52 protein-coding genes (2 of these 52 only partly in view) are annotated in these 56,689 nt (G+C 70.6%); 26 read left to right on the top strand and 26 right to left on the bottom strand.

All coding sequences use genetic code 11. The features are described 5' to 3' along the window. Positions 1-246, top strand: partial view of a hypothetical protein gene (locus COA17_RS06160; RefSeq protein WP_096611011.1) — the 3' portion only. Its footprint begins 213 nt before the window's first position; only the last 246 of its 459 coding nucleotides appear in the window; its start codon lies off the left edge, out of view; the stop codon is at positions 244-246. Next, positions 243-881, top strand: a complete 639-nt coding sequence (locus tag COA17_RS06165) for a hypothetical protein (protein ID WP_096611013.1) — start codon at positions 243-245, stop codon at positions 879-881. The genes COA17_RS06160 and COA17_RS06165 overlap by 4 nt, the downstream gene beginning before the upstream one ends. 46 nt (positions 882-927) lie before the next feature. Here COA17_RS06165 and COA17_RS06170 read toward each other — a convergent pair whose 3' ends face one another. The 3 genes from COA17_RS06170 to COA17_RS06180 are packed head-to-tail and all read right to left on the bottom strand — an operon-like array spanning position 928 to position 6,598. After that, a complete protein-coding gene (locus COA17_RS06170; protein WP_245857548.1) occupies positions 928-2,016 on the bottom strand; it encodes a DUF2332 domain-containing protein in 1,089 nt (362 codons plus the stop codon). A gap of 5 nt (positions 2,017-2,021) precedes the next feature. Continuing rightward, a complete protein-coding gene (locus tag COA17_RS06175; RefSeq protein WP_096611015.1) occupies positions 2,022-3,818 on the bottom strand; it encodes a methyl-accepting chemotaxis protein in 1,797 nt (598 codons plus the stop codon). Between the two features lie 29 nt (positions 3,819-3,847). Further along, positions 3,848-6,598, bottom strand: coding sequence for a TonB-dependent receptor (locus COA17_RS06180; protein WP_096611017.1), 2,751 nt, complete (start codon positions 6,596-6,598; stop codon positions 3,848-3,850). Between the two features lie 234 nt (positions 6,599-6,832). On the opposite strand from COA17_RS06180, the gene rph reads away from it, so the two are divergent. Both rph and rdgB read left to right on the top strand, forming a co-directional pair. Further along, positions 6,833-7,546 carry a ribonuclease PH gene (gene rph, locus COA17_RS06185; RefSeq protein WP_066489002.1) on the top strand — a complete coding sequence of 238 codons (714 nt, stop codon included), beginning with the start codon at positions 6,833-6,835 and terminating at the stop codon, positions 7,544-7,546. Then, positions 7,543-8,211, top strand: a complete 669-nt coding sequence (gene rdgB, locus COA17_RS06190; protein ID WP_066489000.1) for an RdgB/HAM1 family non-canonical purine NTP pyrophosphatase — start codon at positions 7,543-7,545, stop codon at positions 8,209-8,211. The genes rph and rdgB overlap by 4 nt, the downstream gene beginning before the upstream one ends. A 24-nt stretch (positions 8,212-8,235) precedes the next feature. Here the strand turns inward: rdgB and COA17_RS06195 are convergent, their stop codons facing one another. Both COA17_RS06195 and COA17_RS06200 read right to left on the bottom strand, forming a co-directional pair. Continuing rightward, entirely contained in the window at positions 8,236-8,793 is a 558-nt protein-coding gene (locus tag COA17_RS06195) for a hypothetical protein (protein ID WP_096611019.1), read from the bottom strand. A gap of 77 nt (positions 8,794-8,870) precedes the next feature. Then, complete coding sequence (locus COA17_RS06200; RefSeq protein ID WP_342746835.1) at positions 8,871-9,446, bottom strand: CAP domain-containing protein; 576 nt, start codon at positions 9,444-9,446, stop codon at positions 8,871-8,873. On the opposite strand from COA17_RS06200, the gene hemW reads away from it, so the two are divergent. Next, positions 9,429-10,634 (top strand): radical SAM family heme chaperone HemW, encoded by a 1,206-nt coding sequence (gene hemW, locus COA17_RS06205; RefSeq protein WP_245857484.1) that lies wholly within the window; start codon positions 9,429-9,431, stop codon positions 10,632-10,634. The two genes, COA17_RS06200 and hemW, sit on opposite strands and share 18 nt — an antisense overlap. A gap of 131 nt (positions 10,635-10,765) precedes the next feature. On the opposite strand, the gene COA17_RS06210 is transcribed toward hemW, so the two are convergent. The 4 genes from COA17_RS06210 to COA17_RS06225 all read right to left on the bottom strand — a co-directional run bounded on the left by COA17_RS06210 (position 10,766) and on the right by COA17_RS06225 (position 15,228). After that, complete coding sequence (locus COA17_RS06210; protein ID WP_096611023.1) at positions 10,766-11,866, bottom strand: ATP phosphoribosyltransferase regulatory subunit; 1,101 nt, start codon at positions 11,864-11,866, stop codon at positions 10,766-10,768. Further along, on the bottom strand, positions 11,863-12,201 hold the full coding sequence (locus COA17_RS06215) for an endonuclease domain-containing protein (RefSeq protein ID WP_245857487.1): 339 nt from the start codon (positions 12,199-12,201) through the stop codon (positions 11,863-11,865). Before COA17_RS06215 ends, COA17_RS06210 begins: the two co-directional genes overlap by 4 nt. A 169-nt stretch (positions 12,202-12,370) precedes the next feature. After that, positions 12,371-13,948, bottom strand: a complete 1,578-nt coding sequence (gene serA / locus COA17_RS06220; RefSeq protein ID WP_096611025.1) for a phosphoglycerate dehydrogenase — start codon at positions 13,946-13,948, stop codon at positions 12,371-12,373. Between the two features lie 128 nt (positions 13,949-14,076). After that, positions 14,077-15,228 (bottom strand): phosphoserine transaminase, encoded by a 1,152-nt coding sequence (locus COA17_RS06225; protein ID WP_096611027.1) that lies wholly within the window; start codon positions 15,226-15,228, stop codon positions 14,077-14,079. A 212-nt stretch (positions 15,229-15,440) separates the two neighbouring features. On the opposite strand from COA17_RS06225, the gene COA17_RS06230 reads away from it, so the two are divergent. The 8 genes from COA17_RS06230 (at position 15,441) to COA17_RS06265 (ending at position 23,760) form a co-directional block, all read left to right on the top strand. Next, positions 15,441-16,061, top strand: a complete 621-nt coding sequence (locus COA17_RS06230) for an extensin family protein (protein ID WP_096611615.1) — start codon at positions 15,441-15,443, stop codon at positions 16,059-16,061. A 45-nt stretch (positions 16,062-16,106) separates the two neighbouring features. Then, a complete protein-coding gene (locus COA17_RS06235; protein ID WP_066491615.1) occupies positions 16,107-16,985 on the top strand; it encodes an LOG family protein in 879 nt (292 codons plus the stop codon). Positions 16,986-17,068: 83 nt separating this feature from the next. Next, positions 17,069-19,546 (top strand): circularly permuted type 2 ATP-grasp protein, encoded by a 2,478-nt coding sequence (locus tag COA17_RS06240; RefSeq protein ID WP_096611029.1) that lies wholly within the window; start codon positions 17,069-17,071, stop codon positions 19,544-19,546. Then, positions 19,546-20,487 carry a transglutaminase family protein gene (locus COA17_RS06245; RefSeq protein WP_096611031.1) on the top strand — a complete coding sequence of 314 codons (942 nt, stop codon included), beginning with the start codon at positions 19,546-19,548 and terminating at the stop codon, positions 20,485-20,487. The genes COA17_RS06240 and COA17_RS06245 overlap by 1 nt, the downstream gene beginning before the upstream one ends. A 21-nt stretch (positions 20,488-20,508) precedes the next feature. Next, a complete protein-coding gene (locus COA17_RS06250; protein WP_096611033.1) occupies positions 20,509-21,444 on the top strand; it encodes a DnaJ C-terminal domain-containing protein in 936 nt (311 codons plus the stop codon). A 6-nt stretch (positions 21,445-21,450) separates the two neighbouring features. Then, the gene (locus tag COA17_RS06255; protein ID WP_066492268.1) at positions 21,451-22,398 is read left to right on the top strand and encodes a YihY/virulence factor BrkB family protein; all 948 of its coding nucleotides are present in this window, start codon (positions 21,451-21,453) and stop codon (positions 22,396-22,398) included. 38 nt (positions 22,399-22,436) lie between these two features. Then, positions 22,437-23,228 (top strand): enoyl-ACP reductase FabI, encoded by a 792-nt coding sequence (gene fabI, locus COA17_RS06260; RefSeq protein ID WP_066492265.1) that lies wholly within the window; start codon positions 22,437-22,439, stop codon positions 23,226-23,228. Between the two features lie 7 nt (positions 23,229-23,235). After that, positions 23,236-23,760 carry a GNAT family N-acetyltransferase gene (locus COA17_RS06265; protein WP_066492252.1) on the top strand — a complete coding sequence of 175 codons (525 nt, stop codon included), beginning with the start codon at positions 23,236-23,238 and terminating at the stop codon, positions 23,758-23,760. Positions 23,761-23,856: 96 nt separating this feature from the next. On the opposite strand, the gene COA17_RS06270 is transcribed toward COA17_RS06265, so the two are convergent. Beyond that, positions 23,857-25,527: a hypothetical protein gene (locus COA17_RS06270; protein WP_096611035.1), complete on the bottom strand. Its 1,671-nt coding sequence runs from the start codon at positions 25,525-25,527 to the stop codon at positions 23,857-23,859. 140 nt (positions 25,528-25,667) lie between these two features. On the opposite strand from COA17_RS06270, the gene aroC reads away from it, so the two are divergent. Continuing rightward, positions 25,668-26,735: a chorismate synthase gene (aroC, locus tag COA17_RS06275; RefSeq protein WP_096611037.1), complete on the top strand. Its 1,068-nt coding sequence runs from the start codon at positions 25,668-25,670 to the stop codon at positions 26,733-26,735. Positions 26,736-26,808: 73 nt separating this feature from the next. Then, positions 26,809-27,363 carry a hypothetical protein gene (locus COA17_RS19300; RefSeq protein ID WP_176484822.1) on the top strand — a complete coding sequence of 185 codons (555 nt, stop codon included), beginning with the start codon at positions 26,809-26,811 and terminating at the stop codon, positions 27,361-27,363. 565 nt (positions 27,364-27,928) lie between these two features. On the opposite strand, the gene COA17_RS06285 is transcribed toward COA17_RS19300, so the two are convergent. Next, the gene (locus tag COA17_RS06285) at positions 27,929-29,218 is read right to left on the bottom strand and encodes an adenylosuccinate synthase (protein WP_066485195.1); all 1,290 of its coding nucleotides are present in this window, start codon (positions 29,216-29,218) and stop codon (positions 27,929-27,931) included. A 228-nt stretch (positions 29,219-29,446) separates the two neighbouring features. Between COA17_RS06285 and COA17_RS06290 the strand changes: the two genes are divergently transcribed. Then, complete coding sequence (locus COA17_RS06290; RefSeq protein WP_141397037.1) at positions 29,447-30,277, top strand: DUF6454 family protein; 831 nt, start codon at positions 29,447-29,449, stop codon at positions 30,275-30,277. 188 nt (positions 30,278-30,465) lie between these two features. Here COA17_RS06290 and COA17_RS06295 read toward each other — a convergent pair whose 3' ends face one another. Next, positions 30,466-31,659: a penicillin-binding protein activator gene (locus COA17_RS06295; RefSeq protein WP_096611041.1), complete on the bottom strand. Its 1,194-nt coding sequence runs from the start codon at positions 31,657-31,659 to the stop codon at positions 30,466-30,468. Between COA17_RS06295 and rsmI the strand changes: the two genes are divergently transcribed. The 4 genes from rsmI to COA17_RS06315 all read left to right on the top strand — a co-directional run bounded on the left by rsmI (position 31,658) and on the right by COA17_RS06315 (position 35,009). Beyond that, a complete protein-coding gene (rsmI, locus tag COA17_RS06300; protein WP_096611043.1) occupies positions 31,658-32,500 on the top strand; it encodes a 16S rRNA (cytidine(1402)-2'-O)-methyltransferase in 843 nt (280 codons plus the stop codon). The two genes, COA17_RS06295 and rsmI, sit on opposite strands and share 2 nt — an antisense overlap. A gap of 334 nt (positions 32,501-32,834) precedes the next feature. After that, positions 32,835-33,215, top strand: a complete 381-nt coding sequence (locus COA17_RS06305) for a YraN family protein (protein ID WP_096611045.1) — start codon at positions 32,835-32,837, stop codon at positions 33,213-33,215. A 32-nt stretch (positions 33,216-33,247) separates the two neighbouring features. Then, complete coding sequence (gene gshB, locus COA17_RS06310) at positions 33,248-34,213, top strand: glutathione synthase (protein WP_096611047.1); 966 nt, start codon at positions 33,248-33,250, stop codon at positions 34,211-34,213. Positions 34,214-34,406: 193 nt separating this feature from the next. Next, positions 34,407-35,009, top strand: a complete 603-nt coding sequence (locus COA17_RS06315; protein ID WP_066491242.1) for a DedA family protein — start codon at positions 34,407-34,409, stop codon at positions 35,007-35,009. Here the strand turns inward: COA17_RS06315 and COA17_RS06320 are convergent. Beyond that, positions 35,006-35,887 (bottom strand): tyrosine-type recombinase/integrase, encoded by an 882-nt coding sequence (locus tag COA17_RS06320; protein WP_096611616.1) that lies wholly within the window; start codon positions 35,885-35,887, stop codon positions 35,006-35,008. The two genes, COA17_RS06315 and COA17_RS06320, sit on opposite strands and share 4 nt — an antisense overlap. 105 nt (positions 35,888-35,992) lie before the next feature. Here COA17_RS06320 and COA17_RS06325 point away from each other — a divergent pair, with 105 nt between their 5' ends. From COA17_RS06325 to map, 3 genes are all read left to right on the top strand, one after another. Further along, on the top strand, positions 35,993-37,459 hold the full coding sequence (locus COA17_RS06325) for a diguanylate cyclase domain-containing protein (protein ID WP_096611049.1): 1,467 nt from the start codon (positions 35,993-35,995) through the stop codon (positions 37,457-37,459). Between the two features lie 62 nt (positions 37,460-37,521). Continuing rightward, complete coding sequence (locus COA17_RS06330; RefSeq protein WP_096611051.1) at positions 37,522-39,693, top strand: primosomal protein N'; 2,172 nt, start codon at positions 37,522-37,524, stop codon at positions 39,691-39,693. 25 nt (positions 39,694-39,718) lie between these two features. Further along, on the top strand, positions 39,719-40,486 hold the full coding sequence (map, locus tag COA17_RS06335) for a type I methionyl aminopeptidase (protein ID WP_096611053.1): 768 nt from the start codon (positions 39,719-39,721) through the stop codon (positions 40,484-40,486). A 108-nt stretch (positions 40,487-40,594) separates the two neighbouring features. On the opposite strand, the gene COA17_RS06340 is transcribed toward map, so the two are convergent. From COA17_RS06340 to COA17_RS06370, 7 genes are all read right to left on the bottom strand, one after another. Next, positions 40,595-40,846, bottom strand: a complete 252-nt coding sequence (locus COA17_RS06340) for an ATP synthase F1 subunit epsilon (RefSeq protein ID WP_066491255.1) — start codon at positions 40,844-40,846, stop codon at positions 40,595-40,597. Between the two features lie 52 nt (positions 40,847-40,898). After that, positions 40,899-42,377, bottom strand: coding sequence for a F0F1 ATP synthase subunit beta (gene atpD, locus COA17_RS06345; protein WP_066491260.1), 1,479 nt, complete (start codon positions 42,375-42,377; stop codon positions 40,899-40,901). Then, positions 42,377-43,015, bottom strand: coding sequence for a hypothetical protein (locus COA17_RS06350; protein WP_096611055.1), 639 nt, complete (start codon positions 43,013-43,015; stop codon positions 42,377-42,379). Before COA17_RS06350 ends, atpD begins: the two co-directional genes overlap by 1 nt. Further along, entirely contained in the window at positions 43,012-43,890 is an 879-nt protein-coding gene (locus tag COA17_RS06355) for a F0F1 ATP synthase subunit gamma (protein ID WP_096611057.1), read from the bottom strand. The genes COA17_RS06350 and COA17_RS06355 overlap by 4 nt, the downstream gene beginning before the upstream one ends. Before the next feature lie 122 nt (positions 43,891-44,012). Beyond that, complete coding sequence (gene atpA, locus COA17_RS06360; RefSeq protein ID WP_066491266.1) at positions 44,013-45,542, bottom strand: F0F1 ATP synthase subunit alpha; 1,530 nt, start codon at positions 45,540-45,542, stop codon at positions 44,013-44,015. 4 nt (positions 45,543-45,546) lie between these two features. Further along, entirely contained in the window at positions 45,547-46,116 is a 570-nt protein-coding gene (locus COA17_RS06365; protein ID WP_176484823.1) for a F0F1 ATP synthase subunit delta, read from the bottom strand. 144 nt (positions 46,117-46,260) lie between these two features. Next, complete coding sequence (locus COA17_RS06370; RefSeq protein ID WP_096611058.1) at positions 46,261-47,049, bottom strand: enoyl-CoA hydratase; 789 nt, start codon at positions 47,047-47,049, stop codon at positions 46,261-46,263. A gap of 87 nt (positions 47,050-47,136) precedes the next feature. Between COA17_RS06370 and COA17_RS06375 the strand changes: the two genes are divergently transcribed. The 3 genes from COA17_RS06375 to COA17_RS06385 all read left to right on the top strand — a co-directional run bounded on the left by COA17_RS06375 (position 47,137) and on the right by COA17_RS06385 (position 51,036). After that, positions 47,137-47,982 (top strand): Ada metal-binding domain-containing protein, encoded by an 846-nt coding sequence (locus COA17_RS06375; protein WP_066491267.1) that lies wholly within the window; start codon positions 47,137-47,139, stop codon positions 47,980-47,982. A 61-nt stretch (positions 47,983-48,043) separates the two neighbouring features. After that, on the top strand, positions 48,044-49,591 hold the full coding sequence (locus tag COA17_RS06380) for a TadA family conjugal transfer-associated ATPase (protein ID WP_176484824.1): 1,548 nt from the start codon (positions 48,044-48,046) through the stop codon (positions 49,589-49,591). 257 nt (positions 49,592-49,848) lie between these two features. After that, on the top strand, positions 49,849-51,036 hold the full coding sequence (locus COA17_RS06385; RefSeq protein ID WP_245857492.1) for a retropepsin-like aspartic protease: 1,188 nt from the start codon (positions 49,849-49,851) through the stop codon (positions 51,034-51,036). Here the strand turns inward: COA17_RS06385 and COA17_RS06390 are convergent. The 6 genes in view from COA17_RS06390 to COA17_RS06415 are tightly spaced (at most 26 nt apart) and all read right to left on the bottom strand, a layout consistent with a single transcriptional unit that may run on beyond the window. Continuing rightward, complete coding sequence (locus COA17_RS06390; protein WP_096611060.1) at positions 51,030-52,097, bottom strand: NAD(P)H-dependent flavin oxidoreductase; 1,068 nt, start codon at positions 52,095-52,097, stop codon at positions 51,030-51,032. The genes COA17_RS06385 and COA17_RS06390 overlap by 7 nt on opposite strands. Positions 52,098-52,107: 10 nt before the next feature. Further along, positions 52,108-52,986, bottom strand: a complete 879-nt coding sequence (locus tag COA17_RS06395; protein WP_096611622.1) for an HpcH/HpaI aldolase/citrate lyase family protein — start codon at positions 52,984-52,986, stop codon at positions 52,108-52,110. Continuing rightward, positions 52,983-54,491 carry an acetyl-CoA acetyltransferase gene (locus COA17_RS06400; protein WP_096611062.1) on the bottom strand — a complete coding sequence of 503 codons (1,509 nt, stop codon included), beginning with the start codon at positions 54,489-54,491 and terminating at the stop codon, positions 52,983-52,985. The genes COA17_RS06395 and COA17_RS06400 overlap by 4 nt, the downstream gene beginning before the upstream one ends. Beyond that, positions 54,491-55,294, bottom strand: a complete 804-nt coding sequence (locus COA17_RS06405; RefSeq protein WP_066491536.1) for a crotonase/enoyl-CoA hydratase family protein — start codon at positions 55,292-55,294, stop codon at positions 54,491-54,493. The genes COA17_RS06400 and COA17_RS06405 overlap by 1 nt, the downstream gene beginning before the upstream one ends. 26 nt (positions 55,295-55,320) lie before the next feature. Next, positions 55,321-55,716 carry a hypothetical protein gene (locus COA17_RS06410; RefSeq protein WP_066491528.1) on the bottom strand — a complete coding sequence of 132 codons (396 nt, stop codon included), beginning with the start codon at positions 55,714-55,716 and terminating at the stop codon, positions 55,321-55,323. Then, positions 55,713-56,689, bottom strand: the 3' portion of a protein-coding gene (locus COA17_RS06415) for a phosphotransferase family protein (RefSeq protein WP_082741094.1). The gene runs 37 nt beyond the window's last position; only the last 977 of its 1,014 coding nucleotides appear in the window; its start codon lies beyond the right edge, outside the window; it ends in the stop codon at positions 55,713-55,715. Before COA17_RS06415 ends, COA17_RS06410 begins: the two co-directional genes overlap by 4 nt.

Raw genomic sequence — 56,689 nt, forward strand, 5'->3', positions numbered from 1 at the left:
CGGCTGCTCGCGCTGCTCGACCGCGCACGCTTCGACCGCTCGATCGCCGGCGAAACCGTGGCGCAGGCGCGCACCGCCGAGGAACGATGCCTCGCCGACGAGGCCGAGCGCCGCCGCGCGATGATCGTCGCGCAGGCGCGCCACGATGCGGCCGCCGGGCGGGTCGGTGCGATGCGCCGCCACGCGCTGCGGCTGGAGGAGGAGCGCCAGGCGCTCGACAGCGAAGACATCAGGAGGTTCCGATGAGCGACGTCTCGGCCACGACGCGCAGCCACGCGCCGCGCTCCCCCGCCCGCCCCGCCGCGCGCACGGCACCGGCACCGCAGGACGTCCAGGCGATGCGCGAGGCGCTGGCGAATGCGCGCCGGCAACAAGGGTCCCTTCCGGGCCAGCCGCAGGCCGGCGGACGCACCGCGCAGCAGCAGGGGGGCGCGCGCACCGCCATGGCGGGCGCGGATCGCGGCGCGGACGCGCTGGCGACCGGCGAATGGCGTTCGGCCGATGATCGCGCCGCGCTGGACCGGCGCGACGGCGAACGCTCCTCCGATCAGGGCTTCGGCGGCTTCGCGCAGCCGGGCGCACTGCCGGTGACGGTCGCCGCGCACCCGCCCGCGCCGCAGGTCGACCCCTCCGGCTTCGCGCAGATGCTCGCCGATCTGTGGACCCGCGAAAACGGCCGCGGCGCGCGCGAAGTGCGCGTGCGGTTCGGCAATGACAGCTGGCCCGCCACCGGCGCGCGGCTGGTGCGCAGCGCCGACGGGCTGCTCGACGTCACCGTCGAAATGGCCGCGGGCAGCGCCCCGCCCCCGCTCGACACGCTGGGCGACGCGCTGGCGCAATCCGGCCTGTCGATCGGTGGGCTGGCGGCGGAGGAAGTCTGAGGGGCGCGCACGGCCTCGCGAAACACGCCTTCTTGATCCCCGCCTTTCAGCGCGTGCCGTGCCAGTCGACCCAGGCGCCATAAGCGTGGCAGGTCGCCAGATGCTCGGTCACGCCATCGGGCCAGGTCGTCAGCGACAGATGCACCGCATCGCGCGCCGCGGTCCATTCGAACCCGATCCGTGCCAGCGGCCGATCCGCATCGGCCCGCGCGCCCGCGATCGCGAAGGCATCGTGCACCAGCGCGCGCGCGCGGGCATCGCAATATTGCAGCGCCATCGAATGGACCACGACGCGCCACTCCCCCGCCGACTGCGGCTGGGCGAGCTGCGCGGGCAGCCAGTCGGCGATGTCGCCGCGCTCCAGCTGCGGCGAATCGGCGCGGGCGATGCGCAGCGCCGCCGCCAGCCGCTGCGCGCGCGCGGGCTCGTCGGCCCAGACATGCGCCATCAGCCGCTCGCACGCCGCATCGTCGCGCACGTCGAGCGGGCGCAGGTCGACCCCGCGCGCGGAGGCGATCGTCACCGGCGCGGCGGGCGGCGCGACGCCGGTCCAGCGGGGCGCGACCCGAACCGGTGACCTCGGGTCACCCGCCGCCACCCCGCCCAGATCGTGCGCATAGCGCGCCAGCAACAGGTTCAGTCCCGCGCTCGCGCCCAGTTCGCGCAGCGCCACCGGCATCGCGCGCCGTGCGCCCAGCACCATCAGCGCCGCCATGATCGCGCCGGTCCGGCCAACCTCGTTGGTCTGCGGCGCCTCTCGCATCCAGTCGGCGATGAACGCATCATGCGCCGCCATCGCCGCGCCGACCGCACGGTCGACGTCGCCCGCCGCGGCGTGGAACAACGCCGCCAGATCGGGGTCCGCACCGCGCCGCGCCAGCGCGTGGAGCGCGGCGTTGAACCGCATCGCCAGCGCGTCGGCGGCGGCATCACCCGGCCAGCCGGCGATCAGCGCGGCGGTACGCGGCGCGCGCCACAGCTGCCGCTCGCCCGCCGCCAGCACGTCGGCGACGAAGCGCGATCCCATCGCGCGCACCGCCGCGGCATGGCGGCCCAGCGGGCCGATCGGGCTGGCAGCGACGGTCATCTCGGCCTCATCCGTACCGGCAAGGCGATGATCGATCGCCGCGGGCATGTCGATCAAAATGCCGACCAGTCACCATTGGCGACCCGCCGCGGCTCCGTCGATACCGCCACCGGGGCGCGGCGCAGCGCGCGCGGCACCGCGGCCGCGGACGCGGACGCTGAGGCGCTGTCGATCGCGAAGATCGCGACGGAGGCGGCCAACTGTTCGGCCTCCTCCACCAGCCGGCGCGCGGCGGCGGAGGTTTCCTCGACCATCGCGGCATTCTGCTGCGTCATCGCGTCCATCTCGCCGATCGCGACGTTGATCTGGCCCAGGCTCTGCGCCTGTTCGTCCGACGAGCGCGCGACCGCGTCGATCGAGGTGCTGACGCTCGTCACCCGCTCGATGATTCGCGTCAACGCCTGCCCGGTCTGGTCGACCAGCTCGGCACCGGCGCGGACGTGGGTGGAAGCGGCCGAGACGCGCGCCTTCACCTCGGTCGCGGCATCGGCGGACCGCTGCGCCAGCGCGCGCACTTCGCTGGCGACGACGGCAAAGCCCTTGCCCGCCTCCCCCGCACGCGCCGCCTCGACCCCGGCGTTCAGCGCCAGCAGGTTGGTCTGGAACGCGATTCCGTCGATCAGCGCGATGATCTCGGCGATCTCGTTGCTGGCCTGTTCGATGCCGTTCATCGCACCAATCGCGCGGCGCACCACGTCGCCGCCCTGTTCGGCCTCGGCGCGGGTCTGCGCCATCGCCGCGCTCGCGTTCGTCGCCGCACCGGCGCCGTCGCGGATCGATCGCGTCACCTCGTCCAGCGCCGAAGCCGATTGCTGGAGCGCGGCGGCTTCCTGTTCCGTGCGCAGCGACAGGTCGCCGGTCGCGTCGCTGATCTCGCCGGTATTCTGCTTGATCGCCTCGACGCTGCGGCGCACCCCGCCCAGCACCTGCGACAGGCTGCCGGTGGCGGCGTTGAAATCGTCGGACAGGCGCCGGAACGCCTCGGGCAGGTCGCTGATCCGCGCTGTCAGATCGGCCTCCGACAGCCGGCTCAGGCTGCTGCCGATCGTCGCCATCGCGGCGGCGCGATCGCGGTCGTCGGCCTGCTTGGCCGCGGCGGTCTGGCGGAACACTTCGACCGCGCGCGCCATATCGCCGAGCTCGTCGCTGCGCGACGTGCCCGGCACCCGGATGTCGTGCCGCCCGTCGGCCAGTTCGGCCATCGTCGCGGTCAGCGTGGTGATCGGCCGTGCGATCGCCCGCGTCAGCATCCGCGACAAGCCGATCGCGATGCCGATCAGTGCGACCGTGCCGATCCCCAGCACGATCAGCGCGGTGTCGATCGCCCATTGCTGACGCGCGGCATAGGCCGCCAGTGCGTCGGTCTCCTTGGCCCGCAACGCGCGCAGCGGTAGCGCGATCGCACTGACCAACACCTTCTTGCCGGCGTCGCGCACCGCCTGCTGCGCCTCGTCGCGACGCCCGGCCTTCACCCACGGGATCAGCCGGTCGCCCCAGTCGCGGCGCCATTCCAGCGTCTTCGTGCGCGCCTCCGCCAGCAGCGCCTTCTGCGCCGGGTCGGTCAGCATCGCATCCAGTTCGACCGCGGTCTTATCGAACTCCGTGCGTCCCTCGTCATACGATTTCAGGTACGTGACGTCGCCCGTCACCAGGAAGCCGCGAAACTGGCTGTTCTGGCGCAGGATCGCGGTTTCCAGCGTCAGCGCCTTGGCAAAGACGCTTTGGCTGGCGTTGCTGTCCTGCGTCGAGCGCGCGATCATCATGATCGCGGCCAGGAACCCGGCCATCACCAACACCGCGGTCGCGATGATGGTCAGGAAGGACCAGCCCAGTTTGCGGGGTATCTTCATGGGTGCGACCCGTTCGTGAAGGTTGACGATCAGAAGCGCGAGCGCAGCGTCACGCCATAGGTGCGCGGCTCGGCCAGGAAGCTCGAGAACAGCACATTGCCGGTGGCGAAGTTCGGCGCGCCGAACCGCTTGACCTGCGACACGCTGCCCGCGCCCTGGAACGGGGCGGAGAAGGCGACCTGCTGGTAATCGGTGTCGAACACGTTCTGGCCCCAGAATTCCAGCGCCCAGCGCTGGTCGCGCCCGCGCACGCCGATGCGCGCGTTGACCAGGAAGAAGCCGTCCTGGTTCTTCTCGGCGAACAGGTCCGACCCGGTGTTATAGTCGCTGGTCATCCGGCTATCGACGTAGAACAGCGCGGTCAGCCCGCCCGTGCCCAGCGGCGGCGTCCATGTCGCCGAACTGGTGACCGTGTGGCGCGGCGCGTTCGACATCTGGTTGCCCGGCAGCAGGAACAGCGCCGCGTTCAGCGGCTCGCCCGATGCGCTGCCGACCAGATTGTCGCGATACTGGGTATGGGCATAGGTATAGCCCAGCGTGAAGGTGACGTCCGGCGCGGGATAGGCGCCGCCCTCCAGCTCGAACCCCTGGGTCACCACGCCGGCGCCGACCTTCCCGGTGCACGCGCCGGTGGTGGACGATTCGTCGCGATCCGCGCCGTTCAGCGACGTATCGCACGATCCGATGTTCTGGACGATGTAGTTGGTGCCGTTGAACGTGTTCAGCTGGAAATTCCGGAACTCCGACCGGTAGGCCGCAAGGTTCGCGGTGAACTGGCGCGAGCTGTACTTGACGCCCATTTCATAGGCGTTGACCGTTTCGGGATCGAACCGCAGGTTCACCGCGCTGGCCGCGGTCGGCGTCGCGAACACCGTCGCCGACAGGTCCGACCGGTCGAGGTTGTAGCCGCCCGCCTTGTACCCACGCGCATAGGATGCGTACAGCAACGTGCTGGGCACCGGCTTCCACGACAGCACGGCGGTGCCGGTCAGCTGCCCTTCGTCGATCTTGTCGCGGATCGGCACGCCGGTCAGCGCGGACGAGGAATTGCCGGTGCAGGTCAGCGTGATGATCCCCGCCGCCAGCGAGCGCAGCGCGGCATTGCCGAGCAGCGGGCCGAGCGCGGCCTGCTGCGCCGGGCAAGCGGTGTTGTTGTTGTTGAACGCCGCGTTCAGCGTCTTGCTCTCATGCGTGTAGCGAAGCCCGCCGGTGACGCTCAGCGTGTCGGTCAGCTTGAAGATGTTGTGCGTGAACAGCGCCCAGTTGCGGCTGCCCTGATCGTAGACGTCGCGCAGGCTGCCGACGTTGCTCATCGTGCTCAGCCGGTCGATCCCGCCGATGATCTGGGGCCCCACCGCCGCGGTCAGCGCGGCGCGTCCGGCGGTGCTCAGGCAGCCGGCATTGGCCGGATTGCGCAGCGCCGCGGCCGGGTTGATCGTCGCGACCATGCGGCACGCCGCGAACGCGCCATATTGCGATCCGAATTTCAGGTTGTCGACGACCTCCAGGTCCTCGTGCGCGTAATAACCGCCCACCAGCCAGTCGAGCCGCCCGCCGAACAGCCCGCCGCTCAGCCGGGTTTCCTGCGTGAAGGTGTGGAATTCGCGATAGGCGTTGCCGTCGTCGGGGCGATAGCCGATGTCGACATTGCCATAGTCGATGTCCGCCGCGCCGCCGGCCTTGTATTCGCGATACGCGCTGATCGAGATCAGCTGGACACTGCCGATGTTCCAGCCGATGCGGGCCGACACGCCGTAATCGGTGGTGACGTTGGAATAGGCGCGGCCGCGCGTGTTCGCGATCAGGCGGTTGTACGGGTCGCCCGCGCTGGGCAGCACGCCGCCCAGGCTCTGCAACACCGACACGATGCGGTTCTGCGCCGCGATCTCATAGTCGCCCGGCACGCCCGGCGTCGGATCGAACTTCTCGCGCGTGTCGATATAGACCGCGCCGCAGCACTTTTCGTCGCGATGCGTGTAGTCGCCGATCAGCCGGATCGAAAAATCGGCGGTCGGTTTGAAGAATAGCTGCCCGCGCACGAAATAGCGGTTGCGGTCGTTGTAATCGGTGTCGTTGACGACATCGTGGTAGAAGCCGTCGCGCTTGGCGAACACGCCGTCGACGCGGAACGCCAGCTTGTCGGCGACGATCGGCCCGGTCAGCGCGCCGGCCAGCCGCACCGCGTTGAAATTGCCGTAGGTCGCCTCGCCATAGCCGCCGAAGGTGAAATCGGGATACTTGGTATAGATGCTGATCGCGCCGGCGGACGAGTTGCGCCCCGACAGCGTGCCCTGCGGCCCGCGCAGCACCTCGATCCGCTCCACCTCGCCCAGGTCGTTCAGCCCCGATCCGGTACGGCTGCGATACACGCCGTCGATGAACACCGCGACCGAGCTTTCCAGCCCAGGGTTGTCGCCCACCGTGCCGATGCCGCGCAGCCGCGCGGTGGCATTGGCTTCCGATCCGGTCGACGACACGATCAGCGACGGCGCCAGCTGCGCCATCTGGCGGATGTCGGTCGCGCCCGAATTCTGCAACGCGGCGGTGCTATAGGCGCTGACCGCGATCGGCACGTTCGACAAGCGCTGCGACCGGCGCGTCGCGGTGACGACGATGTCGGCGGTGTTCGCGGACGGGGCAGGCGTCGGCTGTGCGCCTTGTGCCTGCTCCTTCTGGCTCGGCACGACTTCGCGCAGCCCCTGCGCGGCCGCCGGTCCGGCACCGACCAGCGCGACTGCGGCGCCGGCCGTCGTCGCCAGCAGACATCCCCACTTCCCCATCTGGTAAATTCCCCGTTACATTTTTGTCTTCACCATCTCCCCTACCGTTCCGATTGATACTTTCGGGTTAACGCCGCACCGTGCAGAATTGGAAATCTCCCCCGGTTGCAGCACCTTGCCGGAGGATGACGCGCCCCGCCCGGCGCCTTGGCGGACCGTGCGCACTCCGCTCGCCCCTTGTTGCCGCGCGCGTCTGCGCCTACGGCCGGCGCGTCCATGTTTCAGGAGAGTTGAATGCGCCCCAGCGGCCGCGCGCCCGACCAGATGCGCACCATCACCATCGAGCCCCGCTTCACCCGCCATGCGGAAGGATCGGTGCTGATCGGGTTCGGCGATACCAGGGTGCTGGTCACCGCCTCCGTGGAGGAGCGCGTGCCCCCGTTCCTGCGCGGCAAGGGTCAGGGCTGGGTCACTGCCGAATATGGGATGCTGCCGCGCGCCACGCACACCCGCGGCAGCCGCGAGGCGGCCAAGGGCAAGCAATCGGGCCGGACGCAGGAAATCCAGCGGCTGATCGGCCGTTCGCTACGCGCGGTGACCGACATGGCGCTGTTGGGCGAACGCCAGATCACGCTCGACTGCGACGTCATCCAGGCCGACGGCGGCACCCGCACCGCAGCCATTTCGGGCGCATGGGTCGCGCTGCGCCTCGCGGTCGACGGCCTGCTGGAAAGCGGCAAGCTCGCCGCCGATCCGCTGACGCAGAAGGTCGCGGCGGTGTCCTGCGGCATCTATCAGGGGCAGCCGGTGCTCGACCTCGATTACGACGAGGACTCGAACGCCGACGCGGACGCCAATTTCGTCCTGCTCGAAAACGGCCATATCGCCGAGGCGCAGGCCACCGCCGAACACGCCACCTATGACGAGGAGGCGCTGCTGCGGCTGCTGCGGCTGGCGCGGATCGGCTGCGCCGACATCTTCGCGGCGCAGGCGAAGGCGGTCGCATGAGCGGCGAGAGCGATACGCCCCAGGCGATCCGCAAGCTCACCGCCGGCAAGCTGGTGATCGCCAGCCACAATGAGGGCAAGGTGCGCGAGATCGCCGCCTTGCTCGAAGGCCGCGGGCTGGATGTCGTCTCGGCCGCGTCGCTCGACCTGCCGGAGCCGGAGGAGACCGGCACCACCTTTGTCATGAATGCCGAGCTGAAGGCGCGCGCCGCCGCCGACCTGTCGGGCCTGCCCGCGCTGGCCGACGACAGCGGGCTGTGCGTCGATGCGCTGGGCGGCGATCCCGGGATCTTCTCGGCGCGCTGGGGGATGGCCGATCCGGGGCTGCCCGGCGTCGATCCGGTGCCCGCGTTCGACGGGCGCGACTTCGCGCTGGCGATGCGCCGCGTCACTGACAAACTGGATGCGATGCCGGACGCGCCGCGCGACGCGCATTTCGTTTGCGCGCTCGCGCTCGCCTGGCCCGACGGCCATGTCGAATGGTTCGAAGGGCGCGTCGACGGGACGCTCGTCTGGCCGCCGCGCGGCGACCTGGGCCATGGCTACGACCCGATTTTCCAGCCGATCGGCAGCGACCTGACCTTCGGGCAGATCGCCGAGGAGGAAAAGAACGCGATCAGCCACCGCGGCGACGCCTTCCGCCAACTGGTCGCCGCCGCCTTTTGAGCGGCGGCGCGGCGCGCAGGCCGATCATTCCCCGCCGGCGGGTGGCGCCTCGGCGGGCTTGGCGTCCTCGACCACCGCTTCGTAGATGATCGACCGGTCGGACGAATCGGCGATGTGCAGCAGCATCCAGGTCGCGCCGCGCCGCGCCACGACCACGCGGATGCGGTCGTTGAACAGCCCGTCGAACCCCGGCGGCGCGACCTTCCCCGAATTGAAGATCAGCGCCCCCATGTCGCGCCCGCACGCCGGCCCGGTGCAGCTGAACACCGTCTGGAATCCGTCCTTGGCCAGCCGGTCGGCGTAATATCGCTGGATCTGCAACGGCGCGACCGCCGGCTCCACGCGATAGCCGATCTGCGTCACCTGCCCTTCCATCACCTGCCGGTTGCCGCTGGCATCCTGGCTGGTGATCTGCCCTGCCGGGATCGTGATCTCGTCCAGCGACGGCGCGCGATAATCGTCGATCACCGCGCCCGGATAGCGCGGCAGCAGCGGATGGTCTTCCCCCTCGCGGTCCTGTGCCACCACGGGCCCTGCGGCCAGCACCAACAACGCTGCCCCGATCGCCGCTACGAAACGCATGGTCGCCTACTCCCGCCGTGACATGTCGCGCGCCGTGCTGCGCGACGCGTCCGCCGCTGTCAAATGCGCCCGTCCCGTCAGAAAGCCCGCTCGCCGACCACGTTGCCGGCGGGGGAATAGCGGCACACCAGATAATCGTCGCGGCGGCTGGACGCCATCGCGCACCCCATCGCGCGCGATCCGCGCCACACGATCTGCACGTAATGGGCCACCCCGCCCCAGTTGCCCGACCGGCTCGCATCGGGCACCGCGCGGTTCACGAAGTCGCGCTTCTCCGCCACCCACAGCGCGACCATCTCGTCATAGCCGTATGCCCCGCGCGTCCCGGTGAACAGGTTCTCGCCCTCGCGCCGCGGCCCCTGCGGCTGTTCGGCGTGCGCGAAGCGGCCGGTCCGCGCCATCTCCTGCGCATAGGCCGCCGCCGACCGCGCCAGCGCATCGTCCCACACCAGCGGCGCCACGCCGACGTCGGCGCGCGCCGCGTTATGCCCCACCAGCATCGCCCGGCGCAGCAAGGATTCCCCGCGTGCCGGCGCGGGGGCATCGGGCCGCGCCTCCACCACCCGCGGCGGCCCGCCGTCCCCCGAACAGGCCGCCGCGATCAGCGGCAGCAGGAATGCGAACAGGCGGACGGCATGGCGTTTCGGGCGCATCGCCGCCATATCGGCGCCGGCATGGTTCCCGACAATCCCCCGCTGGCGCTCTACATCCACTGGCCGTTCTGCGTCAGCAAATGCCCCTATTGCGACTTCAACAGCCATGTGCGCGCGTCGGTGGATCAGGCGCAGTGGCGCGACGCGCTGCTCGCCGATCTGGCGCATGAGGCCGCGTTGCTCCCCGGTCGGCGGCTCGGCTCGATCTTCTTCGGCGGCGGCACCCCCTCGCTGATGCCACCCGCCACGGTCGCCGCGCTGATCGACGCCGCGCTCGACGCCTGGCCCGCCGCGCCCGGGGGCGTGGAGATCACGCTGGAGGCGAACCCGTCATCGGTGGAGGCGGCGCGCTTCGCCGATCTCGCCGCCGTCGGGGTCAACCGCGTGTCGCTGGGGGTGCAGGCGCTCGACGATGCCGCGCTGCGCTTCCTGGGCCGCGCGCATGGCGTGGACGAGGCGCTGGGCGCACTCGCCATCGCGCAGCGCCATTTCGCGCGCGTCAGCATCGACCTCATCTACGCGCGTCCCGACCAGTCGCTGACGGCGTGGGAGGGCGAACTGGCGCGCGCGCTCGCCTTCGGCACCGAGCACCTGTCGCTCTACCAGCTGACGATCGAACCGGGCACGCGCTTCGCGACCGAGGCCGCCGCCGGCCGCCTCGTCATTCCCGACGGCGATGCCGCCGCCGATTTGTTCGAGGCCACGCGCGCGATGACCGCCGCCGCCGGCATCCCGGCCTACGAAATCTCCAACCACGCCCGGCCCGGCGCGCAGAGCCGCCACAACCTCACCTACTGGCGCTACGGCGATTATGCCGGGATCGGGCCGGGCGCGCACGGCCGGCGCGACGCGCTCGCCACCTTCCGCCGGCGCAAGCCGGAGAACTGGCTCGCCGCGCTCGCGCGCAACGGCCATGGCCTGGAAAGCGAGGAACCGCTCGATCCCGCGACCCGCGTCAGCGAGGCGCTGCTGATGGGCCTGCGCCTTGACGAAGGTGTCAATCTCGCACGGATCGCGGCGCTGACCGGGGTCGCGATCGACGCCTTGGTCGACGACCGCCAGATCGCCGCGCTCCCCGGCCTGATCGAGCGCCGCGGCGACCATCTGCGCGTCACCGAGGCGGGCATGATCCTGCTCGACGCGATCCTGCCTCGCGTCGTGCGCGCGCCGGACGCGGCGATCACCTGAACCAACGTCGCCCCTGCCCGCATGTCGCTCCTGCGAAGGCAGGGGCCTCCCCGTTGGGGATCACAACAGAACAACCCGCACGCGGAAGAAGGCCCCAGCCTGCGCTGGGGCGACGTCCCAAGCCGCCCCGGTTACAGCGCCCGCGCCTCGCCCCCCGCCAGCACATGCGTGCACAATTGCGCCTCGGGCGTGTCGCCCGCGTCCAGCGCCGCCACCGTCACCCAGCCCTCGCCGCGCCACCGCGCGCCTTCTTCGGCCGCGGTATTCAGTGGCACGAACAGCCGGCGCCGCTCGCCCGCCGGCGCATCGCCCACCAGCCGGTCGGCATACAGCGTGAAGCCGGTCGCCGCTTCCTCCGCACCGCCTTCGTGCACCACCGTATAGGTGCCGCCGCGCCCCAGCTCCGCCGACGATGCGCCGCCGAACAGCGAGAAGCCCAGCCACGTCTGATATTCGAACCCGTGCCGCTCGGTCGGGTCCAGCGTCATCGCGACGCGCCCGTCCAGCGTCGCAGCGATCGCCGCCAGCGCATCCAGCCGCGAGGCGAGCACGCCGTCGCGGTCGAACGCGCGCAGCCGCGCCAGCGCCGGTTCGAACGGCCCCGCCGCCGCGATCAGCGGCAGGTAATCGGGCGCGATCTGCGCCACCGCGCCGGCATCCTTGGCGTCCAGCCGCTCGCGCAGCGACGCCAGCGCGTCGGCCGCGACCGGCAGCGGCCCCGCCGCCAGCGCATCGACCAGATCGGGCAGCGTGAAGTCGATCGACGGCTGCGCCACCCCCGCCGCCGCCATCGCTTCGACCGCGACGGTCGCGATCTCCCCCGCGGCGGCGACCGAATCGAGCCCGAACAGCTCCGCCCCGATCTGCCGCGTCTCGCGCGCGGGGGACAGCTGGCTGGCGCGCAGCTTCAGCGCCGACCCGGCGTAGCTCAGCCGCACCGGGCGCGGGTGGTGCCCCATCCGCGTCGCCGCGATCCGTGCGATCTGCGCGGTGATGTCCGGGCGGATCGCCAGCGTGCGCTGCGACACCGGGTCGACGAAGCGCACCGCATCGTGCAGCGCGCCCGCCTTCAGCCGCGTGCCGAGCGCCTCGGCGAACTCCGCGAGCGGCGGATCGACCCGCTCATAGCCATGCGCCCGGATCGCCCCCAGCACCCGCGCCTCGATCGCGGCGGCGGCATCGGCGTAGGGCGGCAGGCGGTCGCGAAGACCCTCGGGCAGCAGCGCGGTCATGCGCGCGCCTCCCTCTCCCCTACGGGGAGAGGGTCGGGGAGAGGGGCTGTCGTCACCGCCGACAGGATCGTTTGAAGCACGCCGTCCAAGTTCATCATCACATCCGCGTTCGTGAAGCGCATGACGCGATAGCCGCGCGCTTTGAGCCAGGCGGTCCGCCGGTCGTCACGCGATTGGTCGGCGTGGGTATCGCCGTCAACCTCAATCGCCAGCTTGAGCGTGCGCGCGCAGAAGTCGAGGATATAGGGACCGGCCACGACCTGGCGGGAGAATTTGACCCCGTCCAGCCGCCGCCCGCGCAGCGCGAGCCACAGCCGCGTTTCCGGCTCGGTCATCGCACGCCGCATCCTTCGCGCGCGGTCGAGGAGGAGGGGGGCGGTTTGCATCGGCTCGGACCATCACTGACCGTGGCGTGCGCGGCAACCCCTCTCCCAACCCTCTCCCCACAGGGGAGAGGGTTGGGAGAGGGGCAGGTGTCTCACCGAGACCACCGCCCCCCAACCATCAGAACGACAGCGCCATCGCCGTCTTCACCCCCGGCAGCGCCTTGACCTTCGCCAGCAGCGCGGCGTCGACCGTCTCGTCCACCGACAGCAGCAGCACCGCCTCGCCGCCGGCTTCGCGCCGGCCCAGGTGGAAGGTGCCGATGTTGACCCCCGCCTCGCCCAGCAGCGTCCCGATACGGCCGATGAAGCCGGGCGCGTCCTCGTTGACGACATAGATCATCGGCCCGACGAGGTCCGCCTCCACCTTGATCCCGAACAGCTCGACCAGCCGCGGCGCGCTGTCGCCGAACAGCGTGCCGACCACCGACCGTTCGCCATCGGCGGTGCGCACCGCGACGCGCAGCAGCGTGTGGTAATCGCCCTCGCGCTCTGTGCGGATCTCGCGCACCTCGACGCCGCGGTCGCGCGCCAGCACCGGGGCGTTGACCATGTTCACCGTCGCGGTCTGCGTCCCCAGGAAGCCCTTGAGCACCGCGCTGGTGATCGGCTTGGGGTTCAGCTCCGCCGCCGCGCCCTCGCGATGGATCGAGATGCGGTCGATCGCGCCATGCGCCAGCTGCCCGACCAGGCTGCCCAGCTTCTCCGCCAGCCCCATGTACGGGCGCAGCTTGGGCGCTTCCTCTGCCGACAGGCTCGGCATGTTCAGCGCGTTGATGACCCCGCCGGAGACAAGGTAATCGGCCATCTGCTCGGCGACCTGGATCGCGACATTGACCTGCGCCTCGGTGGTCGATGCGCCCAGATGCGGGGTGGAAATGAAGTTCGGCGTGCCGAACAGCGGCGATTCCTTCGCCGGCTCGGTCACGAACACGTCCAGCGCCGCGCCGGCGATATGCCCCGAATCGAGTCCTTCCTTCAGCGCCGCCTCGTCGATCAGCCCGCCGCGCGCGCAATTGACGATCCGCACGCCCTTCTTGGTCTTGGCGAGGTTTTCCGCCGACAGGATGTTGCGCGTCTGATCCGTGAGCGGGGTGTGCAGCGTGATGAAGTCGGCGCGCGCCAGCAGTTCGTCCAGCGTCACCTTGGTCACGCCCAGCTCCACCGCACGCTCCTCGGTCAGGAACGGGTCGAACGCGACGACCTTCATCTTCAGCCCCAGCGCACGGTCGGCGACGATCGAGCCGATGTTGCCCGCGCCGATCAGCCCCAGCGTCTTGCCGGTCACCTCGACGCCCATGAAGCGGTTCTTCTCCCACTTGCCCGCCTGCGTCGAGGCGTCCGCTTCCGGCAGCTGGCGCGCCAGCGCGAACATCAGCGCGATGGCATGTTCGGCGGTGGTGATCGAATTGCCGAACGGCGTATTCATCACCACCACGCCCTTGGCGCTGGCGGCGGGGATGTCGACATTGTCGACGCCGATCCCGGCGCGGCCGACCACCTTCAGGTTGGTGGCGTGCTCCAGGATCTCCTTGGTCACCTTGGTCGAGCTGCGGATGGCGAGCCCGTCATACTCGCCGATGATCGCCTTCAGCTCCTCGGGGGTCTTGCCGGTGATCTCGTCCACCTCGACCCCGCGTTCGCGGAAGATCTCGGCAGCGCGCGGGTCCATCTTGTCGGAAATCAGTACCTTGGGCATGACGAATTGCTCCTCTGTGTGCAATTCGTCATCCTGACGAAAGTCAGGATCTCGTGCGGCAAGAGCGCGCTTGCGGCGAGAGATCCCAGCTTCCGCTGGGATGACGTGTTAATTCGGGAATCGGTGGATCAGGCGGCCTTCGCGGTCGCGTAGGCCCAGTCGAGCCACGGACCCAGCGCCGCGATATCCGCGGTATCCACCGTGGCGCCGCACCAGATGCGCAGCCCCGGGGGCGCATCGCGATAGCCGCCGATGTCGAACGCGGCGCCCTCGGCCTCCAGCAGCGACACCATCTTCTTGATGACGGCCTCGTCCGCATCCACCGTCAGGCACACGCTGGTCTTCGACCGCGACGCGGCGTCCTGCGCCAGATGCCCCAGCCAGTCGCGCTCGGCGACGATCGCGTCCAGCGCCGCGGCATTGGCGTCGGACCGCTTGATGAGGCCGCCGGCACCCAGCCCCTTGGCCCATTCCAGCGCCCAGATCGCATCCTCGACCGCCAGCATCGACGGCGTGTTGATCGTCTCGCCCTTGAACACGCCCTCGGTCAGCTTGCCCTTGGAGACGAGGCGGAACACCTTCGGCAGCGGCCAGGCGGGGGTGTAGCTTTCCAGCCGCTCGACCGCGCGCGGACCCAGGATCAGCACGCCATGCGCGCCCTCGCCGCCCAGCACCTTCTGCCAGCTGAACGTCGCGACGTCGATCTTGTCCCACGGCAGGTCGTAGGCGAACACGCCGCTGGTCGCGTCGGCGAAGCACAGCCCCTCGCGATCCGCGGCGATCCAGTCGCCGTCGGGCACGCGCACGCCGCTGGTGGTGCCGTTCCAGGTGAACAGCACGTCGTTCGACCAGTCGACCCGGGTCAGGTCGGGCAGCTGGCCGTAATCGGCGCGGATGACGATCGGGTCGATCTTCAGCTGCTTGACCGCGTCGGTCACCCAGCCCTCGCCGAAGCTTTCCCACGCCAGCGCGGTGACCGGGCGCGCGCCCAGCATCGTCCACATCGCCATTTCGAACGCGCCGGTGTCGGAACCGGGGACGATGCCGATGCGGTGCGTGTCGGGCAGGTTCAGCAGGTCGCGCATCAGGTCGATGCAATATTGCAGCCGCTGCTTGCCCAGCTTCGAGCGGTGCGAACGCCCCAGGACGTCGGTCGCCAGCTTGGCGGGGTCATAGCCGGGGGGCTTGGCGCACGGGCCGGAGGAAAAATGCGGGCGCGCCGGCCGGGTGGCGGGCTTCGCGGGCGCAAGGGTGGCGTCGGCGGCAATCGAATCAGTCATGTCAGACTCTCCTCACAGAGAGCACGCGCGGCGTTGGGACCGCGTGGCCCGTCGACCGCCCTAGCGGCCAATCGCGCCCTGTCAACCACCAGACGTCAACCATCTGCCGCGCCCCCCGACCCTTCCGTCACCTCGGACTTGTTCCGGGGTCCACCATGCCGCAAGCGATGCGGATGAGGGGTCATCGGAACCGCGCCGGCACGACGATCGCGATGGCCCTGGCCCTCGCCGCCTGCGGCCGGGTCGAGCGCCCCGCCCCGCAGGCGCCGCGGGCGGAGGTCGCCGGGCCGTCGCTGCGCGAAACCGCGCAATGCCATGCCGACCTGCGCGCGCTGGGCGTCGATTTCCAGCCGCTGCCCGACCGGCAGATCGCGCCCGGCTGTGCGCTTTCCGGCACGGTCAAGCTGCTCGACATCGGCGTGCCGACCGCCAATCTGGGCGCGGTGCGCTGCGGCGAGGCGCGCGCCTATGCCGCCTGGGCGCGCAACGGCGTCGCGCCGGCGGCGTATCAGATCCTGGGATCGCAGCTGTCGCGCGTCGTCTCGATGGGCAGCTACGCCTGCCGCAACACCGTCGGCACCGCCGGCCCGGCGCGCCGGTCGGGGCATGCCATCGCCAATGCGATCGACATCGCCGCGTTCGAGCTGAAGGACGGGCGGCGGATCTCGATCCTGTCGGACTGGAACTCCCCCGATCCGCAGGTGCGCCGCTTCCTCGCGACGATCCGCACCTCCGCCTGCCGCCGCTTCGGCACCGTCCTGTCGCCCGACTATAACGAGGCGCATCGCGACCACCTGCATCTGGAGGACGACGGCAAGGCGTTCTGCCGGTGAGGGCGCCGTCTTGCGGGCGTCACGAAGCGTGACTACACCCCCCGGATGACAGAAACCCGCGTTCCCAGCCGCGTCTTCCCCGCTGCCAAGCAGGATGCCGACGCCGCCGCCCACAACATCTCCACCCCGCAGACCGAAAGCCCGGCCTATCGCCTGGCGTTCCAGGACATGGACTTCCTGCTGCGCGAGGATCTGCGCCCGGTCCGCTTCCAGCTGGAACTGCTCAAGACACAGCTGATCCTTGAGGAGGCGCATATCGGCTCCACCTTCGTCTTCTACGGTTCGGCGCGCATCCCGGAGCCGGCCAAGGCGCAGGCGCTGCTCGACATGGCCACCGACGACAAAAGCCGCCGCATCGCCGAGCGGCTGGTCGCCAAGAGCAAATATTACGACATGGCGCGCGAACTGGCGCAATTGTGCTCGAACTTCCCGCGCGACGAAGCGGGGCGGCGGCACTTCGTCGTCTGTTCCGGCGGCGGCCCGTCGATCATGGAAGCGGCCAACCGCGGCGCGGCGGACGTGCACGCCGAATCGATCGGCCTCAACATCGTGTTGCCCCACGAACAGGCGCCCAACCCCTACGTCACCCCGTCGCTGTCGACGCAGTTTCACTATTTCGCGCTGCGCAAGATGCACTTCCTGCTCCACGCGCGCGCGCTGGCGGCGTTCCCCGGCGGGTTCGGCACCTTCGACGAATTGTTCGAACTGCTGACGCTGATCCAGACCGGCAAGGTCGCGCCGATCCCGGTGCTGCTGTTCGGCCGCGAATTCTGGGAGCGCGTCGTCAATTTCGACGCGCTGGTGGAGGAAGGCGTGGTGTCCGAACGCGACCTGGGCATCTTCCGCTACGTCGACAGCGCCGCCGAAGGCTGGGCGGTGGTGCAGGAATTCTATCGCGAGCGCGACGAGAAGGCCGCACGCTGACGATCGCAGGCGTCACCCCCCGGTAAAGCCTTTGTGTTGCACCGCAACGTCCCCTAGGGTCGCGCGGCCAAGCGATAGAGGGGATGGAGTTGGCGACACAGGCCGCGCTGTTCGATGCCGGGACGCACGCGCGCCGCTGGGCGGACGGCTATGCGGCCGCCGGCACCGGGGCGGACGTGTTCCACGATCCGGGCGACGCGGCGTGGCTGGCGATGCTGGAGGAACTGTCCGCGGTCGCCGGCGACGATCTGTCGCACGCGCGCGAACGGGTGCAACGCCACGCCGCTGACATCGGCACCGGCTTTCGCATCATCGGGGAGGAGGCGGAGCGCCCCTGGCCGCTCAGCCCGGTGCCGCTGCTGATCGACGATGCCGAATGGGCGACGATCGAACGCGGCGTGGTGCAGCGCGCCGAGCTGCTCGAAACCATCCTGCGCGATCTCTACGGCCCCGCCCATCTGGTCGCGCGCGGGCACCTGCCCGCCACGCTGGTCACCGGCAGCCCCTTCTACCTGCGCCCGCTGGTGGGCGTGACGCCGCCGGGCGGCTGCCACCTGCATTTCGTCGCGATCGACCTGGGGCGCGGGCCATCGGGCGAATGGCGCGTGCTCGCGGATCACCTGCGCACCCCCACTGGCGCGGGCTATGCGCTGGAAAACCGGCTGGCGGTCAGCCGCACGCTGGGGGGCTTGCAGGGGCGGCTCAACGTGCGCCGCCACGCGCCGTTCTTCGCGGCGTTCCGCGACGGGCTGGCCGCGTCGTGCCGGCGCAGTGACCCGCGCATCGGGCTGTTGACGCCGGGGCGCTACAATCCCAGCTATGCCGAACAGGCGCATCTGGCACGCTATCTCGGCTTCCTGTTGGTGGAGGGCGACGATCTCGCCGCGCTGGAGGACAAACTCTACGTCCGCACGATCGGCGGGCTGAAGCGCGTCGATGCGCTGTGGCGGCGGCTCGACCCGCGGCTGCTCGATCCGCTGGCGTTCGATTCGCATTCGCGGATCGGCGTGCCGGGCCTCATCGACAGCTGGACGGAAGGTAACGTGGTCATCGCCAACGCCCCCGGTTCGGGGGTGCTGGAAAGCACCGCGTTCGGGGCCTTCCTTCCGCAGCTGGCGACGCGGCTGACCGGCGCGGACCTGATCCTGCCCAATATCGCCACCTGGTGGTGCGGCCAGCCGGCGGAGGCCGAGCATGTCGCCGCCGAACTCGATTCGCTGCTGCTGTCGTCGGCGTTCGGCGCGCGCACGCTGGGGCTGCCGGCCGACGGCGCGGTCGCCGGCGCGGAACTGACCCGCGAACAGCGCGCCGCCTTCCTCGACGACCTCACCCGCCGGCCGCAGGATTATGTCGGGCAGGAAGTGGTGCGGCTGTCGTCGATGCCGGTGGTGATCGGCGACCGGCTGGAACCGCGCCCGTTCACGCTGCGCGTGTTCGCCGCGCGCGACGGCGACGGCCGGTGGCAGGTGATGCCCGGCGGCTTCGCGCGTATCGGCGAGCATCCCGATCCGCGCGCGGCGGTGCTGGGCGAGGGCACATGGTCCGCCGACGTGTGCGTCTTCGGCAGCGATCCGGTGCCGCAGACGTCGCTGCTCCCCGCCGCCGATTCGCTCCACGTCCGCCGCAACCCCGGCACGCTGCCCAGCCGCGTCGCCGACAATTTCTACTGGCTGGGCCGCTATCTGGAACGTGGCGAGGCGTTGCTGGCGGCGATCCGCGTGATGCTGGGCAATTCGATCGACGCCGATGCCGGCGCGGCACTCGGCACGCGCACGGTCGGCGCGCTGGTCGATGCGATCGTCGGCGTCGGTGCCGCGCCCCGGCCCGACAGCCTGCGCCGCCACGATCTGACGCAGATGGCGCGCATCGCGATGGAATCGCCCGACTGGCAATCGGTTGCGACCATCAACGGCCATGCGCAGCGGATCGCGGCGGGATCGCGCGACCGGCTGTCGGCGGACATGGTGCGGCTGCTCGACGCACCCTTCCCGACGCAGCGCGGGATGCTCGACCGCGCCGGCTCGCTCCAGCGCCGCTATGCCGCGATCGCCGGCCTGTCGGCCGAGCATATGGGCCGCACCGCCGCGTGGCGCTTCCACGATCTGGGGCGGCGGATCGAACGCGGCACCGCGATCACGCGCGCCGCGCGCGCGTTCGGGCTGGCGGGAGCGTCGGTAGACGATCTGTCGACGCTGCTCGATTTCGCCGACAGCCAGATCAGCTACCGCCAGCGCTACCTGACCGGGATTGCGCGCGTGCCCGTCGTCGACCTCACCGTCCTCGATCCCGGCAATCCGCGCGCGCTGGCGTTCCAGGTGGAGGCAATCCGCGACCATCTCGCGCGGCTGCCGGTGCTCGACGACGACGGCATGGCCGAACCGCAGCAGGTGGAGGCGACCGGCCTCTGCGCGCTGGTCGCCACGGCGCAGGCCAGCACGCTCGACGCCGCGACGCTGGGCGAGGTGGAGCGCCGGCTGATGCGCCTGTCCGATGCGATCGCGCACCGTTACTTCCTGCGCGGGGCCGAGCCGCTACGCGCCAGCGGCCTGACGCTCGCCTGATGCGCTACGATATCCGCCACATCACCCGCTTCGACTATGGCAATGCGGTCAAGTTCGCGCGCTGCAACCTGCGGCTGAAACCGATCGACTGGCCCGGCCAGCGGCTGGAGACCTATGACCTGACCGTCGAACCGTCCGGCCGTGCAATGCCCGCGCGCGCGGAGGCGGGGCTGGCGCACGTCACCCGACTGGTGGTCGACCAGCCGGTGCGCCGCTTGACGATCGAAAGCCGCGCGCAGCTGACGGTCGACCGGCTGGTGCCCGTGCCCGACGCCGCCGATCCGACGCTGGCGGAGGTCGCGCGGATGGCGCGCGCCTCGGCCGACATTTCCGCCGCCGGTCCCGCGGCCTATCTCTACCCCTCGCCGCTGATCCCGCTCGACCGCGCGATCGCCGAATATTGCGCGGCGGACCTGTCGCCGGACCGCAACGCGCTGGAGGCGGGGATCGCGCTGGCGCGCCGCATCCAGAACGATTTCGCCTTCGACCCCGCCGCCACGCTGGTCGACACCCCCCCGCACGAGGCGTTCCGCCACCGCCGCGGCGTGTGCCAGGATTTCGCGCAGATCATGATTACGGGCCTGCGCGCCGCCGGCCTGCCTGCCGCCTATGCCTCCGGCTATATCCGCACCATCCCGCCGCCCGGCGAGGCGCGGCTGGTCGGCGCCGACGCGACCCATGCCTGGGTGCTGCTATGGTGCGGCGCGGCGCGCGGCTGGGTCGGGGTCGATCCCACCAACGGCATCTGGATGGCGGGCGACCATGTGATCGTCGCGATCGGCCGAGACTATGCGGAGATCGCGCCCGTCGACGGCGTCGTCCTCGGCTCCGGCGCGCAGTCGATGGAGGTCAGCGTCGACGTCGCCCCGATCGAGGAATCCCCCTCGGCACCGCCGATACACGACGATTGCGCCGCGCCCGTGCTGGCCCCACATAGCTAGGTAGTAACAACCGGGGACATTATGGCCGATCCTTATGCGACGCTGGGCGTGGCGCGCGGCGCCAGCGAAGCGGACATCAAGAAGGCGTATCGCAAGCTCGCCAAGGAACTGCATCCCGACCGCAACAAGGACAATCCGAAGGCGTCGGAACGCTTCTCGCAGGTGACGTCCGCCTACGACCTGCTGACCGACAAGGACAAGCGCGCGCGCTTCGACCGCGGGGAAATCGACGGCGACGGCAATCCCACGGCCCCGTTCGGCTTCGGCGGCGGCGGCGGTCCGCGCCCCGGCGGCGCAGGCGGCGGCGGTTTCCGCTCGCAGGGGTTCGAATTCGGCGGCGAGGGCGCCGACATGTCGGATATCTTCGAGGGGCTGTTCGGCGGGCGCACCGGCGGCGGCTTCGCCAGCGGCTTCGGCCGGCGCGGCACCCCGCCGCAGAAAGGCGCGAACACCGCCTATCGCCTGACCGTGCCGTTCGTCGACGCCGCCACGCTCGCGCCGCAGCGCGTGACGCTGGCCGACGGGCGCACGCTCGACCTGAAACTGCCCGCCGGGGTCGAGACGGGCACGCAGATGCGGCTCGCGGGCAAGGGCGAGGCGGGGCCGGGCGGCGCCGGCGACGCGATCGTCACGATCGAGGTGCAGCCGCACCGCTATTTCACCCGCGACGGCGACGACGTGCGCCTCGACCTGCCGATCACGCTCAAGGAAGCCGTAGAGGGCGGCAAGGTGAAATGCCCCACGGTCGAAAATCCCGTGATGATTACCGTGCCGGCCGGCAGCACCTCGGGCAAGACGCTGCGCCTGAAGGGCAAGGGCTTCCATCGCAAGGGCGGCGAGCGCGGCGACCAGCTGGTCACGCTGGTGGTCGACGTCCCCGCGGAGGATGCCGCGCTCAAGGCGTTCGTTGCCGGCTGGACCGGAGGAGGGAACCCGCGCGCCGCGATGGGCGTCTGATCCCCCGTGACAGACGGCCAGACGGCACTCACCCCCGAGGATCGCGGCCGCGATCACGCTGCGGCGCGCCGCCGGCTCGACCGGCGGCTGGCACGGGTGCGGCCGGGCGCCTATGCGTGGGAAGTGCTCAAGCGCGCGCTGATCGGCGTCTATAATGACGGGTTCATGCACGCGGGAAACCTGGCCTATCTCGCGCTGATGACGGTGTTTCCATTCTTCATCGTCGCGGCCGCGATCGCCTCGGTCGTGGGGCAGAGCGACGACGTGCAGCATGCGGTGCGCAGCTTCCTGTCGGTGCTGCCCCCCAATGTCGCCGACATCCTGCGCAAGCCGATCGCCGACGTGCTGGCGGCGCGCACCGGCTCGCTGCTGTGGCTGGGCGCGCTGATCGGGCTGTGGACGGTCGGCAGCTTCGCGGAGACGATCCGCGACATCTTCCGCCGCGCCTACGGCACGCGCAGCAGCCAGTCGCTGTGGCGCGCCCGCCTCGGCCTCAGCCTCGCGATCATCGCCTCGGTGGTGATCGCGCTGATCTCGTTCCTGGTACAGGGCGTACTGACCGCCGCCGAACAGTTCATCTACCGCCTGCTGCCGGTGGCGCAGGATGTCGCCAGCTGGCTCGGCCTTGCCCGGCTGGTGCCCGCGGCGATCATGTTCGGCGCGCTCTACATGCTGTTCTACTCGGTCACGCCGGGTAAATACCGCAAGTCCGAAAGTCGGAAATGGCCCGGCGCGCTGTTCACGACCTTGTGGTGGGTCAGCATGACCGCGGGCCTGCCGTTCGTCCTGTCGCAGCTGGGCGGCTACGACCTGACCTATGGCAGTCTGGCGGGGGTCGTGGTGATGCTGCTGTTTTTCTACCTCATCGGTCTCGGCCTCGTGTTCGGCGCCCATCTCAACGCGGCACTGGCGGAGCCGCCCGAACCGGTAGTAGAGGGGAGCGCAACGACTTAGCGAAATCGAATGAAGGGCGTGACGGCGTGAACGGATTGATGGCGGGCAAGCGCGGGCTGATCATGGGCCTGGCCAACGACAAGTCGCTGGCCTGGGGGATCGCCAAGCAGTTGAGCGAGGCGGGCGCGGAGCTCGCCTTTTCCTATCAGGGTGCGGCGATGGAAAAGCGCGTCCGCCCGCTGGCCGAGCAGCTGGGCGTCGCGCGGCTGTTCGACTGCGACGTGTCGGACATGGACGCGCTCGACGCGACCTTTGCCGAACTGGCGAAGGAATGGCCGACGATCGACTTCGTCGTCCATGCGATCGGCTTTTCCGACAAGTCGCAGCTGCGCGGCAAGTTCTACGACACCACGCTCGACAATTTCCTGATGACGATGAACATCTCGGCCTATTCGCTGGTCGCGGTGGCGCAGCGCGCGCAGGCGATGATGCCGGAAGGCGGCGCGATCCTGACGCTGACCTATTATGGCGCGGAAAAGGTCATCCCGCATTACAACGTCATGGGCGTGGCCAAGGCCGCGCTGGAAACCTGCGTGAAATATCTCGCGGTCGATCTGGGGCCGCGCAACATCCGCGTCAACGCCATCTCCGCCGGCCCGATCCAGACACTGGCGGCGCGCGGCATCGGCGACTTCAACTACATCCTGAAATGGAACGAGCTGAACGCCCCGCTGCGCCGCACCGTCACGATCGAGGATGTCGGCGGCGCGGGCCTGTACATGCTGTCCGATCTCGCCAGCGGCGTCACCGGCGAAATCCATCATGTCGACGCCGGCTACAACGTCATCGGGATGAAGGCGGAGGACGCGCCCGACATCGCGCTCGCCTGACGCGCGCATGACCATCGCGATCCACCCCGCCGGCGCCGCGCATGTCGCCGCGATTGACGCGCTCCTCCGCGCCGGCTTCCCGCGCGCGGACGAGGCCGATCTGGTCCGCCGGCTGTGCGTCGACGGCGACATGGTGCTGATGCTGGTCGCGGTGGACGAGGATGACGGGGCGCTCGCCGGCGCGGTCGCGTTCAGCCGGATGCGGGTCGATGCCGGCGGCAAGGCGATTCCCGCCGTCGCGCTCGCGCCGGTCGCGGTCGCCCCGGCGTGGCGCCGGCAGGGCGTGGCGGAGGCGCTGATCCGGGCAGGCATCGAACAGCTGGAGCGCGCCGGCATCGTCCTGTGCTTCGTGCTGGGCGAGCCGTCCTTCTACGAACGCTTCGGCTTCCACGCCGATTACGCGCGCAACTTCGCCTCCCCCTATGCCGGCGACTATCTGATGGCGCTGCCGCTGCAGGGCGGACTGATGCCCTGCGGCACCCGCGGCGAGGCCCGCCACGCCCCCGCCTTCGCCGCGCTGTCGGTAGACTGACCACGAACCAAGACCGGCCCCTCCCGCCAAACGTCATCCCAGCGAAAGGCTCCAGACCGCACCCGGGCGGCGCCACCCGGCGCGAGCCCCCCACCCTCACGCCGGCTTCTTCTCCTCGTAATACAAGGGCCCCAGCGCATCGATCACTCCGGTCGCGTCCAGCGCGCGTGCCGGATCGACGCCCTTGTCGACCGCGCGGATCGTCAGTTCGGTCTTGTACCCGGTCGGCGTGCTGCTGATCTCGCGGCCATATTGGGTCTGCACCAGCCGGCGCATGTAATCGTTGCGCTTGACGATCACGAACGCGGGCTTCCCCGCTGCCTTCGCGACTTCCGCCGCGCGCAGCAGCGTCATTTCCTGCACCAGCGTCTGCGACGGGGTGTTGCCGATGAACTCCACCATCACCGTCCCGTCGGCGTTGGGGGTGGAGCGGAAGCCGTCGGTGCGGCTGATCCCCCCGAGCAGGCTGGTCCCCATGCTCAGCGCGCCGCCGATCAACGCGCCGAGGATGTTCGGGCGTGCACGGTCGTAATCGACCACCGATCGCGGCGTTTCGGGCGCGATCATCGCGAGCGGGATCACGGCGACCAGCCCGTCGCGACGCGCCTTGGCGGCATCGGCGTCGGCCGGTTCGAACGATCCCACCGCCGCCGCCTTGTCCGCGGGCAGCGCCGCCTTCACCGCGCTCATCAGTTCGGCGGTCGCGGCGTTGGGCGGCATCGGCGTCGCCTTCATGATCGCGAGCGCATCGTGGGGGCGCTTCTCGGCCACCGCGATCCGCGCCTCGATCCGCTTGGCATAGCGTTCGGAAAACTCGCCCAGCCGCTCGCGGATCGCCGTCGCCAGCGCGGGCAGCGCGGCTGACGCCTTCTCCGCATCCTTGCCGGTCGCGGCCGGCACCGGCGTCGCCGCAGCGGCCGGCAGCGCGGCGGCCATCCGCTGACGTACCTCCGCCAGCATCGCCTTCGCGCCGGCGACGTCGCCGGTCGCGGCGCGCGCATAGGCGATGTGATAGCTCACCATCATCGCCGCCAGCAGCCGGTCCGAATCGGGGGAACGCAGCGCCAGCGCCAGCGGCGGCAGCGGCTCGGTCGGCCACGATACGGCGACGGACGGTGCCAGCGCCACGACCCGCGCGAAATTGCCCGCATCCGCTTCACGGATCAGCATTCCGGTCGCGGCATCGGGGTCCAGCCGCAGCAGGTCGCCCGGCGTCCCGCCCGGCTCGAACTGCAGGATCGTCGACGCGACCTGCTGCACCTCGAGCGCATAGGGGCGCGCCGCGATCGCCTGCCGCGCCAGCGGCGCTGCCGCGGCCACGTCGCCCTTGCGCGCCGCCGCCAGCGCGCGCAGCAGCGTCAACGACACACCCATGCTGCGCTGGTAGAACCGGTCCTGCGCGAGCGGCCCCGCCGCCGCCTCGGCCAGGTCGAGATCCGCCACCGCCCCGGCCAGATCGTCGGAATGGAGCCGCGCGGCCGCCCGCGCACGCAACAGATGCGCGCGCCGCAGCGTCTGCGTCGGCAACAGCCGCGGGCTGCCCAGCGCGACGGTGCAGGCGGCGATCGTCTGCGCATCGCGGCTCCCGCCCAGCAGCTGGAACGGCGTGGAGCCGACCTGCCCGCGCAGCCCATCGGGTTGCTTGCCGGGATGCTGCCGCCCGTCGCAACGCTCGAAATCGGCCTTGTCGTCGGCATGCGCCACGCCCGCGCCGAACCCCGCCACCAGCCCCGCCATCAGCAGGGCCGCCGTCCTCACCTTCGCCACCGGATATTCCCCTTCGCCGAATCGCGTGGCGACGCCCCCCGGCGCCGCTCCCCCGCGCGATCACGCCCCTGTCATAGCCGCGCGCAATCTGTCATGGCGAGCGCCATGTTCGCCCCCGCCTTCCCCCCCGGTACACCGCGATGAGCTTCAACACCTTCGGCCGCGTCTTCCGCTTCACCACCTGGGGGGAAAGCCACGGGCCGGCGCTGGGCGCGGTGGTCGACGGGTGCCCGCCGGGGATCGCGCTGTCGGAACAGGATATCCAGCCGTGGCTCGACAAGCGCCGCCCCGGCCAGTCGCGCTTCACCACCCAGCGCCGCGAACCCGATCAGGTGCGCATCCTGTCCGGCGTGTTCGACGGGAAGACGACCGGCACGCCGATCAGCCTGATGATCGAGAATGTCGACCAGCGGTCGAAGGATTATTCCGACGTCGCGCTCGCCTATCGGCCCGGCCATGCCGATTACGCCTATGACGCCAAATACGGCTTCCGCGACTATCGCGGCGGCGGGCGGTCGTCGGCACGCGAAACCGCCGCGCGCGTCGCGGCGGGCGCGGTGGCGCGCGCGGTCGTGCCGCAGGTGCGCGTGCGCGCCTGGGTGGAGGCGATCGGCGGCGATGCGGTCGACCCGGCGGCGTTCGACGATACGCAGATCGACGCCAACCCGTTCTTCTGTCCCGATGCCGCCGCCGCCGCGCGCTGGGAGGCGAAGGTCGATGCCGCGCGCAAGTCCGGCTCCTCGCTGGGCGCGGTGATCGCGTGCGAGGCGACCGGCGTGCCCGCCGGCTGGGGCGCGCCGCTCTATGCCAAGCTCGACAGCGAACTGGCCTCGGCGATCATGTCGATCAATGCGGTGAAGGGGGTGGAGATCGGCGACGGCTTCGCCGCGGCGGCGCTGTCGGGCGAACAGAATGCCGATCCGATGCGCCCCGGCGACGGCGGCCCGCGCTTCCTGGCCAACCACGCCGGCGGGATCGCGGGCGGGATCGCCACCGGCCAGCCGATCCGCGTGCGCGCCGCGTTCAAGCCGACCAGCTCGATCCTGACCCCGGTCGAAACGATCACCCGCACCGGCGAGGCCGCCGATATCGCCACCAAGGGCCGCCACGATCCGTGCGTCGGCATCCGCGGCGTGCCGGTGGTGGAGGCGATGGTCGCGCTGGTGCTCGCCGATCAGGCGCTGCTCCACCGTGCCCAATGCGGGTAATGTTATAGTACCGATTCGGGAACGATTCCACCGATCGCATCGTTGCTCCTGCGTAATTGTGAGGAGAATGGATATGCGTATCACCATCCTTCTGGCCTCCGCGGCCCTGTCGGTACCGGGCGTCGCATCGGCGCAGCTGGCGGGCGGCGTCAGTGGCGGCTTGGGCGGCACGGTCGGCGGCACCATGGGTCAGGTCGGCGGCACGCTCGGCGGCACCGCCACGGGCCAGCTGCAGACGCCCGACACCAGCGCGGTCCGCGATACCGCCGCCCGCACGACGCAACGCACGCGTGAGGCGACGCGCCGCGCCGCCGATCGCACCCGCGCCGCCGCGCGCAGCACCGCGGACCGTACCGCCGCCACCGCGCGCCAGACCGGCCGGCAGGTGGGCGATACCGTCAACGGCACCAGCGTCGGCGTGACCGGCGGTGCCAACGGCGCGACCTCCGCATCGTCGGGCGGTGCGACGATGGGCGGCAACGGCGCGCTTGGCGCGACGGTCAACACCCCGAACGGCTCGGTCGCGACCGGCGGCGGCGTCGCCGGCGGCACCAGTGCCGATTCCTCGGGCATGAGCGCCGGCACCGCCGGCGGCATCTCGACGACCGCCACCGACAAGCCGCGGTGACGCACCGGCCTCGCCCCTCTACGGGGGGCGGGGCCACCCGCCGCCGCGACCAAGCGGCGTTGCGGCCCGTCGAAGCGCGGAACATCCCCTGGTCCCAAGCCGTTGAAGCGCTTGAAAACACAGGAGAGGTTATCATGCGCTCGACGATCATTCTGGCGACGGCGGCCCTGCTGCTTCCCGCCGCGGCATCGGCCCAGACGATGTCTCCGCCCGCCACCGGCACTACGACCGGCCAGCCCGGTACCACCGGAATGCAGACGCCGCCGGGTACCGCTACGACACCGATGCCCGACCATCGCGGGCACGACACCAGGCGCCCTTCGACACGCCCGCACGGTACTGCAACGCCGGTACCAGATACGATGGCGCCATCGGGCGGTGATTCGTCGGGAACGATGGGCACCCCGGCCAGCCCGGATCCGATGACCGGGACCACCGGTCCCACCGCACCGCCGACCGGCACGACCCCGCCGCAGGCGTAACTGCGGTCACCCGACCGTGAACGGCCCCGTCCCGGACATTCCGGGGCGGGGCCGTTCCGCGAATCTATCGCGGAACAGACGCGTCAGTCCGCGAAGGGATCGCGGACCAGGATCGTGTCCTCGCGCTCTGGACTGGTCGATACCAGCGCCACGGGGCAGCGAATCAATTCCTCGACGCGGCGGATATATTTGATCGCCTGCGCCGGCAGGTCGGCCCAGCTGCGCGCGCCCGCGGTCGATTCGTGCCAGCCCTCCATCATCTCGTACACCGGCTCGACCGCCATCTGGTCGGCGGCATGCGACGGAAAATAATCCAGCACTTCGCCGCGCAGTCGGTATCCGGTGCAGATCTTCACCTCGTCGAACCCGTCCAGCACGTCGATCTTGGTCAGCGCGATCCCGGTGATCCCGCCGACCGCCGCCGACTGGCGCACCAGCACCGCGTCGAACCAGCCGCAGCGCCGCTTGCGGCCGGTGACCGTGCCGAACTCATGCCCACGCTGTCCCAGCCGCTCGCCGATGTCGTCCTCCAGCTCGGTCGGGAACGGCCCCGATCCGACGCGCGTGGTATAGGCCTTGGCGATCCCCAGCACGAAGCCGACCGCCGCCGGCCCCAGCCCCGATCCGCCCGCCGCGGTGCCCGCGATCGTGTTGCTGCTGGTCACGAACGGATAGGTGCCGTGGTCGATATCCAGCAACACGCCCTGCGCGCCCTCGAACAGGATGCGCCGCCCGGCCTCCTTCGCCTCGTTCAGGTCGCGCCAGACGGGCTTGGCGAACGGCAGGACGAAACCGGCGATATCACGCAGTTCCGCGACCAGCGCGTCGCGGTCGATCGGCGGCTCCCCGAACCCGGCGCGCAGCGCGTCGTGATGCGCGGTCAACCGGTCCAGCTGCGGCCCCAGATCGCCCAGATGCGCCAGGTCGCACACGCGGATCGCGCGCCGGCCGACCTTATCCTCATACGCCGGGCCGATCCCGCGCCGTGTCGTCCCGATCTTCCCCGCGCCCGACGCATCCTCGCGCAGCCCGTCCAGGTCGCGGTGGAACGGCAGGATCAGCGCGCAATTGTCCGCGATGCGCAGCGTCTCGGGCGTCGCGACGACGCCCTGCGCCGCCAGCCGCTCGATCTCCGCCTTGAGCGCCCACGGGTCCAGCACCACGCCGTTGCCGATCACCGACGGCGTGCCGCGCACGATCCCCGACGGCAGCAGCGACAGCTTGTAGACGTTCTCGCCCACCACCAGCGTGTGGCCGGCGTTGTGCCCGCCCTGGAACCGCACGACCATGTCAGCGCGCTCGGCCAGCCAGTCGACGATCTTGCCCTTGCCTTCGTCGCCCCATTGCGCGCCGATGACTGCTACGTTGGCCATGGATACAGGTCTCCGCCTGCCGGGCGAACCCGCGCGCCCTTCGACAGGACTCGGCGCGCGAGTGGTTCAGCGATGTCGCGGCGCCGGGTAGCGATGCGGCGCGGCGCGGTCAACCGCCGCTCTCATCAAACCGCCCGCTCTCATCAAACCGAAACGCAAATCCCATCGTGCTGACATATCCCCGTGTCAGGCGCGCGGCGACACCAACGGTGATGGAGCCGTTCGCGCATGTTCCGCCAGTCCCGCTCACCTCGAACGCCCCGCCGCCCCGGCCTACTCGCGCTGCTGGTCGTGTTCGCCGCACTCTCGGCGGCGCGCGCACCCGCCCGCCCGGACGACGCGATCGAGGGGACGCGGCTGATCGGCACGCTGCCGCTGGATGGCGAGCTGTTCCATGTCCAGGGACTGGAGATCGACGGCCCGCGGCTGTGGGTCACCTCGGTCGACCGGCGCAGCCGCCGCGGCTATCTGCATGAATTCGATCGCGCGACCGGGCGATTCCTGCGCCGGATCGAGCTGACCGACGGCGTGCGCTACCACCCCGGCGGCATCTCGCGCAGCGGGGACTCGCTGTGGGTACCGGTTGCGGAAATGCGCCCGGACAGCTCGTCGGTGCTGCTGGAGATCGATGCCGGGACGCTCCACGTCCGCCGCCGCATCCGCGTCGCCGACCATATCGGCTGCATCGCCGCCGCCCCCGGCCGGCTGGTCGCAGGCAATTGGGACAGCCGGCTGCTCTACGTCATTGATCCCGACGATCCGCGCCACCTGCGCGCCGTCCCCAACCCGTCGCGCACCCATTATCAGGACATGAAGTTCGAGGGCGGCCACCTGGTCGCCGGGGGCAACACCAATTGGTGGAGCGGCACCGTCGACTGGCTCGACTGGCCGACGATGACGGTCCGGCGCACGCTGCGCGCCGGCGCGATCGGCCCAATCCGCCCGTTCGGCCGCGGCGGGCCGTACACGGGCGAAGGCATGGCGATCGACGGCCGCGACCTCTACGTCGTCCCCGAAGATGGCCCAAGCCGTGTCTTCCGCTTCCGCCTCACGGTCTGAGCGGCCAAAGGAGATTTGCTCGCGCTGAGACGCAGAGACGCGGAGAGGATCGCGCCGCAGGCGATCACACCCGTCACGCAAACGGCATGGAAAGGCGCGCTACCGCGCCCTGATCGCCCTCTCTCTGCGGCTCTGCGCCTTTGCGCGAAAACCCTCTTCGCGTCTTCGCGTGACCCCGCTCCGCCCCGTTACTTCCCGAATCCGGTCGGCGCCGGAGACACGGTGACGGTAGCCCCGCCGCGGATTTCCTTCACCTCCAGCGCGCGCTCGGCCACGCCGTCGCGGCCGAAGCGGAACGCGCCGTCGATCCCGGCGAACCCGTCCGAATCGCGCAGCCGCGCCTCGGGGAAGGGCGTGCCCGCGCGCCAGTCGCGCGCGATCCGCACCACCAGCAGCACCGAGTCATACCCCAGGCTCGACAGCCGGTACGGCGCGGTGCCGAACCGCGCGCGGTAATTGCGCGCATATTGGCGGTACAGATTGTCGGGCACGCTGGCGAACCACGCGCCGTTCAGCGCGCTGGCCGACGCGACATTATTGTCCGAATTCCACAATTCGGTGCCCAGCACCTGCGTCGACGGGCTGGCACGGCGCAGCAGCGGCACCGCCGCGGCCGCCGCGGGCACGCTGTCCGCGATCAGCACCGCACCGAACGGCGCGTCCTTGGCCATGCGCTGCACCGCCGCGCCCACCGCGCCGCGGTCATAGGTCTGGAGCGAGACGACGCGCCCGCCGGCATCCTCCACCGCGCGCAGGAACGCGGTCGACGCCCGGCTGCCGTACAGCGCATTGGGCACCAGCCCGCCGAAATTGCTGATCCCCTTGCCGCTGGCATAGGCGACGACACGCTCGATCGCCTGTGCCGGGGCATAGCCCAGCAGGTAGGCGCCATTGCCCGCGACGCTGACGTCGTTGGAGAAGGACAATACCGGCACCCCGGCGGCGCGCGCGATCGGCGCCACCGCGCGCACGTCCTCGGCCAGCAACGGCCCCAGGATCAGTTGCGCACCGTCCGCGATCGCGCGCCGTGCCGCCTGCGCCGCGCCGGGCGCGGTGTCGTAATTGGTGATGCGCACCTGCTGGTTGCGGGTGTCGAGCAGCGCCAGCTGCGTCGCATTGGCCAGGCTCTTGCCCACCCCGGCATTGCCGCCCGACAGCGGGACCAGCAACGCCACGCGGTTGCGCGCGACATCCTGCGGCAGGCCCTGCACCACTTCGGGGTTGGTCGGCCGCGGCGCCTGCGCGCCGGTCTGCGGCCGCCCCGGCTCCATCGGCGCGCGGGGCACGACCGTGGAACAGGCGGAAAGCAGTATCGCGCCCATGAACGCGACGAATCGCGAAAGTGCTCTGGACCGTTGCGGCCAGGTGATCGCCTCTGCCATGACACCCCTCGTGAACTCGTTGACGCCTGGGCTGTATATCGTCGCCACCCCGATCGGCAATCTCGGTGATCTGTCACCGCGTGCGGCCGAGGTCTTGAGCCAAGCCGCTGTGATCGCGGTGGAAGACACGCGCGTGACCGCCGGGCTGCTCCGCCATATCGGGGTCAAGCGGCCGATGACCCCCTATCACGATCACAATGCCGCGCACGTCCGCCCGCAACTGATCGCGCGCATGGGCACCGAGGCGGTGGCGCTGGTCAGCGACGCGGGCACGCCGCTGATCTCCGATCCCGGTTTCAAGCTGGTGCGCGAGGCGCGCGCGGCTGGCCATGCGGTGGTGACGATCCCCGGCCCGTGCGCCGCGGTCGCCGCGCTGACGCTGGCCGGGCTGCCGACCGACCGTTTCCTGTTCATGGGCTTCCTGCCGTCGAAGGAACAGGCGCGCGCGGAGACGATCGCGGAGGTCGCGGCGATCCGCGCCACCCTGGTCTTCTACGAATCGGGTCCGCGCCTCGCCGCCTGCCTCGCCGCGCTCGCCGCCGGGCTGGGCGACCGCGAGGCGGCGGTCACGCGCGAGATCACCAAGAAGTTCGAGGAAGCCGTCACCGGCACGCTCTCGTCGCTCGCCGCACGCTACGCCGATGCGCCGCCGAAGGGCGAGATCGTCGTCGTCGTCGCGCCCCCCGATCCCCCCGCCCCCGCCAGCGCCGCCGACGCCGACGCCGCTCTGGCCGAGGCGCTCACCCGCCTCCCCGCGTCCAAGGCCGCCGGGGAAGTCGCCAAGGCACTCGGCCTCGACCGCAAGGCGCTCTACGCCCGCGCGCTGGAGATGAAGGGGTAGCTTGCAGGAGCGTCGCCCCAGCGAAGGCAGGGGCCTGCCCCCCATCGACCGACCGCCCGCGGCACGAGATCCCAGCGTTCGCTGGGATGACGCCGCCTCAACGGCGCCTGCACCGCAGGCACTTCGCAGAAAAGCGCGCGGTCGCGAAAGGCGCACCACCGGGCCCCGACCGCAACCCCCTCCGCGCCTCCGCGTCTTCGCGTGCCCCCCCTGTCCTACGCCCGCCCCCTCTGCCACACCCGAAAGGCTCTTTCTCACCACCGGCCCCAACCGCGCGCGCACATCGCCAGCGTCTCAACATTGACAACATTCGCGCCCCCGCCATCGTGCCCCGATGCGTCCCGCCCGTCCCCGCCCCGCCGCCGCCCGCATCGCCGCCGAGGCGGCCGGGCGGCGCGGAGAGCGGATCGCGGCGTGGTGGCTGCGGCTGAAGGGCTGGTCGATCCTCGACCGCCGCGTCCGCACCCCCGCCGGGGAGGTCGACCTGATCGCCAAGCGCGGCGCGCTAATCGCCTTCGTCGAGGTCAAGAGCCGCGCCACCGCCGCCGAGCTGGATCATGCGATCGACCATCGCCGCCTCGCCCGCGTCGCCGCCGCGGCGGAGGTACTGATGCCGCGCTACGCCACCGCGGGGGAGGATATCCGCGTCGACGTCATCCTCCTCGCCCCGCGCACCCCGCCGCGCCATATCGAGAATGCGTGGATCGGCTACTGACAGCGCCGCCCCGCCCGCCTACATCCCCGCGCATGACCCGGAAGCTCACCGTCGCCGTCCAGATGGACCCACTCGCCACGATCAACATCGCAGGCGATTCGACCTTCGCGCTGATGCTGTCGGCGCAGGCACGCGGGCACCGGCTGTTCCACTACACCGCGGAGGATCTCAACTGGTCCGACGGCCGGTTGTGGACCCGCGCGCATCCGGTCACCGTCCAGCGCGTCGTCGGCGACCATTTCCGCTTCGGCGATCCGGTCAGCCTCGATCTGGGGGCGGAGGCGGACGTGGTGCTGATGCGGCAGGATCCACCCTTCGACCTGGGCTATATCACCGCCACGCACCTCTTGGAGCGGATCGCCGACCGGACTTTGGTGGTCAACGATCCCGCCAGCGTGCGCAACGCCCCCGAAAAGGTCTTCGTCCTCGACTATGCGCATTTCATGCCGCCGACGCTGGTGACGCGGTCGCTGGAGGAGGCGCGCGCGTTCCTGAAGCAGCATGGCGCGATCGTGGTGAAGCCGCTGCACGGCAATGGCGGCAAGGCGATCTTCCGCGTCGGTTCGGAGGGTGAGAACCTGTCCGCGCTGATCGAGGTGTTCAACCAGACGTGGCGCGAACCGCATATGGTGCAGGCGTTCCTGCCCGACGTGGCGAAGGGCGACAAGCGCATCGTGCTGGTCGACGGCGAGGTCGCCGGCGCGATCAACCGCCTGCCGGGCGAGGGCGAGATCCGCAGCAACCTGGCGGTCGGCGGATCGGCGGAAAAGACCGAGCTGACCGACCGCGAACGCGCGATCTGCGCCGAACTGGGTCCGGAGCTGAAGCGCCGCGGGCTGATCTTCGTCGGCATCGACGTGATCGGCGGGGAATGGCTGACCGAGATCAACGTCACCTCCCCTACCGGCATCGTCGCGATCGAGCGGTTCGACGGCACCGACGTCGCCGGCCTCATCTGGGACGCGATCGACCGCAGGCTGGCGGAACGCGCCGTCTGACCGGCGGTTGGGGCCGGATGACGGGCGCTTCACGTTCCTTCCCCACCCCGTTCGTGCCGAGGAGGCATCGAGCGAAGCCGAGATGCCGTCTCGAAGCACAGCCACGGCGCATACCCTTCGAGACGGGGCTTCGACAGGTTCAGCCCCTCCTCGGGGCGAACGGCGGAGGAAGCCCGTCGCCCCGCTGGCGCCCATGACCGACTTCATCATCAACTGGATCGTCTGGGGCGGCTATATCGGCATCTTCCTGCTGATGGCGCTGGAAAACGTCGTGCCGCCGATCCCGTCGGAGGTCATCATGGGGCTGGGCGGGATCGCGGTAGCGCGCGGTGAGATGGAGATGCTGCCGCTGCTGCTGTGGGGAACCGCCGGCACCACCGCCGGCAATGTGTTCTGGTACGAGATCGGGCGGCGGCTCGGCTATGCGCGCTTCCGCCCGTTCGTCGAGCGGCACGGCCGCTGGCTGACGCTGGAATGGGACGATGTCGAGCGGGTACGCACCTTCTTCCACCGCCACGGCGGCTGGGTGATCTTCGTGTTCCGCTTCATGCCGACGTTCCGCACGCTCATCTCGCTGCCCGCCGGGATGGCGGGGATGCGGCTGTGGCCGTTCCTGGCGACGACCTTCGCCGGCAGCATTATCTGGAACGGGGTGCTGGCGGGCGCGGGCTATGTCCTGGGCAGCCGCTATGCCGATCTCGACCGTTATGTCGGCCCCGCCGGGATCGCGCTGACGGTGCTGGCGATCGGCTACTACTTCTACCGCGTCGTCACCTGGCAACCGCGCGGAGACTAGGCGCGCGGATGCGCCGCGCGATAGACGTCCAGCAGATGCGCCGCGTCCACTGCCGTATAGACCTGCGTCGAGCTGAGGCTGGCATGGCCGAGCAACTCCTGCAACGCGCGCAGGTCGGCGCCGCGGCCCAGCAGATGGGTCGCGAAACTGTGGCGTAGCGCATGCGGGGTCGTGCGTTCGGACAGGCCCAGCCGCGCTCGCGCCGCGCGCACCTTCACCCGCACCACCCCGGGGGACAGCGGCCCCCCGCGCACCCCGCGGAACAGCGATGCGTCGGGGGCGACCGGCCAGGGCGTGCGTGCGGCATAATCGGCGATTGCGTCGCGCACCGCCGGCAGCAGCGGCACGATCCGCGTCTTGGCACGCTTGCCCGTTACCGCGATCGTCTCGCCCAGTGGCAGTACCGCGCCGGTCAGCGCCAGCGCCTCGCCGATGCGCAGCCCCGCACCGTACAGCAGCAGCAGGAGCGCCCAGTCGCGCGCCGCCACCCATGGCTCGTCGCTCTCGACCGCGACCTCCTGCGCCAGCGCGACCGCCTCCGCCGGGGCGACCGGGCGCGGCACCCCCGCCTTGACGCGCGGCCCGCGCAGCACCGGCGCGCTGCCCGCCCCGTTCGCCCAGTCCAGGAACGCGCGCACCGCCGACAGCTCGCGCGCGGCGGAACTGTTGCCCAGCCCGCCGCGCCGCCGCGCCGCCAGATAGGCGCGCAGGTCCGCGGCGGTCACATCCGCCAGCGCCGCGCGCTCCACCGGCCCGCCCCAATGCCCGGACAGGAACGCCAGCAACCGTTCGGCCGTCGCGCGATACGCCCGCACCGTATGTTCCGACCGCCGCCGGTCGCGCGCGAGGTGGATGCTCCACTGAAGCGCCAGCGGCATCGCTGGCGGCAGGGGCGCGCCGGCGTCCGCGCGATCGGCATCCTGCGTCATAATCCTCCGGGCCCTGGGACGGAATGTTAACGCCAACCGGTACAGGATCGCGCGATGGATAGCACGCCTGCGGACTCACGCGATCACGACATCGACCGCGAGGAGCGGCGGCTGGCCGCGCTCCATTCGCTCGAACTGCTCGGCGCCGCACCCGAACAGGCGTTCGATGCGCTGGTCGCGCTCGCGGCCCGGATGCTCGACTGCCCGATCGCGCTGCTCAACCTCGTCGATCGCGACCGTTTATGGGTCGCCGCCGGGACGGTCGCCGGCCCGCGCGAGTTCCGCCGCGACGTGGCGATGTGCGACCGCACGATCCGGGGGCAGGGACCGGTGGTCATCGACGACCTGTCGCAGGACGGCGTCTATCGCGACAGCCCGCTGGTCACCGATGCCGGCTATCGCTTTTACGCCGGGACACCGCTGCACCTGCGCGACGATGCCGGGGTACGCCAGCCGATCGGGACGCTGTGCGTGATCGATTCGGTCTGCCACCGGATCAGCCCCGCCGCGCGGGAGGCGCTGGCGCATCTGGCGACGCTGGCGGAGGCGCTGCTGGAGGGCCGCCGAACCGCCTTGCGCGCGATCGAGTTCGCGAAGGAGAGCGAGCGGCTGCTGCGCGACCTTGCGCGCAAAGATCGCATCTTCCGCAATGTGGAACGGATCGCGTCGATCGGATCGTGGCATCTGTCGCTGATCGACGACCGGATACATTGGTCGGACAACACCTATACGCTGCACGGCCTGCCGCTGGGACAGCAGCCGGCCCGTGAACATTCGTTCGACTTCTACCCACCGCAGGATCGCGACCAGGTGCGCCGCACCTTGCAGCGCACGCTGTGCGACGGCTCCCCGTTCGATATCGAAAGCGACTTCATCACCGCGCGCGGCCACCGTCGCCGCGTCCGCTCGATGGGGGAAGCGGAGATCGTGGACGGGCGCGTCACCGGGGTGATCGGCGTGTTCCAGGACGTCACCGTGCGCCACGAACTGGAGACGCGGCTGCGTCGCCTCGCCAGCACCGACGCGCTCACCGGCCTTGCGAATCGCGCGTCGTTCGACGCGACGCTGGAACAGGCGATGGCATTGGCGCACGGGAAGGACGGCGTCGCCCTGATGCTGGTGCTGATCGACCTGGACGGGTTCAAGGCGATCAACGACACGCTGGGCCATGATGCCGGCGACGAGGTGCTGCGGATGACCGGCGCCGCACTGTCGCAGCCGTGGCTGCGTGGCAGCCTGGCCGCGCGCATCGGCGGCGACGAATTCGCGCTGATCGTCGACGATCCGGCGCTGCTCGCCGACCCGGAGGCGCTGCGCCTGCGGATCGACGACGCGCTACGCATCCCGGTCGGCTCCGCCGGACTGACGATGATCAGCGGCGGATCGGTGGGGATCGCGGTGTTCGATACCGAATTCGGCTCGCCGCGCGATTTCGTCCGCCGCGCCGACGCGCTGCTCTACGCCGCCAAGCACCGCCGCCGCGACCGCCGCCATCTGCGCATCCGCTCTGACGCCGCCTGACGCGGACCGGGGCGCAGGCGGCGGGTTTTGCACCGCTCGCCGCGCTCCCATATGGGACGGCAATGTCTTCCCGCGCGCGCGTCCTGGTCCTCAATTCGGCGCTCGGCCCGCTCGACTATCGCGTGCCGCACGGCATGGTGGTGGAGCCGGGGTCGATCGTCGTCGCCCCGCTGGGGCCGCGCCAGCTGACCGGCGTCGCGTGGGAGGCGGAGCGGATGCCCTCCGATGCGGAGGTCGGCGACAATCGCCTGCGCAACCTGCTGGCGGTCGCCGACGTGCCGCCGCTGCGCGCGCCGCTGCGCCGGCTGATCGAATGGACCGCCGATTACTATCTCGCGCCGCCTGCCGCGGTGGTCCGCATGGCGCTGTCGTCGAATGCCGCGCTGGAAGGATCGCGCACCGCCACCGAATATCGTGCCACCGGCCACGTCCCCGATCGCCTCACCCCGCAGCGCGCGCAGGCGCTGGAGCGGATCGGCGAGCGGCAGGGGCTGATCCGCGAGCTGGCGACGATCGCGGAGGTCAGCGACGCCGTGATCCGCGGGCTGGTGAAGGCCGGCGCGATCGAGGCGGTGGAGGTCGATATCGACAGCCCCTTTCCCGTCCCCGACCCCGATCACGCCCCCCCGCAGCTGTCCGACGATCAGCGCGCCGCCGCAGACACCTTGTCCGCCGGGGTCGCTGCCGCCGCCTTCGCGCCGACGCTGCTCGACGGCGTGACCGGATCGGGCAAGACCGAGGTCTATTTCGAGGCGGTCGCCACCGCGCTGCGCAGTCGCCGGCAGGTGCTGGTGATGCTGCCCGAAATCGCGCTGACCGAACCGTTCCTGAAGCGGTTCCACGACCGTTTCGGGTGCGAGCCGGTGGCGTGGCATTCCGGCCTGCGCTCCACCCAGCGCCGCCGCGCGTGGCGCGCCATCGCCGGCGGGGAGGCGCGCGTCACCGTCGGCGCGCGCTCCGCGCTGTTCCTGCCCTATGCCGACCTGGGCCTGATCGTCATCGACGAGGCGCACGAAACCAGCTTCAAGCAGGAGGATGGGGTCCATTACCATGCGCGCGACGTCGCGGTGATGCGCGCCAAGTTCGAACGCTGCCCGGTGATCCTGGCCAGCGCGACGCCCGCGATCGAAACCCGTCATCAGGTCGCGCTCGGCCATTATGCCGAGGTGAAGCTCCCCGGCCGCTACGGTGCGGCGCAATTGCCGACGATCGCGGCGATCGACCTGATCGCCGAACCGCCCGAGCGCGGCCGCTGGATCAGCCCGCGGCTGGTCACCGCGCTGGGCGAGACGCTGGAGCGCGGCGAACAGTCGTTGCTGTTCCTCAACCGTCGCGGCTATGCCCCGCTCACCCTGTGTCGCACCTGCGGGCATCGCTTCCAATGCCCGAACTGCACCGCCTGGATGGTCGAACACCGACTGACCCGCCGGCTCGCCTGCCATCATTGCGGGCATGTCGAGCCGGTCCCGCGGCTGTGCCCGGAATGCCAGAACGAGGATACGTTGGTCGCCTGCGGCCCCGGCGTGGAGCGGATCGCGGACGAGGTCGCGGCGCTCTTCCCCGAGGCGCGCACCGCGGTGGTGACGTCGGACACAATCTGGTCGCCCGCCCGCGCCGCCGACTTCGTCGCGCGGATGGAGGAAGGCGCGATCGACATCGTCGTCGGTACGCAATTGGTGACCAAGGGCTATCATTTCCCCAACCTGACATTGGTCGGCGTGATCGACGCCGATCTGGGGCTGGACGGCGGCGACCTGCGCGCCGCGGAACGCACCTTCCAGCAGATCCGCCAGGTATCGGGGCGCGCGGGCCGCGGGGCCAAGCCGGGCCATGTCTTCATCCAGACGCACAGCCCCAGGGCCGCGGTGATGCAGGCGCTGGTCACCGGCGACGCCGACGCCTTCTACGCTGCCGAGACCGAGGCGCGCCGCGATGCCGACGCGCCGCCGTTCGGCCGTTACGCCGCGATCATCGTGTCTAGCGAGGATCAGCCCGCGGCGCTGGAAACCGCCCGCGCGGTCGGGCGCAGCGCCCCGCGCGTCGAGGGCATGGAGGTGTACGGCCCCGCCCCCGCGCCGCTGGCGATGCTGCGCGGGCGCCACCGCTACCGCCTGCTGGTCCACGCCCGCCGCGCGCTGGACGTGCAGGACGTGATCCGCGACTGGCTGGGCGCGCTCGACTGGCCCGCCAAGGTCCGCGTCGCGGTCGACGTCGACCCCTACAGCTTCCTGTGACATCGTGCAGAAGGTAACCCAACCCATGGTCAAGACGCCCGACGAACTGGCGCTGATGCGCATCTCCGGGCGGCTGCTGGCGCAGGTGTTCGAGATGCTCGACACGATCGACCTGGCCGGGCGCTCGACGCTGGAGGTCAACGATCTGGTCGAACGCTTCATCACCGACGATCTCGCCGCCCGCCCCGCCAGCAAGGGGCAGTACGGCTTCGCCTATGTCCTCAATTCGTCGATCAACAACGTCGTCTGCCACGGCGTCCCCGATGCCGGCGTCGTCATCCGCGACGGCGATATCGTGAATCTCGACATCACGCTGGAAAAGAACGGGTTCATCGCCGATTCCAGCAAGACCTATGTCGTCGGCGCCGCCCCGCCCGCCGCGCGGCGGCTGGTGCGCGTCACGCAGGAGGCGTTGTGGAAGGGGATCGCGCAGGTGCGGCCCGGCGCGCGGCTGGGCGACATCGGCTTCGCGATCGAGCGCCATGCGAAGAAGAACGGCTATTCGGTGGTCCGCGACTATTGCGGCCACGGCATCGGCCGCGACATGCACGAGGAGCCGCAGGTGCTGCACTTCGGCCGCGCGGGCACCGGCGTCGAACTGCGCGAGGGGATGACCTTCACGATCGAGCCGATGCTCAACCAGGGCACCCGCCGCGTGGTGGGGGAAGATGACGGTTGGACCGTCGTCACCGCCGACGGGAAGCTGTCCGCGCAGTTCGAACACACCGTCGCGGTCACCGCGCGCGGGGTGGAGGTACTGACCCTGCGCACCGGCGAACGCGCCGGGGCCTGAGCGGTCGGATCGCGGGACGGCGGCGGGCGCCGGTCGCCGCCCCCCGACAGCGAAACGGGCGCCCCGCACCGCGGGACGCCCGTCATCGATCCCGTCCGGGACGCCGCGTCAGCCGGCGTGTTCGGCCAGCACGGTAAGCCCGCGCGCATTGACCTCGGCGAAGCCGCCGCGGATCGCGATCGTCTCGGGCGCGCCGCCTTGCGTCTTCTGCACCAGCACGTCGCCGTCGCGGATCGTCGACATGAACGGCGCATGGCCTTCCAGCACCGCGAAATCGCCGTCGGCACCCGGCACGGTGACCATATAGACCTCGTCCGAGCGGACCAGGCGTTCGGGAGTGACCAGTTCGAAGTGCAGCATATCTCTACCTCAACAGCCCCTCCCGGCAAGGGAGGGGCTTCACGCGAAAGGCTTACGCCTCCTGCGCCATCTTCTCGGCCTTGGCGACGGCTTCGTCGATCCCGCCGACCATGTAGAAGGCGCTTTCCGGCAGGTGATCGTATTCGCCGTTCACCACCGCCTTGAAGCTGCGAATCGTGTCCTCGATCTGCACGAACTTGCCCGCGATGCCGGTGAACACCTCGGCGACGTGGAACGGCTGCGACAGAAAGCGCTGGATCTTGCGCGCGCGCTGGACGGTCAGCTTGTCCTCCTCGGACAGCTCGTCCATGCCCAGGATGGCGATGATGTCCTGCAGTGCCTTGTACTTCTGCAGGATCGCCTGGACCGCACGCGCGGTTTCATAGTGATCCTGGCCGACGATGCGCGGCTCCAGCACGCGGCTGGTCGAGTCGAGCGGATCGACCGCCGGGTAGATGCCCAGCTCGGAAATCGCGCGGTTCAGCACGGTCGTCGCGTCAAGGTGCGCGAACGACGTCGCCGGCGCCGGGTCGGTCAGGTCGTCCGCGGGGACGTACACCGCCTGCACCGAGGTGATCGACCCCTTGTTGGTGGAGGTGATGCGCTCCTGCAACGCGCCCATGTCGGTCGACAGCGTCGGCTGGTAACCCACCGCCGACGGGATGCGGCCCAGCAGCGCCGACACTTCCGCGCCCGCCTGCGTGAAGCGGAAGATGTTGTCGACGAAGAACAGCACGTCCTGCCCTTCCTGGTCGCGGAAATATTCCGCGATGGCGAGGCCCGACAGCGCGACGCGCGCACGCGCCCCCGGCGGCTCGTTCATCTGGCCATAGACGAGCGCGACCTTCGACCCCTCGCTGATCGCCTTGCCGTCGGCGTCCTTGGCGATGACGCCCGCGTCGAGGAATTCGTGGTACAGGTCGTTACCCTCGCGGGTCCGCTCACCCACGCCCGCGAACACCGACGTGCCGCCATGGCCCTTGGCGATGTTGTTGATCAGTTCCTGGATCAGCACGGTCTTGCCGACGCCCGCGCCGCCGAACAGGCCGATCTTGCCGCCCTTGGCGTAGGGCGCGAGCAGGTCGATGACCTTGATGCCCGTCACCAGGATCGCGCTTTCGGTCGACTGGTCGACGAATTCCGGCGCCTTGGCGTGGATCGGCGCGCGCAGGTCGGTGGCGATCGGGCCGCGCTCGTCGATCGGCTCGCCGACGACGTTCATGATGCGGCCCAGCGTCGCGGGGCCGACCGGCATCTGGATCTGCGCGCCGGTGTCGGTGACGGTCTGGCCGCGGGTCAGCCCCTCGGTCGAATCCATCGCGATCGTGCGGACGGTGTTCTCGCCCAGATGCTGCGCCACCTCGAGCACCAGCCGCTGGCCGTTATTCTCGGTCTCCAGCGCCGACAGGATCGCGGGCAGTTGGGTGCCGAACTGCACGTCGACGACGGCGCCGATCACCTGCGCGATACGGCCCACATTGTTGCTGCCCGAGCCGGTGGCCGGACGGATGTCTTCAGCGGCGGTTGCCATCACATGCTTCCTTGGTTCGTCTGCCCCGATATAGACGCGGAGCGGGTGAAGGTCACGGCCGTCAGCCGCTCCTTGGGGGTGGTGGTACGGGTAACGCGATAATCCGCGCCGCCCTTCAGCTGGCCGGACAGCGGCTTCTGCCCATGGATCGCCTTGGTGACGGTGTCGCCGCCGGTCACGCCCAACTGCGCCAGCGCCTGCGCGATCCACTGTTCGAACTGGTCGCGCGCCTGCTGGTCGTTCGACGCGGCCGGTTCGTGCAGCGTGAAGGCCAGCGTGTCGATCCGCGCGCGCGTGCCGCTGGCGACGAAATCAGCGACGACGACGTCACGCGCCGACGGATCGGTCAGCGGCGTCGGTACCGCACGCGACTCCCATGTTGCGCCCGCCTGACGATAGGCGCCGGGGCGCAGGCCGATCCGACCGAACAGATCGATCGCGGTCGCCGGAGTGGTGAACACGCCCGCCCAGCTGCCGCCGGCCAGCTTCGGCCCGTCCCAGGTCGCCGATGCGGTCGGCGCGGGCGCGAGCGCATTGCCCGTCACGGCATTGGCGCGCGCGTCATCGCCCGCGCCGGACGGCGAACAGCCCGCCGCGGTGATCGCGATCGCCAGGCCGGACAGGGCGCGTCGGATCACAGCGCCTCCGCGCCCGAGATGATCTCGACCAGCTCGGTCGTGATCGCCGCCTGGCGGGCACGGTTGTACTGGATGCTCAGCCGCTTGATCATGTCGCCGGCGTTGCGCGTGGCATTGTCCATCGCGGTCATCCGGCTGCCCTGTTCCGACGCGGCATTTTCCAGCAGAGCGCGGAAGATCTGGATCGCCACGTTGCGCGGCAGCAGGTCCGCCAGGATCGCTTCCTCGCTCGGCTCATAGGCGACGGTCGCGTCGCCGCTGTTGGCCAGCTTCGGCGCGGCGCTCGCGGGGATCGCCACCGGGATGATCTGCTGCGCGACCGGCTCCTGCACCAGCGCCGACTGGAAGCGGGCGTAGAACAGGTGCGCGACGTCGAACTCGCCCGCCTCGAACCGCGCGATCAGGTCGTCGGCGATCGCCTTGGCATGGTCGAACCCGGCGACCTTCATCTCCGACAGGTCGCGGTCCACCGCGATCCCCTTGGGATAGAAGCGGCGCAGCACGCGGCCCTTCTTGCCCGCCAGATAGAAGACGACGGTCTTGCCCGCGGCCTCCAGCTCCTCGGCCTTGCGGCGCGCGGCGCGCACGATGTTGGTGTTGAACGCACCCGCCAGCCCGCGCTCGGACGTGGCGACGACCAGCATGTGGACCTGGTCCTTGCCCGTCCCCGCCATCAGCGGCGATGCGCCGACGCCGACGTTCTTCGCCAGGCTGGCGACCACCGCCTCCAGCCGCTCGGCATAGGGGCGCCCGGCGACCGCCGCTTCCTGCGCGCGGCGCAGCTTGGCGGCGGCGACCATCTTCATCGCCTTGGTGATCTTCTGCGTCGACTTCACCGAGCCGATGCGGATCTTGAGGGCTTTCAGTGACGCCATGCTCTTCTTCTTGCTCCCTCTCCCCTCCGGGGAGAGGGTTGGGGTGAGGGGTTGTCACGAGCGGTGCCGCGTGGGGCGGCCCCTCTCCCAACCCTCTCCCCGGCGGGGAGAGGGCCAAATGATTACGCGAACGTCTTAGCGAATTCGTCCAGCGCCGCCTTCAGCTGCGCCTCGGTGTCCTTGCCCAGCTCGCGCGTGTCGCGGATCGCGGTCAGCACGCCGGCGTGGCGATCGCGCAGGAACGCCAGCATCGCCGCTTCGTAGCGGGTCACGTCGGCGACCGGCACGCTGTCGATATAGCCGTTGGTGCCGGCGTAGATCGACGCGGTCTGCTCCTCGAACGGCATCGGGTTGAACTGCGGCTGCTTGAGCAGCTCGGTCAGCCGCGCGCCGCGGTTCAGCAGCTTCTGCGTGGAAGCGTCGAGGTCCGATCCGAACTGCGCGAACGCGGCCATCTCGCGATACTGCGCCAGCTCCAGCTTGATCGAGCCGGACACCTTCTTCATCGCCTTGGTCTGCGCGGCCGAACCGACGCGGCTGACCGACAGGCCGACGTTGATCGCCGGGCGGATGCCGGCGAAGAACAGGTCGGTTTCCAGGAAGATCTGGCCGTCGGTGATCGAGATCACGTTGGTCGGGATGTACGCCGACACGTCGCCCGCCTGCGTCTCGATGATCGGCAGCGCGGTCAGCGAACCGTTGCCGTTGTCGTCGTTCATCTTCGCCGCGCGCTCCAGCAAGCGCGAGTGGAGATAGAAGACGTCGCCCGGATAGGCTTCGCGGCCCGGCGGACGGCGCAGCAGCAGCGACATCTGGCGATACGCCACCGCCTGCTTCGACAGATCGTCATAGACGATCACCGCGTGCATCGCATTGTCGCGGAAATATTCGCCCATCGCGCAGCCGGTGTACGGCGCCAGGAACTGCAGCGGCGCGGGGTCCGACGCGGTGGCGGCGACGACGATGGAATATTCCATCGCGCCGTTTTCCTCCAGCGTGCGGACCAGCTGCGCGACGGTCGAGCGCTTCTGCCCGACCGCGACGTAGATGCAGTACAGCTTCTTCGATTCGTCGCTGCCGGCGTTCGCCTGCTTCTGGTTGATGAACGTGTCGATCGCGACCGCCGACTTGCCGGTCTGGCGGTCGCCGATGATCAGCTCGCGCTGGCCGCGGCCGACCGGCACCAGCGCGTCGATCGCCTTCAGCCCGGTCTGCACCGGCTCGTGCACCGACTTGCGCGGGATGATGCCCGGCGCCTTCACCTCGACGCGGCTGCGCTTCTCGGCGACGATCGGCCCCTTGCCGTCGATCGGGTTGCCCAGGCCGTCCACGACGCGGCCCAGCAGGCCCTTGCCGACGGGGACGTCGACGATCGTGCCGGTGCGCTTGACGGTGTCGCCTTCCTTGATCTCGGCGTCGGAGCCGAAGATCACGACGCCGACATTGTCCGCCTCCAGGTTCAGCGCCATGCCCTGCACGCCGTTGGCGAATTCGACCATCTCGCCCGCCTGGACGTTGTCGAGGCCGTAGATGCGCGCGATGCCGTCGCCGACGCTCAGCACCTGGCCGGTTTCGCTCACTTCGGCCTCGGTGCCGAAATTGGCGATCTGGTCCTTGATGACCTTGGAGATTTCTGCGGCGCGGATATCCATTACGTCAGCCTTTCATCGCGCTGGCGAGCGCATTCAAACGGGTGCGGATCGACGAATCGATCATCTGGGAACCGATGCGGACGACCAGCCCGCCCAGGATCGCGGGATCGACCGTCAGGTCGACCGACACCTCGCGACCGACACGGCGGCGCAGCTGCTGCTTCAGCTCCTCAACCTGGTCGTCGGACAGCGGGTGGGCGCTGGTCACCTCCGCGGTGGTTTCGCCGCGGTGGCGCGCGGCCAGCGTGCGATAGGCGGCGATGACCTGCGGCAGCTGCGACAGGCGGCGGTTCTCCGCCAGCACCCCCAGGAAGCTCTTCGTCGTGGTGTCCAGCCCCAGCTGGTCGGCGGTGGCCAGCACCGCCTTCACCGCCTGCCCACGCGCCACCACCGGCGATGCGGTCAGCATACGGAAATCGGCCGATTCGGCCAGCGCCTGGCGCACGGCGGTCAGGCTTTCCTCGACTCGGTCGACGGCCTTGGCCTCCACCGCCAGATCGAACAGCGCACTCGCATAGCGGCCGCCCAGGCTGGCCTGAATGTTGCTGCCCTGATTACCGCTGGAGCTCTCCACGCGATTCACTTTCCTCGAAAACCCAAGGGTGTTGGCCCATGCGAAGGGATGGCGCGCGAAACGCACCTCGCTTGGGATGCCGGGCGCGTAGCAAAGGGGGGGCCGCTATGCAACCGGATGGACGGAAGCTTGTTCATCATCGCTTCATTGTGCCCGCCCGCGCGCCTGCACCGCCGCGCGCCGCGCCTCGACCGCCGCCGGCGTGACGCGCGCATTGGCCGCGGTCGACCGCTCCTCCTCCAGCGCCAGCGCCGCCGCGAACGGCAGCCCGAAGCCGTCGTCGATCAGCCGCTTGTAGTCCGCGATGAACGCCGCATCCGCCGATGCGATATCCGCCGCCAGCGCGATCGCGGCGGGCAGCAGCGCGTCGGGCGCGACCACGCGGTTGACCAGCCCCCAGCGTTCGGCGGTCGCCGCGTCCAGGAAATTGCCCGACAGCGACAGTTCCTTGGCGCGCGCGATGCCGATCAGCCGCGACAGCTTCTGGCTCAGCCCCCAGCCCGGCATCACGCCGACGCGCGCATGGGTATCGGCGAAGCGCGCGGTGTCGCTGGCGATCAACATGTCGCACGCCAGCGCGACCTCGAACCCGCCGGTGATCGCGACGCCGTTGATCGCGCCGATCACCGGCTTGCGGCATGATTCGATCGCGCGCACCGGATTGTCGGCGGGGCCGCTGGCATTGGCCGCGCCCAGCGCGCCGTCGACGCTGCCCAGTTCCTTGAGGTCCAGCCCGGCGGTGAACGCGCGCGTGCCGGCCCCCGTCAGCACGACGCAGCGGATCGCCGGGTCGGCATCCACCTGCCGCATCGCATCGTACAATGCCCCGCGCATCGCGACGGACAGCGCGTTCATCGCCTCCGGCCGGTTGAGCGTGACGATCGCGACGCCGTCGCCCACCGCATCGATCAGCACGGGCTGCGTGGCGCTCATCCTCTCTCGGCCTCCTGCCCCGCCGCTTGTCGTTTCGGGCGCAAGCCGCGGGATGGCCGGCGCGTCGCGATCGCATACATAAGCGTGATGAGCGACGCCACCTCCATCGCCGGCCTGACCCTGGACGAGGCATGGGACGCCTTCGCCCGCCGCGACCGGCGCCACGACGACCGCTTCGTCGTCGCGGTGCGCACCACCGGCATCTATTGCCGGCCCAGCTGCGCCGCGCGCCGCCCGCGGCGCGAGAATGTGGAAATACTGGCCGACGCCGCCGCCGCCCGCGCGCGCGGCTATCGCGCGTGCCGGCGCTGCTGCCCCGATTCGATCGCGCGCGACCGCACGGCGGTGGCCGATGCGACCCGGCTGATCGCCGCCGCGCACGGTGCCCCGCCGCCGCTCGCCGCGCTGGCCGCTGCGGTCGGCTATGCCCCGCATCACTTCCTGCGCCTGTTCAAACGCGACACCGGGCTGACCCCGGCAGGCTATGCGCGCGCGCTGCGTGCCGCACGCGCGGCCGAGCGGCTGCGCGGCGCGGCCAGCGTCACCGACGCCATCTACGCCGCAGGCTATGCCGCCCCCAGCCGCTTCTACGCCGATGCCGCGCGGCTGGGCATGGCCCCCGCCACCTTCGCGGACGGCGGCGCGGGGGTGACGATCCACTGGTCGATCGTCGACACCGCGCCGGGGCCGCTGCTGGTCGCCACCACGCCGCGCGGGCTGTGCCATGCCGCATTGGACGGCGATGGCGGAGCCGCGCTGCGCGATCTGTTCCCCGCCGCGACGCTGGTCGCCGGGGACGAAGCGCACCGTCACTGGGCGTCCACGCTTGCGGAACGCGCCGCCGCGGAACGCCACGACCCCGCCTTGCCCGACGACGCCCGGCGGCTCGCCTTCGTGGAGGCGGTGCGGCGCGCCGCCGCGTCCGATGGTTAGGCAATTGTAAAGGCCTGCCGCTTACTCCCGTTCACCGAACCCAGGGAACGGAACAACGACGATGAGCGCGTTCGGACGGCGCAACGGCGGCATGGCGACGGGCGGGACCCGCACCGGATTCGGGGTCGCGCGCCCGATGCAGGGCGGGCAGCGGGCCGACACCCCGGCGCCTGCGCCCGCACCGTCGCTCGATCAGTTCCCGCCGCTCGATTCGCTCGCGCTGCGCCCCGACGATTCGCCCATCGATATCACGAACACTACGCCCCAGTCGCAGATCGACGCGATGCAGCGGCTGTCCGATCGCCAGAACGCCAGCGGCGAGGCCGGCAACAGCCGTGTCGAGGGGTTCGAGGCGTCGATCCACAAGATCAAGGAACAGGTGCTCCCGCGCCTGCTGGAGCGCGTCGATCCCGAAGCCGCCGCGACGCTGGGCAAGGACGAGCTGGCGGAGGAATTCCGCCCGATCATCGGCGAAGTGCTGGCCGAGCTGAAGCTGACGCTCAACCGCCGCGAACAGTTCGCGCTGGAAAAGGTGCTGGTCGACGAGCTGCTCGGGCTGGGACCGCTCGAGGAACTGCTCGCCGACCCCGACATCAGCGACATCATGGTCAACGGCCCCGAACAGACGTTCGTGGAGCGCAAGGGCAAGCTGGAACTGGCGCAGATCGCCTTTCGCGACGAGGAGCATCTGTTCCAGATCGCGCAGCGCATCTGCAACTCGGTCGGCCGCCGCGTCGACCAGACTACCCCGCTGGCCGACGCGCGCCTGAAGGACGGCAGCCGCGTCAACGTCATCGTGCCGCCGCTCAGCCTGCGCGGCACCGCCATCTCGATCCGTAAATTCTCCGCCAAGCCGATCACGCTCGACATGATGGCCGGGTTCGGCAGCATGTCGACCAAGATGGCCACCGCGCTGAAGATCGCGGGCGCGTGCCGCTTCAATGTCGTCATCTCGGGCGGCACCGGCTCGGGCAAGACGACGATGCTCAACGCGCTGTCTAAGATGATCGACCCGGGCGAGCGCGTGCTGACGATCGAGGACGCCGCCGAGCTTCGCCTGCAGCAGCCGCACTGGCTGCCGCTTGAAACCCGCCCGGCCAATCTGGAAGGTCAGGGCGAGATCTCGATCCGCGATCTCGTCAAGAACGCGCTGCGTATGCGCCCGGACCGCATCATCCTGGGCGAAATCCGTGGCTCCGAATGTTTCGACATGCTCGCCGCGATGAACACCGGCCACGACGGGTCGATGTGTACGCTCCACTCCAACTCCCCGCGCGAGGCGCTGGCGCGTATGGAGAACATGGTGATGATGTCGGACATCAAGGTGCCCAAGGAGGCGATCAGCCGCCAGATCGCCGATTCGGTCGACATGATCATCCAGGTGAAGCGCCTGCGCGACGGCAGCCGCCGCGTCACCAACATCACCGAGGTGATCGGCATGGAAGGCCCGGTGATCGTCACGCAGGAGCTGTTCAAGTTCGAATATCTGGACGAAAGCGCCGACGGGAAGATCATCGGCGAATATCGCTCGATGGGGCTGCGCCCGTACACGATCGACAAGGCCAAGCAGTTCGGCTTCGACCAGGCGTATCTGGAAGCCTGCCTGTAATCGCCTGATCCGGGCGCCAGGCTGCGCCACCTCCCCCGTCATGCCGGGCTTGTCCCGGCATCCACCGCGCCGCACATGCACAAGCGGCGGATGGTGCGGAACGGTGGATGCCGGAACGGGTCCGGCATGACGAACAGGACGTTCGGCCCGGGGTGTCGGTCATCGCGCACGATACGTCTGGCGATCGCCCCGCCCCGAAAACACGCACCCGCACGGCAACGGTTCAACCCGCCCGGGAAACGCTCTAGGACATTCGCGTGCCCGCCATCCTCCTGCCGCTGCTCCTCGCCGCCGCCGCCACCTCGCTTGCCACCGCCCCGTCGCGCGCGCCGGTCGATACGCTCGCGCCCAATGAGGAATCGCACTGGGTGCCGTTCGACCTGACGGCGGGCAACCAGATCCGCTTCACGATGACGCTGGGCGGGCGGCGCGTCACCGCGATCCTCGACACCGGGGTCAGCATGTCGGTGCTGTCGCGCGCCTATGCCACCGCCAACGATCTGCGCGTGACCGAGGAAGGGCGCGCCGACGTCATCGGCGGCACGCTGACGGTGGGCAAGACGCCGATCACGACGCTGACGCTGGGCGGGCTGACGCGGCGCGGCGGCGCGCTGCTGATCGCGGACCTGCCCGCGGCGGCGACCGGCGGCGGGCATGACGGCGCGGCGGCGGTCGACCTGCTGGTCGGGCGCGACCTGACCGCACCCTATGCGCTCGACATCGACTATCAGGCGCGCCGGTTCCGGCTGCTGAAGAGCGGGCGGATGCCGTTCGCCGCGCCGTCGGCGCCGCTGTCGATCGCGCCCGACCGGCAATTGTACGTCACCACCGCCGCACTGGCGGGTCGCCCGCTACGCCCGATGGTGGTCGATACCGGCGACGGCGCGGCGGTGACCGTCGCGGCCCCCGCCTGGGCGGCGGCGGGCGGCCCGCCGGGGGCGACCACCACGATCTCCTACGGCCTCGCCGGCCCGGTGGTCAGCGACGTCGCGATCGTGCCGATGCTGACGATCGGGCAGGTCGCCGCACGCGACGTGGAGGTGCGGATCGAGGGCGCGGGCGGCTTTTCGGAGACGATCGGCACCGCCGGGCGGATCGGCTCGGGCTTTCTGCAACGCTATCGCGTGCTGCTCGATCCCGGCGCGAGGCACATGCTGCTGCGCGCCGAAAGCGCCGCGCGCACCCCCGACCGGTCGACCAGCGGGCTGCTGCTGGGGCTGGCGGGCAACCGGCTGAAGGTGCTCCACGTCATGCGCGGCGGCCCGGCGGCGGCGGCGGGCTGGCGTGAGGGCGACACGATCTGCGCGGTGGACGGCATTGCGGTCACCCCCGGCTATATCGGCACCCCGATGGCGCGCTGGCCGACCGGCACGCCCGGCCGCGCGGTGCAACTGGCGATGTGCGACGGCACGAAGCGCACCCTGACGCTGCGCCGCTTCTACTGACGCGCCGGCGCGCCCGCCTGTACCGCCTCCCGCCACATCAACTCGACCAGCGCAGCCGCCGGCATCGCGCGGTGAAGCGGCGCGCCCTGACCGGCCCATTGCGCGCCGAAGCCACCTTCGCCGGCCGCCTTCGCCGCGGCGTTCAGCGCCTTGCCCGCGTCATAGGCGATCGGATAATCGGGCGTCGCCGCCGACACCGTCTCGCCCCACCGGGTGAACAGATTGGGCAGGCAGCGCGCCGGCCGGCCCGAAATGGCGCGCGTCATGACCGTATGGTTCGCGCCCTCCCCGGCAAGCGCCGCGCGATAGGCCGCGTCGGCGCTGCTTTCGGGACAGGCGATGAACGCGGTGCCCAGCTGCGCCGCCGCCGCGCCCAGCGCCAGCACCGCCCGGATTCCGGCGCCGTCCATGATCCCGCCGGCGGCGACCACCGGCACGTCCGTTTCCCTGACCAGCAGCCTGGTGAGCGCGAGCGTGCCGAGCCGGTCGTCCGCCGCCGCCGGATCGAACATGCCGCGATGGCCGCCCGCTTCCCACCCCTGCGCGACGACGACGTCGAACCCCGCCGCCACGATCGCCCGCGCCTCGGCAAGGCTGGTCGCGGAGGCGAACAGGACGCAGCCCGCGCGCTTCAGCGCCGCGATCCGGCCGGGCTTCGGGATGCCGAAATGGAAGCTGACCACCGGCGGCGCCTCGTCAACCAGCATCGCCAGCATGTCGTCGTCATCGTCGAAACTGGTGTAGATCGTCCGCAGCGCGGCCGGCGGTGTGCCGCCGTAACGGTCGAAAAGCGGCGCAAGCGCCCCGATCCACCGCGCTTCCCGCGCCGCGTCGGCGCGCGGCGTCGCATGAACGAACAGGTTCACGTTGAACGCCCGCATCGTCCGCTCGCGCGTGGCGCGGATCATCGCCCGCGCCCGGTCCACCTCCACCGCGCCGACGGCGATCGACCCCAGCGCGCCTGCCTCGGATACGGCCGCCGCCATCGCCGGCGTGGACACGCCCGCCATCGGCGCCTGCACGATCGGCAACGTCAATCCCAGCTGTCCGGGCAGGCCCATGGCGCGCGCCCTACCGCCCCGCCACCCCGCGCGCGATCGCCCCCACGATCGCCAGCGTGCGGCGCGCTTCCTCCAGGTGGAGCAGTTCCACCATCTTGCCCTCGACGCGGATCGCGCCCTTGCCGGCGTTGTCCGGCAGCGCGAACGCCGCCTCTACCGTCTGCGCCCATTCGACCTCGGCGGGCGCGGGGGTGAACACCCGGTTCGCCGCGGCGATCTGCGCCGGGTGGATCAGCGTCTTGCCGTCGAAGCCCCAGTCCAGCCCCTGCCGGCACTCGGCCTCCACCACCGCGTCGTCGTCCAGCACGTTGCACACGCCGTCCAGCGCGATCAGCCCCGCCATCCGCGCCGCCAGCACCACCTGCGTCAGGATCGGCAGCAGCGGCGCACGGGTGGCGCCGGGACGGCAGCGCATCTCCTTGGCCAGATCGTTGGTCCCGACCACCAGCGCCGCCAGCCCGGTGGCATCCGCCGCACCGACGATCGCTGGCAGGTCGAGGATCGCACGGCACGTCTCGATCATCGCCCAGAGCGCCGGGCCGTCGCCCAGCGTGGCGCGCGCCTGCGCCAGCGTGGCGGGGGCCGATACCTTGGGCAGCAACACCGCCGCCACGCCGCTTCCCGCCAGCGCCGCCAGATCGTCCGCACCCCATGCCGTGTCGAGCGCATTGGCGCGCACCACCAGTTCGCGATGCCCGAACCCGCCGCCGCGCATCGCCGCCACCGCCGCGTCGCGCGCCGCCGCCTTCTGATCGGGCGCGACCGCATCCTCCAGGTCCAGGATCACGACGTCGCAGTCCAGCGTGCGCGCCTTGTCGATGGCGCGCGCGTTGGACGCGGGCAGGTACAGCGCGCTGCGGCGCGGGCGGATCGGCGCGGGGTCGCTCATCCGGTCGCGCGTTTCCACACCATGTCCTCGCCGTCCACCACGATCTCGCCGACACTGCCGACCGGTTCGGCGGCGCCATCCGTCAGCCACGCGATCGTCCCGGCGTCGTCGGCGGGCACCTTCGCGAGCGTGCGTGCGCCCGCCGGGGTGCGCGCCACGATCACGCCGGCGCGCGGCGACCCGTCGCGCTTGTAGAACACGGTATAGGTCTCGACCGTCGCCTGGCCGACGTACTCCTTGACCAGTTCGGGCACCGGCCCGCGCGCCGCATCCGCGTCGGCTTGCACGTCGAAATCGTGCGCCGCGCCCGCACCGGGCAGCGGATCGGTGGCCAGCACGATCGCATGATTGTGCGTCGCAAAGCCGCCGTTGGCGAACAGCAGCCCCGTCGTCCCCGCGCCGGCGCGCAGCGCATCGACCATCTCGGCGACCGCATGGCTCATGTAATTGCCGATCGGCCCGCCGCCGAACGTCAGCCCGCCGAACACCGTCGCCGGCCGGTCGACCGGCCAGCCGATCACCCGCCGCGCCATCTTGGGGACGCACGGGAAGCAGGAATACAGCTCGACCAGGTCGAGGTCGTCCACCGTCACCCCGTTCCATTCCAGCGTGCGCGTCAGGCACGTCGCCATGCTGGGCGACAAGTCGTAGCGGTCGCGCGCCAGATAATCGTCGCTCTCATGCGCCGCCGCGCCGCGCCCGACATAGACGATCCGCGCCTCCGGCACGCCGCGCCGCCGCGCCTCGGCCAGGCTGGTGACGATGAAGCCGGCTCCCTGGTTGACGCTGGAATTGGCGACCATCAGCTTGGTGTAGGGAAAGGCGATCGGGCGGTTGTCCGCGGTCGCCGTCACGATCTCTTCGGGGGTGCGCGGCGCGTGGATCCACGCCGCCGGGGTCTGCGCCGCGACCTGGCTGAACCGCGACCAGATCTCGCCCGATTCGCGCTGCCCTTCGGCCAGCGTCTGGCCATAAGCGGCGCGCCCGGCATTCTCGTACAGCGGATAGACGTCGACCGGCATCGCCAGCCCGTAACGCTGGCGATAACCGGGCTTCGCGCGCTTCGCCAGATTGGCCATCGGATTCTGTTCGGCGACGCTGGTCTTGGCCGCCAGCGCGGCGCGCTGGCTGGCGGTGCGCAGCGCCTCCGCGCCGACCACCGCGGCGACCCGCACCTCGCCGCGCGCGATCCGGTTCGCCGCCTCGTTCAGCAGCAGGATCGGGCTGTCGCCGTTGGGGCCGACCGATTCATACGCCGCCGCCCCGCCCGCGCCGATCGCTGCCGCGACCTTGTCGGCCAGCGGGTTCTGGTCGCGGAAGCTGATCTGCTGGACGACGCCCAGCGAGCCGACGTCGGCCAGCCAGCCGCCGCCCGCATCGCGGTCCGCCACGTCCAGCGCGGCGCGCATCAGCGCCACCGGCTCCATCCCTTGTGCCGGGTCGGCGGGGCGGTCGTTGACCTGCCCCACCCCCACGATCACCGCGATGCGTTCGGCATCCGCCATCACTTGGCCTTCCACACCGGCGCACGCTTCTGCGCGAACGCCAGCGGTCCTTCGCGCGAATCCTCGCTCGTGAAGACGATGCCGCTTTCGGCGCGGTTCTGCTTCCACGCCGCTTCTTCGTGCGGGACCTTGCCCTCGACGATCCCCTGCGCCATCCGCTTCGACGCCTGCACCGACAACGGCGCATTGGCCACGATCTTCTCCGCCAGCGCCAGCGCGGCGTCGACGACCTGCCCGGCCGGCGCCAGCGCATTGACCAGCCCCAGGTCCAGCGCGCGCTGCGCACTGATCGGCTCCCCGGTCAGGATCATCTCCATCGCGATCTTGCGCGGCAATTGCTCGGGCAGGCGGAACACCCCGCCCGCCGCCGCGAACAGCCCGCGCTTGGGTTCGGGCAGGCCGAACTGCGCGGTATCGACCGCCACCGCCAGGTCGCACGCCAGCGTGATCTCAAGCCCGCCGCCCAGCGCGTGACCGTTCACCGCCGCGATGACGGGCGTGGAAATCGCGTGGCTGACCAGTCCGGCAAAGCCCCACGCCTGCTTGGCGCGATCGTCGGGCGCCAGGCTTTCGCCGCGCGACAGCGCGACCAGATCGGCACCGGCGCAGAACGACTTGTCGCCGGCCCCGGTGACGATCACGCACCGCACGTCCGGGTCGGCATCGGCCGCCGCCAGCGCATCCCCCACGCCTTCGTGGACGAAGCGGTTGACCGCGTTGCGCGCTTCCGGCCGGTTGATCGTCACGATCATCACATGCCCGCGCCGCTCCACCAGCACCGCTTCATTGCCCAGTTGCGTCATGTCCGTCGTCTCCATTGCTCGTAAGATCACCCCGGCCACACCAGCCCGCGGCGAGCCGTGCTGTCGCGATAGAAGGCGCAGATCGCGGCATCGCGCATCCGGTCGCCCCGCGCCTCCACCTCGGCATGATGCGCATCCAGCGCGGCGGACAGCGCGTTCCACGCCGCGTCCAGCGCCTCCAGCGTGAATCCCTCGGCCACCTCCGGCACCGCAGCGCCGCCCTCCGCCAGCAGTGCGCGCATCGCGGCGATATCGGCGATCCGCCACGCCGCCGCCTGCCCGGCCTCCTGCGCGGCCAGCATCGCCAGCAACCCCGCCACGGTCAGCATCGCCCCGCCGAAGGCCTGGGTCGCGCCCAGTGCCTCGCCCGTGCCCAGCGCGACCAGGCCCGTTCCCGTCAGCACCTCGCCGATATCGCTCATGCCAGCCCCTCCAGCTGCGCGGCGATGATCGCATCCTGCCGCCGCGGCAGATACCAGCCCGAAAACGCCAGCACCGGATCGGTCCGCCCGCCGTCGATGAACTCGCGATACGCCGACGTCCAGATCGCGCGGCCCTTCACCGAATTGAACAGCGCCCACCAGCGCATCGCCACCGGGTCGACGTCCAGCCCGCTGTGCGCGCGCCACACCGCCAGCGCTTCGTCGCGCGGCAGCATCCCGCACGCGATGCCGGGCTGGAAATGGTCCCAGATCGGGTCCAGCGCCCAGCCCAGATCCTCCAGCGGATCGCCCAGATGCGCCATTTCCCAGTCGAACATCGCCAGCATCCGGCCCGCGCCGTCGTGCATCATGTTGCCGGACCGATAGTCGCCATGGACGATCGCGATCCGCTGTGCCGGCGGCGGCGGGTGCGCGCGCAACCGGCGGATCGCGGCGCGCACCACCGGGATCGGCGCCACCGCATCCTCGTCGATCACTCGCTCCCACTGGTCCAGCGCGACGCGCCAGCATGCGTCCGGGGCGGGCGCGGGGGCGTGCGCGGCGAGCGGCGTGCCCGTCGCATCCGCCGCCGCCAGCCGCCCCAGCGCGCCGAAGAACGCCTGCCCCAGCGTCGCGGCATGATCGCCGAACGGCGCGGTCACGAACGGCGAGCACACCTCGCCACCGTCGATCCGCTCCATGACGAAGAACGGCCGTTCCAGCTCCGCGCCGTCGCGCTCCAGCGCCACCGCGCCGGGGACGGGCACGATCCCGGCCGCGGTCTGATAGGCGCGATATTCGGTCTCGCTCTCGGTATCGATCAGGCTGCCGCCCGGATCGCGACGCAGCACCAGCGCGCGCCGCTCCTCGCCCACCAGCGCGTCGAACCGCCACGTCTCGCGGCTCGCCCCGCCGGGGATCCGCGCCAGCCCCTCGATCGCGACCGGCGTCCCCCACAGCCGCGTCAGATACG

It is taken from the genome of Sphingomonas ginsenosidimutans, assembly GCF_002374835.1.
GTDB classification, from domain to species: Bacteria; Pseudomonadota; Alphaproteobacteria; order Sphingomonadales; family Sphingomonadaceae; genus Sphingomonas; species Sphingomonas ginsenosidimutans.

Coding starts and splice junctions, on each gene's coding strand:
- serA (WP_096611025.1), bottom strand. CDS start 13,948: ATGCCCAAGGTACTGATTTCCGACAAGATGGACCCGCGCGCTGCCGAG.
- COA17_RS06400 (WP_096611062.1), bottom strand. CDS start 54,491: ATGGCGGATGCCGAACGCATCGCGGTGATCGTGGGGGTGGGGCAGGTC.
- COA17_RS06340 (WP_066491255.1), bottom strand. CDS start 40,846: ATGCTGCACTTCGAACTGGTCACTCCCGAACGCCTGGTCCGCTCGGAC.
- fabI (WP_066492265.1), top strand. CDS start 22,437: ATGGCGGGCAAGCGCGGGCTGATCATGGGCCTGGCCAACGACAAGTCG.
- COA17_RS06290 (WP_141397037.1), top strand. CDS start 29,447: ATGTTCCGCCAGTCCCGCTCACCTCGAACGCCCCGCCGCCCCGGCCTA.
- COA17_RS06180 (WP_096611017.1), bottom strand. CDS start 6,598: ATGGGGAAGTGGGGATGTCTGCTGGCGACGACGGCCGGCGCCGCAGTC.
- COA17_RS06330 (WP_096611051.1), top strand. CDS start 37,522: ATGTCTTCCCGCGCGCGCGTCCTGGTCCTCAATTCGGCGCTCGGCCCG.
- gshB (WP_096611047.1), top strand. CDS start 33,248: ATGACCCGGAAGCTCACCGTCGCCGTCCAGATGGACCCACTCGCCACG.
- COA17_RS06320 (WP_096611616.1), bottom strand. CDS start 35,887: ATGCCGCTGGCGCTTCAGTGGAGCATCCACCTCGCGCGCGACCGGCGG.
- aroC (WP_096611037.1), top strand. CDS start 25,668: ATGAGCTTCAACACCTTCGGCCGCGTCTTCCGCTTCACCACCTGGGGG.
- COA17_RS06405 (WP_066491536.1), bottom strand. CDS start 55,294: ATGACGCAACTGGGCAATGAAGCGGTGCTGGTGGAGCGGCGCGGGCAT.
- COA17_RS06410 (WP_066491528.1), bottom strand. CDS start 55,716: ATGAGCGATATCGGCGAGGTGCTGACGGGAACGGGCCTGGTCGCGCTG.
- COA17_RS06230 (WP_096611615.1), top strand. CDS start 15,441: ATGGCCCTGGCCCTCGCCGCCTGCGGCCGGGTCGAGCGCCCCGCCCCG.
- COA17_RS06380 (WP_176484824.1), top strand. CDS start 48,044: ATGAGCGCGTTCGGACGGCGCAACGGCGGCATGGCGACGGGCGGGACC.
- atpD (WP_066491260.1), bottom strand. CDS start 42,377: ATGGCAACCGCCGCTGAAGACATCCGTCCGGCCACCGGCTCGGGCAGC.
- COA17_RS06355 (WP_096611057.1), bottom strand. CDS start 43,890: ATGGCGTCACTGAAAGCCCTCAAGATCCGCATCGGCTCGGTGAAGTCG.
- rph (WP_066489002.1), top strand. CDS start 6,833: ATGCGCCCCAGCGGCCGCGCGCCCGACCAGATGCGCACCATCACCATC.
- COA17_RS06225 (WP_096611027.1), bottom strand. CDS start 15,228: ATGACTGATTCGATTGCCGCCGACGCCACCCTTGCGCCCGCGAAGCCC.
- map (WP_096611053.1), top strand. CDS start 39,719: ATGGTCAAGACGCCCGACGAACTGGCGCTGATGCGCATCTCCGGGCGG.
- COA17_RS06395 (WP_096611622.1), bottom strand. CDS start 52,986: ATGAGCGACCCCGCGCCGATCCGCCCGCGCCGCAGCGCGCTGTACCTG.
- COA17_RS19300 (WP_176484822.1), top strand. CDS start 26,809: ATGCGTATCACCATCCTTCTGGCCTCCGCGGCCCTGTCGGTACCGGGC.
- COA17_RS06245 (WP_096611031.1), top strand. CDS start 19,546: ATGCGCTACGATATCCGCCACATCACCCGCTTCGACTATGGCAATGCG.
- atpA (WP_066491266.1), bottom strand. CDS start 45,542: ATGGATATCCGCGCCGCAGAAATCTCCAAGGTCATCAAGGACCAGATC.
- rsmI (WP_096611043.1), top strand. CDS start 31,658: ATGACACCCCTCGTGAACTCGTTGACGCCTGGGCTGTATATCGTCGCC.
- COA17_RS06170 (WP_245857548.1), bottom strand. CDS start 2,016: ATGCCCGCGGCGATCGATCATCGCCTTGCCGGTACGGATGAGGCCGAG.
- COA17_RS06305 (WP_096611045.1), top strand. CDS start 32,835: ATGCGTCCCGCCCGTCCCCGCCCCGCCGCCGCCCGCATCGCCGCCGAG.
- COA17_RS06235 (WP_066491615.1), top strand. CDS start 16,107: ATGACAGAAACCCGCGTTCCCAGCCGCGTCTTCCCCGCTGCCAAGCAG.
- COA17_RS06315 (WP_066491242.1), top strand. CDS start 34,407: ATGACCGACTTCATCATCAACTGGATCGTCTGGGGCGGCTATATCGGC.
- COA17_RS06265 (WP_066492252.1), top strand. CDS start 23,236: ATGACCATCGCGATCCACCCCGCCGGCGCCGCGCATGTCGCCGCGATT.
- COA17_RS06175 (WP_096611015.1), bottom strand. CDS start 3,818: ATGAAGATACCCCGCAAACTGGGCTGGTCCTTCCTGACCATCATCGCG.
- COA17_RS06375 (WP_066491267.1), top strand. CDS start 47,137: ATGAGCGACGCCACCTCCATCGCCGGCCTGACCCTGGACGAGGCATGG.
- COA17_RS06325 (WP_096611049.1), top strand. CDS start 35,993: ATGGATAGCACGCCTGCGGACTCACGCGATCACGACATCGACCGCGAG.
- COA17_RS06370 (WP_096611058.1), bottom strand. CDS start 47,049: ATGAGCGCCACGCAGCCCGTGCTGATCGATGCGGTGGGCGACGGCGTC.
- COA17_RS06165 (WP_096611013.1), top strand. CDS start 243: ATGAGCGACGTCTCGGCCACGACGCGCAGCCACGCGCCGCGCTCCCCC.
- COA17_RS06210 (WP_096611023.1), bottom strand. CDS start 11,866: ATGACCGCGCTGCTGCCCGAGGGTCTTCGCGACCGCCTGCCGCCCTAC.
- COA17_RS06240 (WP_096611029.1), top strand. CDS start 17,069: ATGGAGTTGGCGACACAGGCCGCGCTGTTCGATGCCGGGACGCACGCG.
- COA17_RS06195 (WP_096611019.1), bottom strand. CDS start 8,793: ATGCGTTTCGTAGCGGCGATCGGGGCAGCGTTGTTGGTGCTGGCCGCA.
- COA17_RS06200 (WP_342746835.1), bottom strand. CDS start 9,446: ATGCGCCCGAAACGCCATGCCGTCCGCCTGTTCGCATTCCTGCTGCCG.
- hemW (WP_245857484.1), top strand. CDS start 9,429: ATGGCGTTTCGGGCGCATCGCCGCCATATCGGCGCCGGCATGGTTCCC.
- rdgB (WP_066489000.1), top strand. CDS start 7,543: ATGAGCGGCGAGAGCGATACGCCCCAGGCGATCCGCAAGCTCACCGCC.
- COA17_RS06295 (WP_096611041.1), bottom strand. CDS start 31,659: ATGGCAGAGGCGATCACCTGGCCGCAACGGTCCAGAGCACTTTCGCGA.
- COA17_RS06215 (WP_245857487.1), bottom strand. CDS start 12,201: ATGACCGAGCCGGAAACGCGGCTGTGGCTCGCGCTGCGCGGGCGGCGG.
- COA17_RS06390 (WP_096611060.1), bottom strand. CDS start 52,097: ATGGGCCTGCCCGGACAGCTGGGATTGACGTTGCCGATCGTGCAGGCG.
- COA17_RS06285 (WP_066485195.1), bottom strand. CDS start 29,218: ATGGCCAACGTAGCAGTCATCGGCGCGCAATGGGGCGACGAAGGCAAG.
- COA17_RS06250 (WP_096611033.1), top strand. CDS start 20,509: ATGGCCGATCCTTATGCGACGCTGGGCGTGGCGCGCGGCGCCAGCGAA.